The following is a 55160-nucleotide window of genomic DNA, read 5'->3' on the forward strand; positions in this document are numbered from 1 at the left end:
CTTGCACATCTGTCACTTAACCGAAGTTAAGTAATCATCCGTTCATCGTTCTCGCTTGCGCGAGCCGACAAACAGTGAAGCTGACACTCTCATCATCGCCCAAAGGCTAGAGAGCCGATATGCGAGATCCAAGATCGTGTAACGACCATCGAACCGCCCGCATATCCCTTCAGATATCCATCAATGTCAAACAGCAGAGGAACCAAAATCGCAGATGGTGCGCCAATCCAACTCAGCGCCCCGCCCGGTCATCAATCCCAGAATTTTCCCGACTTCCCAACCCCTCAGGGCCGGTCCGTCGCACCGTCCGGCGTGTCCCGCCCTTCGGTGAAGCGGTGTTTAGACACACCAATCAGAACCCTCAAGCAGAAAATCACACCCCGCGAACGATTTTCTCGCAAGGGCATGTTTTCGCTTCGATAATCTCCGCAAGAAATCCTGCGGCCGGATCTGCACTCAAGCACCTTCGCACGGAGACGCGACATCCAGATGACGAAAACGGCCAGATTCCGACTCGCGATTCGATGTTTGCGCATCCCGAAGGCACCATTCGGCGTCGCTGCCCAGGAAGATCGCAGCCCGGAAATGGAAAAGGGCGCAGCTTTCGCCACGCCCTCTTCGGAAACATATGCAGGAAGCGTATCAGCGCTTCGAGAACTGGAAGCTGCGGCGGGCTTTCGCGCGGCCGTACTTCTTACGCTCGACGACGCGGCTGTCGCGCGTCAGGAAGCCGGCTGCCTTCAGCGCGGCGCGCAGGCTCGGCTCGTGCAGCTGAAGCGCCTGGCTGATGCCGTGCTTCACGGCGCCGGCCTGACCCGACAGACCACCGCCCTTGACGGTTGCCTGGACGTCGTACTGACCGGCAACGCCGGCGACGTCGAAGGGCTGCTTCAAGATCATCTGCAGAACGGGACGAGCGAAGTACTCGTTGATGTCCTTGCCGTTGACGGTGACCTTGCCCGAGCCCGGCTTGACCCAGACGCGTGCGACGGCGTCCTTGCGCTTGCCGGTGGCATAGGCGCGGCCCTGCGCGTCGCGCTGCGGCTCACGGTTGATCTGGGCGTCAGCTTCGGCAGCCGGGGTGCCCGACACGACCGACTTCAGATCGTCCAGGGTTTTGATGTCTTCGGCCATGATCACGCGCTCCGGGTGTTTTTCTTGTTCAGGACCTTGACGTCCAGAACTTCGGGCTGCTGCGCTTCGTGCGGATGCTCGGCACCGGCATAGACGCGCAGGTTGGTCATCTGCTGCTTGCCCAGCTTGTTGCGGCTGATCATGCGCTCGACAGCCTTGATGACGACACGCTCGGGATGTGCGCCTTCCAGGATCTGACGTGCGGTGCGGTGCTTGATGCCGCCCGGGTGACCGGTGTGCCAGTAGTATTTCTTGTCATCGCGCTTCGCGCCGGTCATCTGCACCTTGTCGGCGTTGATGATGATGACGTTGTCGCCCATGTCCATGTGCGGGGTGAAGCTCGGCTTGTGCTTGCCGCGCAGGCGGTTGGCGACGATCGTGGCGAGGCGGCCCAGAACGACGCCCTCGGCGTCGATCAGGATCCACTTCTTCTCGATCTCCGCCGGTTTCGCGGTATAGGTTTTCATCTGTCGTCCCTTCAGGGTCGGTTTGTATTCGAGATGGCGGCTTATCCAAGATTGCGGGCCTTGGGTCAAGACGCGCGCAGCCATTATTGTCAAACGATTTCAAACGCTTGCAATATAGGTAACTGAATACCCCGACATAAGCAGCCGGAATCGCTAGGTCGCGGGCGGGATCGAATAGGTCATCGAGCATCTTGCCACGGCGCCCTCCCGTCCCTGGGACCGGATCAGCACGTCGGCGACCGCCAGTGTGCGACCCAGCTTCAGCAGCCTGCATTCCGCGATCAGGTCGCGTCCTGCGGCGGGCTTGCGCATGAAGTCGATCGAGGCGTTCGTGGTCACCGTCAGCGCAACCGGACCGATCCGCGCCAGCACCATGCAATAGACCGCAAGATCGGCCAGCCCGAACATCGCGGGACCGCTGACCGTGCCGCCCGGCCTCAGGTGATCGGTCCCGACCGCGAGTCGCGCGGTCACACTGTCGGTCGTCGCGTCCTCGACCCGGTAGGTGCCGGCCACCTGCGGAAACTCGCGTTCCAGGAAGGCGTTCAGCGCCCCCGCATCCATTGCCAATGTCATGTCGTCCCCCTGCCCCTCCGCGGCAGGTTTCCGCAGAACGGCAGGGGGATCAATGGAAAGGTCCTATGACCTTGCGGCAATATCCCGGACCAGCTGGACGAAATGCTCGCCCCGCTTCTCGAAGTTCGGGTACTGGTCGAAGCTGGCCGCCGCAGGGGCCAGCAGGACCGTCTCGCCGGGCTGGGCCTCGGCCGCGGCATGGGCCAGCGCCTGGTCCAGCGTGTCGACGACCTCGTGCGGGGTCTGCCCGATCTCCAACGCGAAATCGCGCGCCGAATGGCCATAGAGATACGCCTTGCCGACGCGCCCCAGATGCGGGGCAAGCGCCGCGATGCCGCCCTCCTTGCCCAGGCCGCCCGCGATCCAGCGGATCTTGTCGAAGGCCTGCAGCGCCTTGGCCGCGGCGTCGATATTCGTCGCCTTCGAGTCGTTCACGAAGCGGACGCCACCGATCTCGGCCACGGTCTGGCTGCGATGCGGCAGACCGGCAAAGCTGTAGAACGCGGCCTCGATGTCGCGCGGCGCGATCCCCACGGCGCGGCAGGCGGCATAGGCCGCGCAGGCGTTCTGGTGGTTGTGCGCCCCCGGCAGGCCGGTCACGTCGCGCAGGTCGATCGAGGCGACCTGCCGCCCCTTGCGGTATTCCGACAGGAACCCCTTGCGCGCAAAGACCGACCAGGAGGCCCCGTCCAGCTTCTGCCCCGCCGACACGCGGATCACCCGGTCGTCGGACGGCGCGACGGTCAGCTGGTTGGCAAGATACCGCCCCTCGACCTCGTCCACGCCGATGATGGCGCGGTCCGGGCCGCCTTCCGCGAAGAGGCGACGCTTGGCCGCGAAATACCCGCCCGGTCCACCATGACGATCCAGATGATCGGGCGAGAGGTTGGTGAACACCGCGACATCGGGCGTCAGCGCCCGCGCAAGGTCGGTCTGATAGGATGACAGCTCGAGCACCACGACCTCGCGGTCGGTCGCGGGTTCCAGCGACAGCACGCCGGTCCCGATATTGCCGCCCATCTGCGTGGGGCGACCGGTCTCTTGCAGGATGTGGTGGATCAGCGCGGTGGTCGTGGACTTGCCGTTCGATCCGGTCACGGCGATCACCCGCGGCGGTCGGTCGAAGGCGTCCCAGTCCCGCGTGGCATAGCTGCGGAAGAACAGACCGATATCGTTGTCCACCGGCACGCCCAGCTCATAGGCCTTGGCGATGACGGGATGGGGCTTCGGAAACAGGTGCGGGATGCCCGGGCTGACGATCAGCGCGGACACGCCCGTCCAGGCCGCATCGCGGGTCAGGTCGACCAGCTCCAGCCCCTCGGCCTCGGCGGCCTCGCGGGTGTCCTGCCCGTCATCCCATGCGATGACGCGCGCACCGCCCGCAGCCAGCGCCGCTGCGGTCGCGCGACCCGACCGGCCAAGGCCGAGAACCGCGATTGTCTGATCGAAGACGTCCTGAACCGGGATCATCATGGCCTCCTGAAACACAAGCCGGGGGCGCGATGCCCCCGGACGAAGATAGATAGACGGGTGATCGGCCGCGTCAACGCAGCTTCAGCGTCGCCAGCCCGATCAGCGCAAGGATCAGCGCGATGATCCAGAAGCGGATGACGATCTGCGCCTCGCCCCAGCCCTTCTTCTCGAAGTGGTGGTGGATCGGCGCCATCAGGAAGACCCGCTTGCCGGTGCGCTTGAAATACAGAACCTGGATGATGACGCTCAGCGCCTCGACCACGAACAGGCCGCCGACGATGGCCAGCACGATCTCGTGCTTGGTGACGACCGCGATCGCGCCCAGGGCGCCGCCCAGTGCCAGCGAACCGGTATCGCCCATGAAGACCGCGGCGGGGGGCGCGTTGTACCACAGGAAGCCCAGGCCCCCGCCGATCAGTGCGGCGACGAAGACCAGGATCTCGCCCGTGCCGGGGACGTGGTGGACGCCCAGGTAGTCGGTAAAGTCGACCCGCCCGACCGTATAGGCGATCACGCCCAGGGTGCCCGCCGCGATCATGACCGGCATGATCGCCAGCCCGTCCAGCCCGTCCGTCAGGTTCACCGCATTGGCCGAACCCACGATCACGACCATCGCGAAGGGGATGAACAGCAGGCTGAGATTGACCAGCGTGTCCTTGAAGATCGGCAGCGCCAGCTGGCCCGACAGTTCCGCCGGATGCAGCAGCATAGCCGCGACCGAAGCAAGGAACGCGATCCCCAGTCCAAGCGCCATCCGCGTGCGCGAACTGACGCCCTTGGTGTTCTGCTTGGACACCTTGGCGTAATCGTCCGCGAACCCGATGGCCGAGAAGCCCGCCGTCACCAGCAGCACGATCCAGACATAGCCGTTGTCCCACCGCGCCCAGAGCAGGGTCGAGAACAGCAGCGCGGACAGGATCAGAAGCCCGCCCATCGTCGGCGTGCCGGCCTTGGCCAGGTGCGATTCCGGGCCGTCGTCGCGGATCGGCTGCCCCTTCTTCTGGACGCGGCGCAGGTATTCGATCAGCGGGCGACCGAACATGAAGCCGAAGAACAGCGCCGTGAAGAAGGACGCCCCCGCCCTGAAGGTGATGTACCGGAAGAGGTTGAAGAAATCCCCGCCCTCGGACAGGTGGCTGAGCCAATAGAGCATGGCGTTATCCTTTGTCGTCTTCGGCCAGCGCGCGCAGCGCGTCGACCACGGTCGAAATGCGGGACGATTTCGATCCCTTGACCAGGACGATATCCCCCGGCTCGACCAGTTCGCCGGCCCGCCGGGCCAGTTCCGATGCGTCCTCGGCCCAGATGCCGCGCTTGTCCTGCGGCAGCGCCTCGTGCATCGCCTGCATGCGCGGCCCGGCCGAATGGACCCGCGCGATGCCGGCCATCGCCGGATCGTCGGCGACATCGCGATGCATCCGCATCTCGTCCTCGCCCAGTTCCAGCATGTCGCCCAGGATCGCGACGCGCGGCCCGCCCTGAAGGCCCGCCAGCGTCGCAAGGCCCGCAGCAAGCGAGGCCGGGTTCGCGTTGAAAGCGTCGTCGATCAGGCGGATGCCGCCCAAGGTCTCGACCGCGCCGCGCCCCTTGGGGGGCAGCCAGTTCGACATCGCGGCGGCGGCGGCCTTGGGGTCGGCGCCCGCAGCCGACAGCGCGGCCAGCACGCCGACCGCGTTCATCGCGAAATGGCGGCCCGTCGTGCGCAGGGTGAAATCCAGCGTCTCGCCGGTGATGCGCGCGCGGACCGACAGGCCGTCATCCTGCACCTCGATCCGCATGGGGCGGGCCATGCCCTGATCGCCGAAGCCCACGACGATCGCGCCCGCCGCATCCGCGCAGTCGCGCAGGATCTGGGTGACGGGAAGGTCCTCGGGGATGATGGCGGTGCCAATCGGCTCCAGCCCCTCGAAGATGGCGCCCTTCTCGCGGGCGATGCCCTCGATCGCGCCGAAAGCCTCGAGGTGGGCGGCGGCGACGGTGGTGATCATGGCGACATGCGGGCGGGCCATGCGCGACAGGGGCGCGATCTCGCCCGGGTGGTTCATCCCGATCTCGATGATAGCGAAATCGGTATCGGCAGGCATCCGCGCCAGCGTCAGCGGAACGCCCCAATGGTTGTTGTAGCTGGCCTCGGCCGCGTGGATCACGCCCTGCCCCGCCAGCGCGTCGCGCGCCATTTCCTTGGTCGAGGTCTTGCCGACCGAGCCGGTGATCGCGACGACCTTGCCCGTCATCCGCGCGCGCCCGGCACGGCCAAGCGCCTCGAGCCCCTGCAGCACGTCGTCGACGATCAGCAGCGGCGCGTCCTCGGGGACACCCTCGGGGATGCGGCTGACCAGCGCGGCGCCCGCACCCTTGGACAGGGCCTGCGCCACGAAATCATGCGCATCGCGCGCGGCGGTCAGCGCCACGAACAGATCGCCCGGACGGATCGTGCGCGTGTCGATGGACACACCGTCCACGGCCCAGTCGCCGATGGCGCGACCGCCGGTGGCGGCTGCGGCTTCGCTTGCGGTCCAAAGGCTCATATCTTGCCATCCAATGCGGCCACCGCGACCGAGGCCTGTTCGGCATCGTCGAAGGGATAGACGTCCTGCCCGATGATCTGGCCGGTCTCGTGGCCCTTGCCGCAGATCAGCAGCGCGTCGCCCGGCTGCAGAGCATCGACGCCGCGAAGGATCGCCTCGGCGCGGTCGGGCACCTCGGTCGCCTCGGGGCCGGCGCCCTCCATGACGGCGGCGCGGATCAGGGCCGGATCCTCGGTCCGGGGGTTGTCGTCGGTGACGATCACCACATCCGCGAATTCGCGCGCGGCCTGCCCCATCAGCGGGCGCTTGCCCTTGTCGCGGTCGCCCCCCGCGCCGATGACGCAGATGATGCGGCCCATCACATGCGGACGCAGCGATTGCAGCGCGGCGATGACGGCACCCGGCTTGTGCGCGTAATCGACAAAGACCGCCGCGCCGTTGTCGCGCTGCGCGACCAGCTGCATGCGGCCGCGCACGGTGGTCAGATGCGGCAGCGCGGCCAGCACCTCGTCCATCGGATCGCCCGCCGCGACGCAAAGACCCACCGCCGCCAGCACGTTTTCCGCCTGGAAGCCGCCGATCAGCTGCAGGCGGACCATCTGCGTCACGCCCATCACCGAGAAGCGCAGATCCTGCCCCGTCGCGTCATAGCGCTGGCCCAGGATGCGCAGCATCGCGCCCTCATGCGTGCCGATGCTGGTGACGGACAGGCCGCGGTCGGTCGCGATATCCGCCATCTGCCGCCCGCGCTGGCTGTCGGTATTGATGACCGCCGAGGCGCCCTCTTCCAGCACGCGGTTGAACAGCAGCGCCTTGGCCGCGAAATAGGCGTCGAAATCGGCGTGGTAATCTAGGTGGTCCTGGCTGAGATTGGTGAAGGCACCGGCCTCGACCCGCACGCCGTCCAGGCGACGCTGGTCCAGCCCGTGGCTGGAGGCCTCCATCGCGACATGGGTGACGCCCGCATCGGTCGCATCGGCCAGAACGCCGTGCAAGGTCAGCGGATCGGGGGTGGTATGGGCCAGCTTGGCCTGGAAATCACCCTCGACGCCCATGGTGCCAAGGCTGATCGCGCTGTGGCCCAAGTGCTGCCAGATCTGGCGGGTGAAGGTCGCGACGCTCGTCTTGCCCGAGGTGCCGGTCACGGCGACGACATGCTTCGGCTGCGCCTCGAACCACAGGGCTGCGGCGCCCGCCAGCGCGGCGCGGGGATCCTCGGCCACGACCAGCGCGCCTTCCCAGCCCTTCAGCGCATCGGCGGCGATCTCGGCGCCCTTGCGGTCGGTCAGGATCGCGTTCGCCCCCATCCGCAGCGCATAGCTGATGAATTCACCGCCATGCAGCGTCGCCCCCGGCAGCGCGGCGAACAGGAAGCCCACGCCCACCTGCCTGCTGTCGATGGCCAGCCCCGAGATCAGCGGATCGCGCCCGCCCTGCCCATGCAGCCCCAGCCGCGACAGCGTCACATTATCCTTGCTCAAGGGTCCCATCCGTCATTGGTTCGCGACCAGCTTTAGCTCAGTGTCTTCCCCGGGTTCAACACGGGGTTCGAAGCGGGCGTTGATCATCGGCAGGTTTTCGTCGCCGATGGCATGCAGGCCCAGAAGCGGGCCGATCCGGCGCACGACCTCGGCCGCGACGGGAACCGCGGTATAGCCGGCGGTCCGGCTCTCGCCCGCGGCAGTCTCGATCGAGGGTTCGTCCAGCGCCACGATCAGCACGTATTTCGGATCGCTTGCGGGAAAGACCGACGCGAAGGTCGCGATGACCTTGTTCTTGTAATACCCGCCCGCCGCGCGCGGCTTGTCGGCGGTGCCGGTCTTGCCCGCGATCTCGTAGCCCTCGACCTCGGCCTTGCGGGCGGTGCCGCGCGTCACCACCTGGCGCAGCATGTCCACGGCCATGGCCGCTGCGCGGGGCGACAAGATCTGCTCGCCCTCGGGGCGCTGGCGGTTGTGGATCAGCGTCGGCGTCACGCGCTTGCCGCCATTGCCGATGGTCGCATAGGCGGCGGCAAGGTGCAGCGGGCTTGCCGCAAGGCCGTGGCCGAAGCTGACCGTGGCCGAGGTGACGGCGGGCCAGCGCGACGGGACCAGCGGCTGGCCGGTCGGGGCCTCGACCATCTCGATCTGGGTCGGCACGAACAGGCCCAGCTTTTCCAGGAAGTCCTTCTGCCGGTCCACGCCGATCATCTGCGCGATCCGCACGGTGGCCACGTTCGACGATTTCACGATCACGTCCGTCGTGCTCAGCGTGCGGCCGTAATTGTGGAAATCGTTGATCAGGAACTTGCCGATGCGCATCGGCGCCTGCGCGTTGATCTGGGTCGAGGGGTTGATCAGGCCCAGGTCGATGGCCTGCGCGACCGGAAAGATCTTGAAGGTCGAGCCCAGTTCGTACTGCCCCTGCACCGCGCGGTTGAACAGCGGGCTGTCCGAGGGCTCGCCCGTCAGAAGGGGCCGGGGCCGGTCGTTCGGGTCGAAATCGGGCAGGCTTGCCATGGCCATGATCTCGCCCGAGGCGATCTCCAGCAGGATGCCCGTCGCGCCCTTGGCGTTCATGACGTCCATGCCCGATGCCAGCACCTCTTCCATGGCCTGCTGCAGGGTCAGGTCGATGGACAGCTGCAGCGGCGCGCCGTCATTGGCCGGGTCGCGCAACCATGCGTCGAAGGCCTTCTCGACCCCCGCAATGCCGATGACCTCGGCGCTGTTCACGCCCTCGTTGCCGAAACCAGACCCGCCAAGGATATGCGAGGCGATCGGCCCGTTGGGATAGACGCGCATCTCTCGCGGGCCGAACAGCAGGCCGGGTTCGCCGATATCATGGACCGCCTGCATCTGCTCGGGGCTGATCTTGCGCTTGATCCACATGAACTTGCGGCTGCCGGTGAAGTCCGCGATCAGCTTCTCCTCGGACAGGTCGGGGAAGATGCGGGCAAGACCGCGCGCCGCGCCGATCGGGTCCACCATCTGGTGGGGATGGGCATAGATGGAATGCGTCAGCAGGTTCGTCGCAAGGACGCGCCCGCGACGGTCGGTGATGTCGGCGCGCTGCGACATGATCTGGGCCGACAGGACTGCGGCGCGCGGCTCGGACGGGCTGCTGTGGGCCAGGGTGCCCATCCGCACGGCGACAAGGCCATAGGCGAAGATGAAGCAGGCGGCCAGCAGGACCAGCCGCCCCTCGGCGCGGCGACGGGCGCGGTCCTGGATCTTCTCGTGGCGGGCGCGGCGGTTCTCGGCCTCGATATCGTCGGGATTCTCGCCGCGTTCACGGGCGCGAAGAATGCGGGCCAGCGGGCGCAGGGGGGTGCGGATCATGGCTGTTCCTCGGACTGGTCGGCGGCAAGGTCTGCGGCGGGCTCGGGCGGCTTGGGATAGTCCACGCGCCCCGGATCGACGAACTGCCCCGATTCAAGCGGCACCAGCTGCAGGCGGTCGAAGTTCAGGTCGACCAGCTCGCTCAGGCGGTCGGGACGGTTCAGATAGGCCCATTCGGCGCGCAGCACGCCCAGCTCCTCGCGCAGTCCGGCGATCTCGCGCTGGACCTGGCCCATCTCTCCGATGGCGGCCTGGGTGGCGTAATTCTCGCGATAGGCCCAGAAGGCCAGCCCCATCAGGACAAGGACCGCCGCAAGATAGGCCAGGGACCGCATCAGCGCCCCTCCTGTCCCGGCAGGCTGGGCATGGCCAGCGACCGCGCATCGACATCGCCCGCGGGGGCGTCGGTGCGGATGGCGACGCGCAGCAGCGCCGAGCGCGACCGCGGGTTCAGGTCCAGCTCCTCGGGGTCGGGGCCGATGGCGCGGCGGGTGGGCAGGGTGAAGGCGGGCTGGCGTTCCTGCTGCACGGGGGCATAGCGGTTGCCGCCGCCGCCGGTATCGGCACGGGCCTGCATGAAGCGCTTGACGATCCGGTCCTCCAGCGAATGGAAACTGACGACCGCCAGCTTGCCGCCGGGCTTCAACGCGCGCTCGGCGGCCGACAGGCCCGCGACCAGCTGCCCGAACTCGTCGTTGACCCAGATGCGGATCGCCTGGAAGCTGCGCGTGGCCGCGTGGCTCTGACCGGGTTTCGGGCGCGGCAGGCAGGATGCGACCACCTCGGCCAGCTGCGCGGTGCGGGTCAGGGGACGCGCCGCCACGATGGCCCGCGCGATCCGGCGCGAGGCGCGTTCCTCGCCATAGTGATAGAGCACGTCCGCGATCGTCGATTCCTCGGCCGTGTTCAGCAGATCCGCGGCCGACGGGCCGTCATCGCCCATCCGCATGTCCAGGGGCCCGTCGCGCAGGAACGAGAACCCGCGATCCGCCTGGTCCAGCTGCATCGAGCTGACGCCAAGATCCAGCACCACGCCGTCCAGCGCCTGCCCCGCAAGTTCGTCCATGTCCGAGAACGTCCCCTCGACCAGCCGCAGCCGGTCGCCGTATTCGCCGCGCCAGCCTTCGGCCATGCGGAAGACCGACGGATCGCGGTCCACGCCGATCACGACATCGGCGCCCGCCGCCAGCAGGCCGCGGCTGTAGCCGCCCGCGCCGAAGGTGCCATCCAGCCAGACGCCCGAAACCGGGTCGACCGCGCGCAGCAGGGGATTGAGAAGTACGGGGATATGCGGATCTGCCAATGGTCAGCCCTCTTTATTCCGGCTGAGGAAGACGCGCGGGTCGAATTCCGGTCCGTGACTTTCGGCGAACTGCTCCAGCGCCTCGACATCCTTGGGACGGGAATCGGGCAGGTAGACCTGGATATAGTCGCCACGTGATTCGAAGACCGTCTCGGCCCCGTCCGCGAAGCCCAGCTTGTCGCGCAGCTTCAGCGGAAGGACCATGCGGCCTTCCTTGTCGATCTCCAGATCGGTGGACTGCCCGTTCATCAGCAGCTCCAGCCAGCGACGCTCCTGGCTGCCTCGCGGCAGGGCGTCGATCTGTTCGTCGATCTCTTCGATCGCATCGATGGTATAGAGTTCGAGCCAGTTCCACCATTCGGGGCCATAGACGGCCACCAGCTGGGTCCGGCCCGCATTCGAGCCCGCGAAGGAGGGGTCGCCCGCATCGAAGACGCGCCGCAGCCTAGCCGGGATCGACATGCGACCCTTGCCATCGACCTTGACGGTTTCGGTGCCTCTGAACTTCCGCGCCACCTTGCGTCCGCCCTCACTGTCCTGCCCATGGGCCCTGCCCTGAAACGAGAAAGGGCGGATCGGACTGCTGCCACTGCCCGATCCGCCGCCCTCGTTCCCGTTCAACCGGGCCCCTTTGCGGGGTTGGCCGCCGCCCCTGTCGCGCGCCACCTGGGGGAGGTGCTGCTCGCACGCGCGGGCCGGTCGATGTTGGAAAACGGATGCCTGTATGAAGCCTGCTTCGATCTTCGTCGGGGTCTTGGTCGCCCCTTGGTCACTGCCCGTTTTCGTGAGTTCTTTGTGTCATGGGAATTTACGGGAAGCAACGGAATTTTTCCCTACCCGGCGGAGTTTCGCGGTCAACTTGACAGTGGAAAATCATTCTGCGCCAAGCTGAACCAGGCGGTTCGCAACAACTTGTGGTGGCAGCATGCCCAACAATCAACGAGATATGCGCAATTCCCGCATTGCATAAGGCCATTGCAACTGACGCAAAGCTGCAACAGCCCGAGTGGCGGGCAATCGTGAAAATTGTCAGAACCGCCGCACGGCCAGCCCGCCGTTCACGCGGAATCACGAAGGCGAGAGCACCGCTCCCGCCTTTTCCCGGCCTTCCCGTGATTTCCCTCAGGTCCCGCGTTTTCCCGCGCCGGGGCCGTTGGACCAGCCCTCAGACGACGCCCTGGTCGATCAGGCGCTGCGCCAGATCCGCATAGGCCGCGGCCGCAGGGCCGTCGCCGGTCGCGATGGGTTTGCCCGAATCCCCCGCCAGCCGCGTCTCCAGCTCCAACGGCAGCTGGCCCAGCATGGGCAGGTTCAGCATCTCGGCCTCCTGGGCCACGCCGCCATGACCGAACAGATGCGCCTCGTGGCCGCATTTCGGACAGACATAGCTGGTCATGTTCTCGATCATGCCCAGAACGGGCGTCTTGAGCTTGTTGAACATGTCGATCGCGCGGCGCGCATCCAGCAGCGCGACATCCTGCGGGGTCGAGACGATGACCGCGCCGGTGACGGGCGCCTTCTGGCACAGGCTCAGCTGCACATCCCCCGTGCCCGGCGGCAGGTCGATCAGCAGGACGTCCAGCTCGCCCCAGTTCACCTGCTGCAGCATCTGCTGCATCGCGCCCATCAGCATCGGTCCGCGCCAGACGACGGCCTCGCCCTCGCGCAGCATCAGCCCAAGGGACATGACGGTGACGCCATGCGCGCGCATCGGCTCAATCCGCTTGCCGTCGGGGCTGTGGGGCTTGCCGGACACGCCCATCATGCGCGGCTGCGAGGGGCCGTAGATGTCGGCGTCCAGCAGACCGACCTTGCGCCCTGCCTTGGCCAGCGCCACGGCAAGGTTCGAGGTGACGGTCGATTTCCCGACGCCGCCTTTGCCCGATCCGATGGCAACGATGTTGCGCACGCCGGGAATCGGCTGCGGCCCCTGCTGGGGCGTGGCATGGCCGCCGACCTTCAGCTGCGGCGGAGCCTTGGCGGGGGCGGTCGTCACGATGCTGACGGTGGCGACACCCTCCAGCGCCTCGATCCGGCGTTTGGCCTCGGCCTCGACGCCGGACATGGCCTTGGCGGCCTCGGCATCGGCGAGCTCGATGACGAATCGCACGGCACCGTTTTCCACGACAAGGGCCCTGACAAGGTCCGCGTCCTTCAGGAATCCCCCCTGCGGCAGAGGAATATCCGCGATCGTGGTCAGAATCTTTTCGCGCGTGACGGTCATGGCGGCAGCCTTTCTTGAGAACGCGCGCAGCATGGCGCATCGCGCAGCGCACCTCAATGGGCCGTGAAAGGGTCGCCGCACGGCCCCGCAACCGCTTTCAAAACATGGGTTTTTACCGTGATCCCGTTACCGTTAACGAATGTGTCGCTTCAATTTTGTGACAGTTTTTCATCACTCAAGCTCACGATAGGTCAGGCTTAGTCATGCATTTGCTGCATGGCAGCATTCGCAAACCGTCCGTTGTGAATCGCTGCGGTTAGCGCCATCTTCATCTCAACGCAGCGCCGGACCAATCCGGGGACGGTGCAAAGGACGAACGAAAGGAAACGAACATGGCTGCAATCGCTCACACCAACGCCATCGCCGAAACCGGCCTGCGCGGCCGTATGCTGAACGCGATCCAGCGCCTGCAGGAAAACCGCGCTCGTCGTGCGGTCTACAAGCAGACCGTTCGTGAACTGAACGCGCTGACCACCCGCGATCTGAACGATCTGGGCATCAGCCGCTCGATGATCACCCGCCTGGCGCACGAAGCCGCCTGGGGCGTGAAGTAAGAATTCGAACACCGGCCCACTCCTCCTCCCTCGGGCCGGGATCGGCGGCATCCCCATCTCCTCCTCCCTCGGGGATGCCGCCCAAAAGATGCGACGGAACCCTCCTCCTCCCTTAAGGGTTTCGCGCTTGCAGCGGCGGCTCCTCTCCTCCTCCCTCGGAGCCGCCGCGACCTCATAGCCGCCCCATCTGCGGCAAGCGAACGCACCGGGTCCTCTCCTCCTCCCTCCCGGATCTGGTGCTCCGCGGTGAAGCCCTCTCCTCCTCCCCGGGCCGAACCGCACCCCAAACGCGGCCCCTCCTCCTCCCTGGGCCAGCGTTCAGCGGCGACACCCTCTCCTCCTCCCTGGGTGTCGCCGCGTCCCTCATAGCCGCCCCATATGCGGCAACCGAATTGCGCCGGGTCCTCTCCTCCTCCCTCCCGGACCTTGCGCAAGCGGTGTGGCCTCTCCTCCTCCCTGGCCGTCACCGCAACACTACGCGGCCCCTCCTCCTCCCTGGGCCAGCGTTCGGCGGCGTCACCCCTCCTCCTCCCTGGGTGGCGCCGCCTTTTCATTTCCGGAACCCGACCGACCTGCAGGCATTGATCCAGACATCACGGATCAGGGGATGCGATATGCTGCGCAAGGGCACGAAGGTCGAATGGGAATGGGGCAACGGCAAGGGCACCGGCAAGATCGCCGAGGTCTTTCACGACAAGGTCGAACGGACCATCAAGGGCCAGAAGGTGACCCGTGACGCGTCTAGGGACGATCCGGCCTATCTGATCGAGCAGGATGACGGCGATCGCGTACTCAAAAGCCGGTCCGAGGTGCAGCGCGCCGACTGAACCCTTCCGCAGGGGCCGATATGGCGCTATGGGCTGGGGATGCTCAGTTACCAGCACGCCTATCACGCCGGAAACCTTGCCGATCTGCACAAGCACGCGCTGCTGGCGACGGCGATGGATTACCTGACCCGCAAGGACAAGCCGCTGTCCTATCTCGAAACCCATGCGGGGCGCGGGCTCTACCGGCTGGACGGCGCCGAGGCCCTGAAGACCGGCGAGGCCGCGGCCGGGATCGAGCGCGCGGCAAGCCAGGGCTGGCTGCCCGAGGATCACCCGCTGATGCGCGCGCTGACCGCGATCCGCAGCAGCCGAGGGGGCAACACCTATCCGGGATCGCCGCTGATCGCCGCGCATTTCCTGCGCCCCGACGACCGCGTGCACCTGGCCGAACTGCACCCCGCCGAACATGCCGCGCTGTCCACCGTGACCGGATTCGCGACGCTGCATCAGCGCGACGGGTTCGAGATGGCGCAGGCGGTCTGCCCGCCGACGCCCCGCCGGGGGATGCTGCTGATCGACCCCAGCTTCGAGGTGAAGGCCGATTACGCCGCCATTCCCCGCCACATCGCCAAGATCGCGCGCAAGTGGAACGTCGGCGTCATCGCCCTGTGGTATCCGATCCTGACCGACGACCGGCATCTGCCGATGGTCCGCGACCTGATGCGGGACCACCCCGACGCCCTGCTGTCCGAGGTCCGATTCCCCCCGGCCCGCCCCGGCCATTCGATGGTCGGATCCGGGATGTGGGTCGTGAACCCGCCCTGGGGACTGGCCGACGAGGCCGCGCGCCTGGAAACCATCTTTGCCGAACGCGCCTGACGGGGATTCCCCACCGGCCCGCGCCTGTGGCATGATGACCGCGACAAAAGGGAAGCCACCATGCCGCAACGCCTCTCGATCGGCGCGACCGTGTTCATCGCGCTCTTCTGCGCGCTCTCGCTCTATTTCGCCTATGCCGCCGTGCAGGGGCCGTCCGGCATCCTGCGCCGCATCCAGATCGAATCCGAGACGCAGGAGCTGATGGAACAGCGCGACGCCCTGCGCGACGAGGTCGCGCAGATGCAGAACCTGACCCATCGCCTGTCGGACGAGTATCTGGACCTCGACCTGCTGGACGAACGCGCCCGCGACGTGCTGGGCCTGATCCGCGCGGACGAGATCATGATCCGCTGATCTGCCGACGAATGCGCGGAAATCCGTCGGAAGGGGCACGCTGGTCGTGCCCCTTTTCGCATGGCAGATTGCAGCACCTGACGGTTTGGGCTAGGGATCGTTTAACGCTGAACTATTCCGACCGCACAGCCAGGAGGATACCGGCATGGCCAGGAAACCAAGCTCCGAGGGAGAGGCGCCCGCGAACGTCTCGAAGGACGAGCTGCTGCAATATTATCGCGACATGCTGCTGATCCGCCGCTTCGAAGAGAAGGCGGGCCAGCTTTACGGCATGGGCCTGATCGGGGGCTTCTGCCACCTCTATATCGGGCAGGAAGCCGTCGTCGTGGGCCTCGAGGCCTGCGCCAAGGAAGGCGACAAGCGCATCACCTCCTATCGCGACCACGGCCACATGCTGGCCTGCGGCATGGAGGCGAACGGCGTGATGGCCGAGCTGACCGGCCGCGAGGGCGGGTATTCGAAGGGCAAGGGCGGCAGCATGCACATGTTCAGCCGCGAGAAGCACTTCTATGGCGGTCACGGCATCGTCGCGGCGCAGGTGCCGCTTGGCGCGGGCCTTGCCTTCGCCGACAAGTACCTGGGCAACGACAACGTCACCTTCACCTATTTCGGTGACGGCGCGGCGAACCAGGGCCAGGTCTACGAGACCTACAACATGGCGGCCCAGTGGGACCTGCCGGTGGTCTTCGTGATCGAGAACAACCAGTACGCGATGGGCACCTCGGTCAAGCGCTCGACCCGCTCGACCAGCCTGTTCGGTCGCGGCGAGGCGTTCGGCATCTCGGGCGAGCAGGTCGACGGCATGGACGTGCTGGCGGTCAAGGCCGCGGGCGAAAAGGCCGTCGCGCATTGCCGCGCGGGCAAGGGCCCCTACATCCTCGAGGTGATGACCTATCGCTATCGCGGGCACTCGATGTCGGACCCGGCCAAGTACCGGACCCGCGAAGAGGTCCAGAAGATGCGCGACGAGCGCGACCCGATCGAGAACATCCGCGAGATCCTGCTGCAGGGCAAGCACGCGTCCGAGGACGAGCTGAAGGCCCTCGACAAGGAGATCAAGGACATCGTCAACGAATCGGCCGAGTTCGCGAAGGAAAGCCCCGAGCCCGCGCTCGAGGAGCTGTGGACGGACATCTATGCCGAGGACCTGCCGCAGGGCAGCGCCACCGAGAACGCCTGAGGGGGATCATTCATGGCAACCGAAATCCTGATGCCCGCCCTGTCGCCGACCATGGAGGAAGGCACGCTGGCGAAATGGCTGAAGAAAGAAGGCGATGAGGTCAAATCCGGCGACATCATCGCCGAGATCGAGACCGACAAGGCCACGATGGAATTCGAGGCGGTCGACGAGGGCATCCTCGGCAAGATCCTGGTGGCCGAGGGCACCCAGGGCGTCGCGGTCAACACCGCCATCGCCGTCCTGATCGAGGAAGGCGAATCCGCCGACGACATCGAGACCGCATCGGCACCCGCCGAGAAGGCCCCCGCCGAGAAGGCCGAGGCCAAGCCCGCCGCATCCGCCGTCGAGGAGGTGAAGGCCCCCGAGCCCGACCGCAGCCCCGACTGGCCCGAAGGCACGCAGATGAAGACCATGACCGTGCGGGAAGCCCTGCGCGAGGCCATGGCCGAAGAGATGCGCCGCGACGAGAACGTCCTGCTGATGGGCGAGGAAGTCGGCGAATACCAGGGCGCCTACAAGATCAGCCAGGGCCTGCTGGACGAGTTCAGCGAGCGTCGCGTGGTCGACACGCCTATCTCGGAGATCGGCTTCACCGGCATCGCGACCGGCGCGGCCTTCGCGGGCCTGCGTCCCATCGTCGAGTTCATGACGTTCAACTTCGCCATGCAGGCGATCGACCACATCATCAACTCGGCCGCCAAGACGCTGTACATGTCCGGCGGCCAGATGGGCTGCCCGATCGTGTTCCGCGGTCCGAACGGCGCCGCCGCCCGCGTGGGCGCGCAGCACAGCCAGGACTATGCGGCGTGGTATTCGGCCATCCCGGGCCTCAAGGTCGTCATGCCCTACAGCGCGGCCGACGCGAAGGGCCTGCTGAAGCAGGCGATCCGCGATCCGAACCCGGTCATCTTCCTGGAGAACGAGATCCTCTACGGTCGCAGCTTCGAGGTGCCGGATCTCGAGGACTTCACCATCCCCTTCGGCAAGGCGCGCATCGCCCGCAAGGGTGCCGACGTGACCATCGTCAGCTTCGGCATCGGCATGTCGCATTCGCTGGAAGCCGCCGAGAAGCTGGCCGAACAGGGCATCGACGCCGAGGTGATCGACCTGCGGACCCTGCGCCCGCTGGATTACGGCACCATCATCGAATCGGTGAAGAAGACCAACCGTCTCGTCACCGTCGAGGAAGGCTTCCCCGTCGGCTCGATCGGGAACCACATCTCGGCCTATGTGATGGAGAACGCCTTCGACTGGCTGGACGCCCCGGTGATCAACTGCACCGGCAAGGACGTTCCCATGCCCTATGCCGCGAACCTGGAACGCCACGCGCTGATCACCGTCGACGAGGTGGTCGAGGCCGTGCGGAAAGTCACCTACAAGTAAGGGAGGCAATGCGATGCCAACGGAAATCCTGATGCCCGCGCTGTCCCCCACCATGGAGGAAGGCACGCTGGCCAAGTGGCTGGTGAAAGAGGGCGACGAGGTCAAATCGGGCGACATCATCGCCGAGATCGAGACCGACAAGGCCACGATGGAGTTCGAGGCCGTCGACGAGGGCAAGATCGGCAAGATCCTGATCGCGGAAGGCACCTCGGGCGTGGCGGTGAACACCGCCATCGCCGTGCTGCTGGAAGACGGCGAAAGCGCGGACGACATCGACAGCGCGCCGAAATCGGACGCCAAGGCCGATGCCGCCCCCGCCGAGGCCCCGCGCGAAGTGCAGGGCCAGGCGGATGCCGACATCTCGCCCGCGAAATCGGCAGGCGGCTCGCCCGCGCCGAAATCCGGCGACGGCCAGCGTATCTTCGCCTCGCCCCTGGCGCGCCGCATCGCGGCCGACAAGGGCCTGGACCTGACCCAGATCGAGGGCTCGGGCCCGCGCGGCCGGATCGTCAAGGCCGATGTGGAAAACGCGCAGCCCAAGGCCGCGGCGCCCGCCGCCAAGCCCGAAGCCGCGGCACCCGCCGCCGCACCCGCGCCCAAGGCCCCTTCGGCCGATGCCATCGCCAAGATCTATGCCGATCGCGAAACCGAAGAGGTCCAGCTGGACGGCATGCGCCGCACCATCGCGCAGCGCCTGGGCGAGGCCAAGCAGACCATCCCGCATTTCTACCTGCGCCGCTCGGCCAAGCTGGATGCGCTGATGGAATTCCGCGCCACGCTGAACAAGCAGCTGGAAGGCCGGGGCGTGAAGCTGTCGGTCAACGACTTCGTCATCAAGGCCTGCGCGCTGGCCCTGCAAGAGGTTCCCGACGCGAACGCCGTCTGGGCGGGCGACCGGATCATCAAGCTGAAGCCCTCGGACGTGGCGGTTGCCGTCGCGGTCGAAGGCGGTCTCTTCACGCCGGTGCTGAAGGATGCCGACATGAAGACGCTGTCCAAGCTGTCGGCCGAGATGAAGGACCTGGCGGGCCGCGCCAAGTCGAAGAAGCTGGCACCCCACGAATACCAGGGCGGCAGCTTCGCGATCAGCAACCTGGGAATGTTCGGGATCGAGAATTTCGATGCCGTCATCAACCCGCCGCACGGTGCGATCCTTGCGGTCGGCGCGGGCATCAAGACCCCCGTGGTCGAGGGCGATCAGGTCGTCATCCGCAACGTGATGTCGATGACCCTGTCGGTCGATCACCGCGTGATCGACGGCGCATTGGGCGCCCAGCTGATGGAACGTATCGTCTCGCATCTGGAAAACCCGGTCGGCATGCTCGCCTGATCCCGGATCTTCCGGCACGTTTCAGAAAGGGGGCCTTCGCGGGCCCCCTTTCGCGTTTCAAACGACCTTTCAGGCCACGGCCTTCTCGATCGCCGCCACGAAATCGTCCAGGTCGTCCGGATTGCGGCTGGTGATGATGTTGCCGTCCACCACGACGCTTTCATCCACCACCTCGGCGCCCGCATTGGCAAGGTCGGTGCGGATGGAATCGAAGCTGGTCATGCGCCGCCCCTTGGCCAGCCCCGTCTCGATCAGCAGCCAGGGCGCGTGGCAGATCGCGGCGACGGGCTTGCCCGCCTCGCCGAATTCGCGGATCAGCGACAGCGCCTTGTCGTTCAGGCGCAGCACGTCGGGATTGATCTGGCCGCCCGGCAGCACCAGCGCATCATAGGCGCCCGCCCCCGCATCCGCGATGGTCAGGTCCGCCGCGACCGACTTGCCCCAGTCGGTCTGGTCCCAGCCGCGGATATCGCCCTTCTCGGGGGCGGCCAGGTGCACCTCGTGACCCGAGGCGCGCAGCTTCTCCAGCGGGACGAAAAGTTCGGACTGCTCGAATCCGTCGGATGCGACGATCAGGATCTTGGCCATGAAAGCCTCCATTGGTTGGGTCCTCGTGTCCCATCCAATGACGCTGCGGCCCGACCGGTTCCTGCGTCAGAAGGTGACGGTCACGCCCGGCAGCCGCAATTCGTTGATCAGCTCGCGCAGTTCCTGGCGCGCGGCGATATGCGACATGCTGAGGTTCTCGATGCCGACATCCTTCATGTCCAGCAACGTCAGCCCGCGCGGGAACAGCTCGCGGAAGATCACCCGCTCCGAGAAGCCCGGAGAGACGCGGAACCCGATGCGCCGCGACAGCTGGTCCAGCGCACCGCCCACGCGGCGCTTGTTGTGCATCTGCTGCGTGCCCAGCCTGTTGCGCAGCACCAGCCAGTCGATCGGCCCCGCCCCCGCCTGCGCCCGCATCTGCCGCGCGTTCCACACCATCTCGGAATAAATCGAAGGCCCGAGGATCTCCTGTTCGGGGGACAGGCGGGCCAGCAGGTCGAAATCGACGAAGCTGTCGTTCAGGGGCGTCAGCAGCGTGTCGGCCAGCGTATGGGCCATCTGGCTCAGCTTGGTGTGCGATCCGGGGCAGTCGATCAGGATGAAGTCGCATTGCCGCTCCAGCAGCTCCAGCGCGGGGGACAGCGGGTCCGGCCCCTCGGCCAGCTGGGCCACGACCGGCATCGGCAGGTCCAGCCCCTCGCGGGCGCGGAAGGCGGCGCGGTTCTCGATATAACGGGCGAAGCTGCGCTGGCGGACGTCCAGGTCCAGGCCGCCGACCGTATGGCCCAGGCGCGCCAGCGCCGTCGCCACATGCATCGAGGTCGTCGACTTGCCCGAGCCGCCCTTCTCGTTTCCGACGACGATGATATGCGCCACGTCCCGCCCCGCTTCCTTGTCCCTTCCGCGAACGTAACGAGGGCGTGATCCAAAGAAAAGCCGTCGCGACGCGTTCACCCACAAGATGTGGCGGCGGGCCACGATCCCCTGCGGTCAGTCGCCGTCCCGCAGCGCATGCAGCGCGGCCTGCACCTTGGGCGTGCGGTGCAAATCCACGTGGGTGACCAGCCACAGCGGCGCATCCCATTCCGGCAGATGCAGCGCCAGTTCCAGCCCCGCGCTGCGCGAGGGCGGCAGGATCCCGACGGCCAGCCCCGCGCGGACGACCTGCTCGCGGGCGTCGTCCTCGGGGGCGGTCATCAGGATGTTCTCGGGGCGGATGCGTTCCAGCAGCCAGCGCGTGCAGGGGGCCAGCGCGCCCCCGGTCGCGGGCAGCGCGAAGCAATGGCGGTCCAGGTCGTCGATGGGGCCGTGCCGCTGCATGTAGTCGCGGGTGGCGAACAGCGCGTGCCCGCCCGACCCCATGGCGCGGACGACATAGTCCGGCTCGGTCGGTCTGGCGCCTGCGCGGATCGCGACATGCGCCTCTCCGGCGTCAAGGCGCAGCAGGCGCAGATCGGGGGCATAGTTCACGCGCAGGCCCGGATGACGCCGCATCAGCCCGATCAGCCGCGGCATGACCACATCCGCAAGACCGGGAAGCGAGGTGACGGTCAGCTGCCCCTCGACCCGGTCGCCCGCACCCTCGATCTGGGCGGCCATCTGGGCAAAGCGCTCCTCGGCCGCGGCCCCCGCCGCCAGCATCGCGCGCCCCGTCTCGGTCAGGGCATAGCCGCGCGCATGGCGCTGGAACAGCCGCGTGTGCAGTGCATCCTCCAGCGCGTCGATGCGGCGGATGACGGTCGCATGATGCACCCCAAGCGCCGTCGCGGCCCCGCTGACGGTGCCGTGACGCGCCACCGCAAGAGCCACGCGGATATCGTCCCAAGTCTCGACCGGCATGTGCATCTCCGCACAGATACTGCGCGATTATCGGCGTTTCGTTCGCGGATGCATAGGACTAAGTAAGCTGCAATCCAACATGAAGCGGAGATCTTCCGATGAACATCCTGCATATCGACAGCGCCATCACCGGCGACCAATCCGTCACCCGCAAGCTGACCGCCGACGTCGTGGCCCGCCTGACCGCCGCGAACCCCGCGGCCAAGGTGACCTATCGCGACCTGAACCAGGGCGTGACGCCCATCGACGGCGAATGGTTCACCGCCGTCCGCGTCGGCACCGACAACCCCACCCCCACGCAGGAGCGCCACGTCCAGATCTCGGACGAGCTGCTGGCCGAGGTGCAGGATGCCGACACGCTGGTGATCGGGCTGCCGGTCTACAACTTCACCCTGCCCGCGCAGCTGAAGAACTGGCTGGACCAGATCGCCCGCGCAGGCATCAGCTTCCGCTATACCGCCGAGGGCCCCGAGGGCCTGCTGACCGGCAAGCGCGCCATCGTCGCCTATGCCGCCGCGGGCACGCCCTTCGGGTCGGACCTGGACCACGCCTCGGGCTATGTCCGTCACATGCTGGGCTTCCTGGGCATCACGGACGTGACCTTCGTGCCCGCGGACGGCCTTGCGATGGACCGTGATGCCGGAATGGCACGCGCCGAGGCCGCGCTGCAGGAAATCGCGGCCTGATCCGCGAAGCCGCTTGGTGAATGCGACCGGACCGTTGCAACTGGTCCGGTCGTATTTTTCCAAGGATCATTTCACCATGCGTGCATTCGCGCTTCTTCTGGCCGCAGCCCTGATCGCAGGGCCTGCGGTCGTTTCGTTTCCGCGGCAGGCGTCCGCCCAGACCTCGTTCGGGGCCGCGCCCGTTTCCGTGCAGAACCGCGAGGAATGGAGCCGCGCCACCGCCGGCGCGCTCGAAGCCGCGATGCGGCGCATGGGGTCCAGCCTTGTCGGCCAGGGCCACATGATGGGCATCTCGCTCGAGGTCGGGCTGGTCATCGCGCGCGACGGCAGCGTCCGGCAGGCAAACATCCTGCGCAGCTCCGGCAGGCCGTCGATCGACGCCGCCGTCCAGCGCGGATTCTCGCGCGATCTGGGCATCCCGCCCTTCAGCAGCGACATGACGGACGACTCGGTCAGCCTCGTGCTGCCCATGGGGACCGTCAGACACTGACCGGGACGATTGACTCGGACACGGGAATCCCCTAAGCAACCCGGGATTCCCGGAAGGCCGTCCTTCCGGTCCCCGCATGGCGCGGGGATCGCCCCCCGTCAGCGCGTCGCGCCCACGGGGGCAAAACCGTATTGGAGCCATCAGGAGGCCCGGCCATGTTCGAGAACCTTTCCGACCGTCTTGGCGGCGTCTTCGACCGGCTGACCAAGCAAGGTGCCCTGTCCGAGGACGATGTCACCGCCGCCATGCGCGAGGTCCGCGTCGCCCTGCTCGAGGCCGACGTCTCGTTGCCGGTGGCGCGCGGCTTCGTCAAGGCCGTCACCCAGAAGGCCACCGGCGCCGCCGTCACGAAATCGGTCACCCCCGGCCAGCAGGTCGTCAAGATCGTCCATGACGAACTGATCCGCGTCCTGCAGGGCGAGGACGCCCCCGAGGCACTGCGCATCGACAACCCGCCCGCCGCCATCCTGATGGTCGGCCTTCAGGGCTCGGGCAAGACCACGACCACCGCCAAGCTGGCCCTGCGCCTGAAGGACCGCGAGAAGAAGCGCGTCCTGATGGCCTCGCTCGACACGAACCGCCCGGCCGCGATGGAGCAGCTGGCCATCCTGGGCCAGCAGATCGGCGTCGACTGCCTGCCCATCGTGCCGGGCCAGACCGCGCCCCAGATCGCCAAGCGCGCCAAGCAGCAGGCATCGCTCGGGGGTTACGACGTGGTGCTGCTGGACACCGCCGGCCGCCTGCATATCGACGAGACCCTGATGTCCGAGGTCCAGCAGGTCCGCGACATCGCCGACCCGCGCGAGACGATCCTGGTCGTCGACGGCCTGACCGGCCAGGACGCCGTGAACGTCGCGACCGAGTTCGACGGCAAGGTCGGCATCTCGGGCGTGGTGCTGACGCGGATGGATGGCGACGGGCGCGGCGGTGCCGCCCTGTCGATGCGCCAGGTCACCGGCAAGCCCATCCGCTTCGTCGGCCTGGGTGAGAAGATGGACGCGCTGGAAGCCTTCGACGCGCAGCGCGTCGCGGGCCGCATCCTGGGCATGGGCGATATCGTCGCCCTGGTCGAGAAGGCGCAGGAGGTGCTGGAGGTCGAGCAGGCCGAGCGCATGATGAAGCGCTTCCAGAAGGGTCTGTTCAACATGAACGACCTCAAGGGCCAGCTGGAACAGATGCAGAAGATGGGCGGCATGCAGTCGATCATGGGCATGATGCCCGGCATGCAGAAGATGGCCAAGCAGGCCGAGGCGGCCGGTTACGACGACACCGTCGTGCGCCGCCAGATCGCGCTCATCAACTCGATGACCAAGAAGGAACGCGCCAATCCCGACCTGCTGCAGGCCAGCCGCAAGAAGCGGATCGCCGCGGGTGCCGGCCTCGAGGTGTCGGAACTGAACCGCCTGCTGAAGATGCAGAAGCAGATGGCCGACACGATGAAAAAGCTGGGCAAGATGGGCAAGGGCGGCATGCTGAAGCAGGCCATGCGCGCCATGACCGGCAAGGGCGGCGGGCTGCCCGACATGGCCAACATGGACCCCGAGAAGATGGCCGAGGCCCAGAAGATGCTGCAGGACCCCAAGGGCCTGGGCGGTCAGCTGGGCAAGGCCGGTCTGCCCGGCGGCCTGGGCGGGATGTTCGGCAAGAAATGATCCAGCTGTCCCCCACCCCCCGGATCGAGACCGACCGGCTGGTGCTGCGTGCACCGGCGGCGGGCGACTGGCCGCATTGGCGGGACTTCATGTCCACCGATCGCGCCCGGTTCGTCCGCGACGGCGATTTCGACGAGGGCAAGGTCTGGCGCGCCTTCGGGCATGTCATAGGCCATTGGGTGATGCGCGGCTGGGGGATGTTCGCCATCACGGCGAAGGGCGACGACACGCCCATCGGCATGGCGGGCCCGTGGTTCCCCGCAGGCTGGCCCGAACGCGAGATCGGCTGGACGATCTGGTCCGGGGCCGCCGAGGGTCGCGGCCTTGCCCGCGAGGCGGCCGTTGCCGCGCGCGATCACGCCTTCGGCACGCTCGGCTGGGATACGGCCGTCAGCTATGTCGATGCGCGGAACACGCGGTCCATCGCGCTGGCCGAACGGCTGGGGGCCACGCTCGACGATACCGCGAAGGCGCCGGCCTCGGATCGGCCCTGTCTTGTCTTCCGCCACCCGGCGGGTTCCTCGAAAGGTGCCGCATGACCGATCCCGCACTCCGCGCAGCCGAGCTGCTGAAGGAACACCGCGCCAGCATCGACCGGCTGGACGCGATCATCGTCTATACGCTTGCCGAAAGGTTCAAGCACACGCAATCGGTCGGCCATCTCAAGGCCGAACACGATCTTCCACCCTCTGATCCCGCCCGCGAGGCGACCCAGATCGAGCGGCTGGAACGCCTCGCGCGCGAGGCCGATCTCGACCCGGAATTCGCGCGCAAATTCCTGAACTTCGTGATCGCCGAAGTGATCCGGCATCACGAAAGCTATCAGTCGTAAGGCGCCGCCGCGCCGCGACATCTGCCATTCAAAGGAGAAACTCAAATGGCCGTTAAAATCCGTCTCGCCCGTGGTGGTTCGAAGAAGCGTCCCCACTATGCAATCGTCGCAGCCGACACGCGCATGCCGCGCGACGGCCGCTTCCTGGAGAAGCTGGGCACCTACAACCCGCTGCTGCCGAAAGACAGCGAAGAGCGCGTGAAGATGGACGTCGAGCGCGTCCAGCACTGGATCGCCCAGGGCGCCCAGCCGACCGACCGCATCGCGCGCTTCCTGGAAGCCGCAGGCGTGCGCGAGAAGGCGACCCGCCAGAACCTGAAGAAGGCCGTTCCGGGCGCGAAGGCCACCAAGCGCGCCGAAGAGCGTGCCGAGAAGGCAGCCGCAGCTTCGGCCGACGCCGAGTGATGCAGGATGGCCCGGCGCACCCCGCCGGGCCATTTTCTTCCCGACAACCGCAAGGGTCATCAGCAATGACGGACAAGATCTGCGTCGGTGCCATTGCCGGAGCCTTCGGGGTTCAGGGCGAGGTTCGCCTGAAAAGCTTCTGCGCCGAGCCTTCGGACATCGCGGCCTATGGCCCGCTGACGACCGAGGACGGGCAGCGCAGCTTCCGGATCGACCTGACCCGCCCGGTGACCGGCGGCCTTGGCGCGCGCCTGACGGGCATCGCCACCCGCGAAGAGGCCGAGGCGCTGAAGGGCACCACCCTCTGGGCCCCGCGAGAGGCGCTGCCCTCGCTGCCCGACGACGAATTCTACCATGCCGACCTGATCGGGCTTCAGGTCTTCGATGCGGGCGGCGTGGCGCTTGGCCGCGTGCGCGCGATCTATGATCACGGCGCGGGCGACATCCTCGAGGTGACGGGCCCCGCGGGACAGGTGCTGCTGCCCTTCACCCGCGAGATCGTCCCCACGGTGGACCTGACCGCAGGCCGCATCATCGCCGACCCGCCGGGCGAGGACGCCGCGGAAGACGCGGAATGAGCCAGGAGCCCAAATCGCATGGCCGCCTGACCATGCGCCCCAGCCTGCGCCCCCGCGAACTGATGGCGGAACCGCAGGTGATGGGCGCATGGACCGCCCGCATCGTCACCCTGTTCCCCGAGGCGTTTCCCGGCATCCTGGGCCTGTCGCTGACGGGCAAGGCCCTGTCGCAGGGCCTGTGGAACCTGGAAACCGTGCCGCTGCGCGAATTCGGCGTGGGCAAGCACCGCAACGTGGACGACACGCCGGCGGGCGGCGGGGCCGGCATGGTCATCCGCTCCGACGTGATGGACCAGGCGCTGCGCCACGCGGCGGGCAACAGCCCCCTGCCCGTGATCTACATGTCGCCGCGCGGCAAGCCGCTGACCCAGGCCCGCGCGCGCGAACTGGCGCAGGGCCCCGGCGTCACCCTGATCTGCGGCCGCTTCGAGGGCGTCGATCAGCGCGTCCTGGACGCCCACGGGGTCGAGGAGATCAGCATCGGCGACTATGTCCTCACCGGAGGAGAGATTGCCGCTCAGGTCTTGATCGACACGACGGTCCGCCTTATACCGCGCGTGCTGGGGAATCAGGATTCGCTGGCCGAGGAATCCTTTTCCGTCGGCAATCGGGGTCTTCTGGAGGCCCCCCAGTACACGAAACCCGCCCAATGGGACGGTCGCGAGATCCCCGACATCCTTCTGTCGGGAAATCACGCGGCCATTCATGCTTGGCGGGCCAGTGAGGCCGAAAGGCTGACCAAGGAACGCCGCCCCGACCTGTGGCGGGCATACCAGCACGGTATGGACCCGGCAAAGGACCGACAGCTCTCGGGCGCATCAGACCAATCGCGGAATCACCGCGAGCATGACGAGGAAACATAGCGATGAACCTGATCGCCCAACTGGAAGCCGAGCAGATCTCTGAACTCGGCAAGACCATTCCCGATTTCAAGGCCGGCGACACCGTTCGCGTCGGCTACAAGGTGACCGAAGGCACCCGTACGCGTGTTCAGGCCTATGAAGGCGTCTGCATCTCGCGCAAGGGCGGCAACGGCATCAGCGCCAGCTTCACCGTGCGCAAGATCAGCTTCGGCGAAGGCGTGGAACGCGTGTTCCCGCTGTACTCGACCAACATCGATTCGATCGAAGTGGTCCGCCGCGGCAAGGTCCGCCGCGCGAAGCTGTACTACCTGCGCGCACGCCGCGGCAAATCGGCACGTATCGCCGAAAAGACCAACTACAAGCCCAAAGCCAACGCCTGAGAGGTCGCCCGATGAAAAAGGACATCCACCCCGATTACCACATGATCGAAGTCAAGATGACGGACGGCACCGTCTATCAGACCCGGTCGACCTGGGGCGCCGAGGGCGAATCCATGTCGCTGGACATCGATCCGACCACGCACCCGGCATGGAACGGCGGCAGCTCGCGCCTCATGGATACCGGTGGCCGCGTGTCGAAGTTCAAGAACAAGTACGCAGGCCTGGGCTTCTGAGCCACGCGCCACGCGAACACGGAAACGCCGCCCATCGGGGCGGCGTTTTTCGTTTCGGGCCTCGGGCCGGGCTTCAGGTCAGCAGCGACAGGACCGGTCGCCTGCGCGGTGCGCCCAGCCACCAGGCCAGCGCCGCGCTGACCGCCATGACGAAGATCGCCTTGGCGTTGCCCTCCAGCCCGAAGCGGCTGGCGGTGATCATGATCAGGATGTGGATGAAGTAGACGAAGGCCGCCATCGAGGCGATGCGCTTGCCGTCCCAGTCCCCGCCGACCTGCCGCGCGGCCAAGAAGACCAGCGGCGCCGCGACGAACAGGCTGGCCATGCTGTCCACCCCGAAGCCGCCGCCCGCGATGCGGTACCACATCAGGCTTTCGGCCATGACGCCGGCCAGCGCCAATGCGACCCAATGCCCGCGGATGCGCGGCAGCCTGTCCGCCCCCGCCAGCAGCCAGCCCGTCGCGAAGAAGGGAAAGATCACGAGCAGCCCGTTGCGATAGAAGTCCAGCTGGATCGTCGCCCGCCCCGACAGGACGGCCCACTGCAGCACCAGCCCCACGACTGCGCAGGCCAGCGCGGCGATGGCGACTGCCACCCGGCCCCGCAGCGCCATCACCAACAGCGCGCCCACCGCCAGCCCCGGCAGGAACCACAGCTGGAAATACCCGAAGAAGAACAGCTGCGCCGCATGTCCGACCGATGACAGATCCGGCCCATAGATCGGCAGATAGACGACCATCCACATCACATAGAGCGACAGGATCCGCCAGACGAAGCCCGCCCCCCTGCCCGACCGCATCGCGCCGAGGAAGAAGAACCCCGAGATCAGCGCAAAGACCGGCACCGCCAGGCGATAGAGCCCGTTGATCAGCACCTGCTGCGCCTGTCCCGACAGCCCGTCGGGAAAGCCGGTATGCAGCGCGATCACGCTCAGCGCCAACCCCATGCGCATCGGGTCGATGGCGCTGTTTCTGTCATTCGTTCCGGGCATCAAACCTCCGCCTGCCGTTTCGCCCTTTCAACAGCGACGGCGGGCGTGGGTTCAAATCACCAAACCGCGCTCGGTGACAATCCGCGCATCAGGCGGCGGCGGTCTCGGGTTCGGCCAGCACGACGATGTCGCGCATGATGGCGTTCAGCTGGAAGTCCTTGGGCGTATAGACCCGCGCGACCCCCATCCCCAGAAGCCTCGTCGCATCCTCGTCGGGGATGATGCCGCCGACGATCACGGGCACATGGATCAGCCCCGCCGCGCGCATCCGCGCCATCACGTCCTCGATCAGCGGCAGGTGGCTGCCCGACAGGATCGACAGGCCGACGACATGGGCGTCCTCCTCGGCGGCGCGGGACACGATCTGCTCGGGCGTCAGGCGGATCCCCTCGTAGGTGATGTCCATGCCGCAATCGCGGGCGCGAAAGGCGATCTGCTCGGCCCCGTTGGAATGCCCGTCCAGACCCGGCTTGCCCATGAGGAACTTCAGCCGCCGCCCCAGTCGCGCGCTGACGGCGTCGACCGCCTCGCGGATGTCGTCCAGCCCCTCGGTCCGGTTCGACGGGCTGGCAGAGACACCGGTCGGCCCGCGATATTCGCCATGAACGGCGCGCATCACGCCCGCCCATTCGCCGGTGGTGACACCCGCACGGGCCGCCTCGATGGATGCCGGCATGATGTTCGCGCCCTTCTGCGCGGCCACGCGCAGCGCGGCGAGGGCGGCCTCGATGGCCCCCTCGTCGCGTGCCTCGCGCCACGCCTGCAGCCGGTCCACCTGGTCCTGTTCCACCGCCGGATCGACGACCATGATGCCGCCGTCCTCCGCCGTCAGGGGCGAAGGCTCGCCCTGCTCCCACCGGTTGACGCCGACGACGACCGTCTCGTTCGTCTCGATCCGCCCCAGCCGCGCCGCGTTCGATTCGACCAACCGCGCCTTCATGTAGTCGATGGCCGCGATCGCGCCGCCCATCCCGTCCAGCGCCGCCAGCTCGTCGCGGGCACCCTGCTTCAGCTCCTCGACCTTGGCCGCGATCACCGGGTTGCCGTCGAACAGGTCGCCATATTCCAGCAGGTCGGTCTCGTAGGCCAGGATCTGCTGCATCCGCAGCGACCATTGCTGGTCCCAAGGCCGCGGCAGGCCCAGGGCCTCGTTCCAGGCGGGCAGCTGCACCGCACGCGCGCGCGCGTTCTTCGACAGGGTGACGGCCAGCATCTCCAGCAGGATGCGATAGACGTTGTTCTCGGGCTGCTGCTCGGTCAGGCCAAGGCTGTTGACCTGCACGCCGTAACGGAAGCGGCGGAACTTCTCCTCCTCGATGCCGTAACGCTCGCGGCAGATCTCGTCCCACAGCTCGGTGAAGGCGCGCATCTTGCACAGCTCGGTCACGAAGCGGATGCCCGCGTTCACGAAGAAGCTGATGCGCCCGACCATGGCCGGGAACCCCTCGGGGGGGACCTTGCCCTTCAGATCGTCCAGCACCGCGATGGCCGTCGCCAGGGCATAGGCCAGCTCCTGCTCGGGCGTCGCGCCGGCCTCTTGCAGGTGATAGGAACAAACGTTCATCGGGTTCCATTTCGGCAGATGCGTGCGCGTATAGGCCGCGACATCGGTGATCATCGCCAGGCTGGGCGCGGGCGGGCAGATATAGGTGCCGCGCGACAGGTATTCCTTGATCAGGTCGTTCTGCACCGTGCCCTGCAGCGCCGCGATGTCGGCGCCCTGCTCTTCGGCCACGGCGATGTACAGCGCCAGCAGCCAGGGCGCCGTCGCGTTGATCGTCATCGAGGTGTTCATCTGCTCCAGCGGGATCTGGTCGAACAGCGCGCGCATGTCGCCCAGGTGGCAGACAGGCACGCCGACCTTGCCCACCTCTCCTCGCGCGAGGACGTGGTCGCTGTCATAACCGGTCTGGGTCGGCAGGTCGAAGGCCACCGACAGGCCCGTCTGCCCCTTCGCCAGGTTCGCACGATACAGCGCGTTCGACGCCGCCGCCGTCGAATGCCCCGCATAGGTCCGGAAAAGCCAGGGTTTGTCCTTCTGGGTCATTGCATCACACCCGCAATAAAATTGCATCACGGGGATCGTTACAGAAACAAAACTGCCCCGTCAATTCGCCGCGGCGCGGAATACGCTGCGTCGCGGCAGACATAAAATTACCGAATATGGTTCACAACAGTTGCAATGTTGCGCAGTATTGCCGTAGCAAGATGACCATCAGCGGCGATTCTGCGCCGCGGCAAAGGGAAGGAGACGACACGATGGCCCTGGACGCCCCGAACCCGATCGCGCCCTATCAGGCGCCCGTGAAGGATCTCTATGACATCGGCGAGATGCCGCCCCTGGGCCATGTGCCCGCCAGGATGCATGCCTGGGCGATCCGTCGCGACCGCCAGGGCGAGCCCGACAAGGCGATGCAGCTCGAGGTCGTGGACACGCCTGCCATCGACAGCAACGAGGTGCTGGTCATGGTCATGGCCGCGGGCGTCAACTACAACGGCATCTGGGCGGGACTGGGCGTTCCGATCAGCATGTTCGACGTGCACAAGCAGCCCTTCCACATCGCGGGGTCGGACGCCTCGGGGATCGTCTGGGCGGTCGGCGACAAGGTCAAGCGCTGGAAGGTCGGCGACCAGGTCGTCATCCACTGCAACCAGGACGATGGCGACGACGAGGATTGCAACGGCGGCGACCCGATGTATTCGCCCACGCAGCGCATCTGGGGATACGAGACGCCGGATGGCAGCTTCGCCCAGTTCACCCGCGTGCAGGCGCAGCAGCTGATGCCCCGCCCCCAGCACCTGACATGGGAGGAATCGGCCTGCTACACGCTGACGCTGGCCACCGCCTATCGCATGCTGTTCGGCCATGAACCGCACGAGCTGAAGCCCGGCATGAACGTGCTGGTCTGGGGCGCGTCGGGCGGCCTCGGGTCCTATGCGATCCAGCTGATCAACGCGGCGGGCGGCAACGCCATCGGCGTCATTTCCGAAGAGGACAAGCGCGACTTCGTCATGTCCCTCGGCGCCAAGGGCGTCATCAACCGCAAGGAGTTCAACTGCTGGGGCCAGCTGCCCACCGTGAACACCCCCGAATACAAGGAGTGGTTCAACGAGGTCCGCAAGTTCGGCAAGGCCATCTGGGACATCACCGGCAAAGGGAACAACGTCGACATCGTCTTCGAACATCCCGGCGAGGCGACGTTCCCCGTGTCCACCTTCGTCTGCAAGAAGGGCGGCATGGTCGTGATCTGCGCGGGCACCACCGGCTTCAACTGCACCTTCGACGTGCGCTACATGTGGATGCACCAGAAGCGCCTGCAGGGCAGCCATTTCGCGCATCTCAAGCAGGCCAGCGCCGCGAACCGGCTGATGCTGGAACGCCGGCTGGATCCCTGCATGTCCGAGGTCTTCCCCTGGGCCGAGATCCCGGCCGCGCATATGCAGATGTATCGCAACCAGCACAAGCCGGGGAACATGGCCGTCCTGGTCCAGTCCCCCGTCACCGGGCTGCGCACCTTCGAGGACGCGTTGGCCGCACGCGACTGAAACCTGCGCGAGGCCCCGCGATTGCGGGGCTTCGCTTTCCGTGCCCGCCGCGTTATCTCAGGGCGCATGACCCAGACCTCCGCCGCCCTGACCCTTTCGCCCGACCAGGCCACCGCCTGGGACCGGCTGGCCGAAACCTTCGAGGCCGCGGGCATCGACCTGACCGCCGAAGAGGTCGCCCCCGCGACCGAGGGCAAGGGCCGCGTCATGGCCGTGATCGGCAAGGCGGGTTCGGGCAAGACGCTGATCCTGTCGCAGATCACCAAGGCCCTGCTGTCCGCGGGCGTCGACCTGATCAGCCCCGACTGGGAGGGACGCCGCCGCAAGGACCGCCGGTCCGTCGCGATCCTGGCCCCCACGAACAAGGCGGCCTTCGTGCTGCGGATGCGCGGCGTTCCGGCGACGACGATCCACCGCATCCTCTATACCCCCGTCTATGATCCGGAATACGAGAAGATCGCCGAATGGCTAACGGGCCAGGGCGACCGCCCGAACATCGAGGGGCTGGAGGATGTGGCGCTGGATCGCGCGCTGGCCTTCTATCAGCAGCACGCATCCATTCCGGGCGCACTGGCGGCGGCGGGCCTGCGCGGGTCCGACTTCATCCGCGGTTGGAGCAGGCGCGAGGAAGGGCTGGACGTGGGCCTCATCGACGAGGCGTCCATGCTGGACGAAAAGCAGTTCGACGACCTGCGAGAGATCTTCCCGACGCTGGTCCTGTTCGGCGATCCGGCGCAGCTGGCCCCCGTCGGGCAGTCCGGGGAAATGGTCTTCGACCGCCTTGCCCCGCAGCAGCGCCTGTACCTGGACCGCATCCACCGCCAATCGGATGACAGCCCGATCCTGGACCTGGCCCATGCGCTGGCCGATGACAGCCTGACCTTCGACGCGTTCGAGCGCATGATCCGCGACGCCGCCCGCCGCGACGACCGCGTGGTCTGGTCCGAGCGTGTCGAGAGCGACCTGATGTCCCGCAGCCCGGTCCTCGTGTGGCGCAACGCGACCCGCATCCGGCTGATCCACGCCTTCCGCACCGCATTCGGCGCACCCGGCGATGCCCTGCTGCCGGGCGAGCCGCTGGTCTGCGACGGGATCGAGCTGCCGCTGAAGCATCGCAAGAAGCGTATCGACCTCGAGGCGCGCGGCCTCATCAAGGGGGCACAGGTGGTCTATATGGGGCCGGGCCGCAAGCCGGGCTTCTCGCGCCTGCATGTCATCGGGGCCGAGGATCCGCGCCTCTCCGCGGCATCCATAGTCAAGATCGAGCTGCTGGACGAAGAGGAACCCTTCATCCCCTTCGCCGCCCGCATGGGGGCCACTTTCCTGCACGGGGCGGCCATTACGATCCACAAGTCGCAGGGCTCGCAATGGCGCGACGTGCAGGTCTTCGCGCCCGACATTTCCGCCGCCGCATGGTCGAACCGGACCGAGGCGGGCATCCCCCTGTGGAAGCGCCTTGCCTATGTCGCGATCACGCGGGCGCAGGAACGGCTGATCTGGGTGACGAAACCGCGGCTGGCGCGTCCCTCGGGGCCGTTGACGACCGAGGATCTGCCCGTGCCGAATACCGCGCTGTCGCTGGAACAGCAGGGCTGAGGCTTATCGGGACAGCGCGCGGATGCGCGTCTGCAGCGCCTCGGCCAGGGCCTCTTGCGGCAGGCCGGTTTCCTGCGACAGCCGCATCAGGCCGAAATGGACGCGCGCCATCTCCTGATAATACCGCGCGAAGGTATAGTTGATCGAGGCGCCGACCACCGCCCCGAAGACCGGTGCCGCCTGTGCGGCCATCTTCTGCCCCAGGGACACCGACAGGCGCGGCGCGACCTTGCTGATGAGGCCCTGCACGGTCTGACCGGTGACCGACATCCGCGCGGCAAGGAAACCCATATCGGTGCTGTCGTCATCCTCCATCGGGCCGGCGGCGGCGAAGATGCGCAGGCATTCCTTGCGCACGGCCTCGTCATCGGGGTCCAGCCCGTGCTCGGCGGCGATGTCCAGCATCGCCCGCAGCAGCAATGTCACGGTAAAGGGCAATTCTACCAGCGCGCCCGCAAATCCGCCGATCCCCCCGGCGGCACCGCTGAGCGTCGACGCCATGCGGTTGAACACGTCGCCCCGATCCCGCGTCACGCGGCGGCTGCCCGATGCCGCGCGGAACGCCCGCGACAGGGCCGCGCGGGTCGCCCCGTCCAGCCTGCTGCGCACGAAGCCCGGCAGGCGGTCCAGCAACCCCTCGGCGCTGCTGCCAAGACGGGTCAGCAGGTCGATGCCGATGCCCCCGGCGGCCAGATGCCTGCGTGCAAGCCGGTTGATCTGTTCATGGACGGAAGGGTCGGTGATCGGCGGCAGGACCATCGGGCGCTTGTCGGTCATGGTGCATCCTTCAATCGCGGGGGGCGGCCTCGTCGCGTGTCACCTGCCCCGTCACACCAACCCACGCGCCGGGCCGCAGTTCCAGACCCAGAACGCGGTCGGGATTCGTCGGCGGCGGCATCACCACCTCGTCCAGCTTCGCGAATCCGAAGCGCGAATAATAGGGGGCATCGCCCACCAGCAGGACGCGCCCGAAGCCCATCTGCCGCGCCCGTTCCAGGCTGTCGCGCATCAGGATCGCGCCCAGCCCCTCGCCCTGGGCGGTGGGATGGACCGCGATCGGCCCCAGCAGCAGCACCTTGCGACCGGCCACGCGCACCGGCCAGAACCGGATCGCCGCCAGCAGCGCGTCCGCGTCCCCGCGCAGCGCAAGGCACAGCTGCGCGACCGGCGCGACCCCGTCCCGCAGGCGATAGGAGGACAGCGCCGTCCGACCCGGCGCGAAGCACAGATCATAGAGCGCCTCGACCTCGGGGGTGTCGGCGGGCGTCTCGGGGTGGATCCGGTACATTGCACCTCCTGCACGTCTTCGCGCGGCGCATAGCACGCCACCCGGCCCTGCGGAACATTGCACCTGAAGAAATCCGGTGGCAGTTTGGGCGCGCATCATTCCAGGAGGCCGCCCATGTTCTATCGCCCAGAAGCCGGACACGGCCTGCCGCACAACCCCTTCAACGCCATCGTGGCCCCGCGCCCCATCGGCTGGATCTCGACCCGCGGCAAGCAGGGCGACAACCTTGCGCCCTACAGCTTCTTCAACGCCGTCGCCTATGTGCCGCCGCAGGTCATGTTCGCCTCGACGGGGGCGAAGCCCGATCGCGGGGGCACCAAGGACAGCGTGGCCCAGATCATCGAGAGCGGCGTCTTCTGCGTCAATATCGGCACCGGCGACCTGCGCGAGGCGCTGAACGCGACCTCGGCGCCGCTGCCCGCAGGACAGTCCGAGGCCGAACATGCCAGCATCGACATGGCCCCCTGCGACACGATCGACTGCCTGCGCGTGCGCGACGCCGCCGCGTCGCTGGAATGCCGCATGACGCAGATCGTGCCGCTGGCCGGTCAGTCGAACTTTGCCGTCTTCGGCGTGGTGACGGGCGTGCACATGCGCGACGACTGCATCGTGGACGGGCGCTTCGACCCCCGCGCGGCGGGCGGCTGGATTGCACGTCTGGGCTACAAGGACTATGCCGCCGTGACCGATTTGTTCGAGATGGAGCGTCCGGCATGAGCCGCAGCGTCAAGGATTACATCCGCAGCATTCACGACTTCCCGAAGGAAGGCATCATCTTCCGCGACGTGACGACCCTGTTCGCCGATGCGCGCGGGTTCCGCATGGCCGTGGACCAGATCCTGCACGGCTATGCCGGGGACCGGATCGACAAGGTCGTGGGCCTCGAGGCGCGCGGCTTCATCCTGGGCGGCGCGGTGGCGCACCAGCTGTCCACGGGCTTCGTGCCGATCCGCAAGAAGGGCAAGCTGCCCGGCACCGTCATCTCCGAGGCGTATCAGCTGGAATACGGCGAAGCCGTGATGGAGATCCATGACGATGCGCTGAAGCCGGGCGAACGCGTGCTGATCGTGGACGACCTGCTGGCGACCGGCGGCACCGCCGAGGCCAGCATCAAGCTGTGCCGCCGCCTGGGCGCCGAGGTCGTGGGCTGCGCCTTCGTTATCGACCTGCCCGACCTGGGCGGACGCAAGCTGCTGGAGGGCATGGACATGCCCGTCCACGCGCTGTGCGAATTCGACGGTCACTGAGCCAGGACGGCACCCGGATTCATGATCCCAAGGGGGTCCAGCGCCCCCTTGATGGCCCGCATGGCCGACAGGCGCACCGGATCGCCCCAACGGGCCAGGTCCTGCGCCTTCAGCCGCCCCACCCCGTGTTCGGCCGAAAACGAGCCGCCGCGTTCGACGACCATCTCGTGGATCATCCGTGACAGGTCGCGGCGGCGGTCGTCGTATTCCCCGCGGTCGCGCCCCTCGGCGGGGAACAGGTTGTAATGCAGGTTGCCGTCGCCCAGATGGCCGAAGCAGTTGATGCGCATGTCGCCCTGCGCCGCCATCATCGCCCCCGCATCCGCGATGAAGCGCGACACCTCGGACAGGGGCAGGCTGATGTCGTGGCTGGCGATCGCGCCGACATGGCGGTTGGCCAACGGGATATGTTCGCGCAGGGCCCACAGGTCGGCGGCCTGCTGGCCCGATTGCGCGACGGTGCCGTCGCTGACCAGCCCGGCATCCAGGCCGGCGGTGAACAGCCCCTCCAGTGCGGCATCGGCGGACAGGCCCGCAGGCAGGCCGACCTCGATCAGCGCCATCCATTCCGGCGCGGGGTCGAAGGGCTGGCGCATGTCCGGAAACGCCTCGGACAGGAAGCGCATCCCCTGCCCCGAGATCAGCTCGAACGCGGTGACACCGCCCGCCATGCGCGCCTGCGCAAGCGACAGCAGCGACAGGGCGGCCGCGGGGCTGTCCACGACCATCATCGCGACGCCCGTCTCGGCGGGCAGCGGCGCCAAGACCAGCGAGGCCGCGGTGATCACGCCAAGCGTGCCCTCGGCCCCGATCAGCAGGTCGCGCATGTCGTATCCGGTATTGTCCTTCCGCAGCCGCTTGAGGTCGCGCATGATCTCGCCCGAGGGCAGGACGGCCTCGATGCCCAAGCACAGGGCGCGGGCATTGCCGTGGCGCAGCACGTTCACCCCGCCCGCATTGGTCGACAGCACGCCGCCGATCTGCGCGCTGCCCTGCGATGCCAGAGACAGCGGGAACTGGCGCCCCACCGCTGCGGCAGCGTCGCGGGCCGATTGCAGGGTCGCCCCGGCCTCGGCGATCATCACGCCTTCCTCGGGCCAAGTGGCACGGATGGCGGTCATCCGCTCCATCGACAGGACCAGCGGCGCGGGGCCGTCGGGCATGACGTTGCCGCCGACAAGGCCCGTGCCGCCGCCGCGCGGGACGACGGCCACGCGGGCTTCGGCGCAGGCACGGATGACGGCGGCGCATTCCTCGGCGTCGCGGGGGGCGGCGACAAGGCCCGCCTGACCGCGGAACCGCCCGCGCGGTTCCTCGACATGGGCGGGGGTGACCTCTCGCAGGACGCCCTCGGGCAGGCGGGCGGCAAGGCGGGCGTCGGCGGGGTTCAGCATGGGCAACCTGTCAGCGGATATCGGTGCGGCCGCGCCTGTCCAGCCGCAGGTTGGAATAGAGAACGTGGTTCCGCCAGCGCCCCGCGATCTGCAGATAGCTCTGGGCGACGCCCTCGTACTTGAAGCCGGACTTCTCCAGGACCCCGCGCGAGGCGGCGTTCTCGGGCAGGCAGGCGGCCTCGATCCGGGACAGGTCCAGCGTGGTGAAGGCGTGATGGACCAGCACGCCGATCGCCTCGGCCATGTAGCCCATCCGCGCATGCGGCTGGCCGATCCAGTACCCGATCGTGCCCGATTGCGCGGGGCCGCGGCGGATGTTGTCCAGCGTGATCGCCCCCACCAGAACCCCGTCGCGGCGCATGATGAACAGCGGCCAGGCGCTGCCCTGCCTGCTGGCGCGGGCGGCCCAGTAGACGCGGTTGGTAAAGCTTTTGCGGGTCAGATGGTCGGGCGCCCAGACGGGCTCCCACGGCGTCAGGAACTCACGGCTTTCGGCACGCAGGGTGCTCCAGGCCGTGAAATCCGTATGTTGGGGCAGGCGCAGCACGATCCGTTCGGCGTCCAGCCGGAAGGAACGTCGCCGCGCCATGATCATGCGGCCAACCTTTCGATCAACGCATCGCGCGACGGCGCCCGCGACACGGGACCATAGAGCGCGAGCGCAGGCCGGGCATTGGCGATCAGCCCTTCGGCATGGGCGCGGACATCGGCCGCGGTGACCGCGGCGATACGCTCGGCCACCTCGGCGGGATCGGGCACGCGGCCCCAGATCGCCAGCGTCCGCGCCGCGCGTTCGGCCTGCGCCGAGGGGCTTTCGAGGCCCATCAGCAGCCCCGCGCGCAGCTGCGCCTTGGCGCGCGCGATCTCGGCCTCGGTCATGTCCTCGGCGGCGCGCTTGATCTCGTCGATGGTCAGGTTCGCCAGATCGCCCAGATCCTCGGCGCCGGTGCCCGCATAGACGGTCATCATGCCGGTATCGTCATGGAAGCCCGACTGCGCGAAGATCGTGTAGCACAGGCCGCGCTCCTCGCGGATCTTCTGGAACAGCCGCGAGGACATCCCGCCCCCAAGCGCCGCCGAGAAGATCTGCGAGGCGTAGAAGTCCGGCGCGTGATAGCCCGGCCCCTCGAGCGCCAGCGCGAAATGCGCCTGTTCCAGCTGCTTGTCGCGGCGGAATTCGAGGCCCTGCCAGCGTGCGCCTTCGCGCTTGGCCTGCGGACGCGGCGCGACATGGCCAAGCGTCGCCTCGGCCAGGCGCACGATGCGGTCGTGATCGACCGCCCCCGCCGCCGCGACGATCATCTGGCCGGGGCCGTAATGCTCGGTCACGAAACCCGCCAGATCCTCGCGGCCGAAACCGCTGACACGCTCGGCCGGGCCCAGGATCGTGCGACCGATTGGCTGGTCGGGATAGGCGGCCTCTTGCAGCCAGTCGAAGATGATGTCGTCGGGCGTGTCCAGCGACTGCCCGATCTCCTGCAGGATGACGCCGCGCTCGACCTCGATCTCTCGTTGGTCGAAGACGGGGTTCAGGACGATGTCGCTGATCACGTCGAAGGCCAGGTCCACGTCCTGTTCCAGCACGCGCACGTAATAGGCCGTCGCATCGCGCGAGGTATAGGCGTTGATATAGCCGCCCACATCCTCGATCGCCTCGGCGATCTGCAGGGCGCTGCGGGTCTTGGTGCCCTTGAACGCCATGTGTTCGAGGAAATGCGCGATGCCGTTCTGTTCGGCGCGTTCGTTGCGCCCGCCCGCGCTGACCCAGACGCCCAGGGCCGCGGAATGCAGCCCCGGCATCTGGCGCGTCACGATGCGCAGGCCGTTGGGAAGGGTCGTCAGTCGGCTGTTGGGGTCCTGGTTCAATTCGTCCTCCGGTCGAGGATCAGCGATTTAAGCGCCTCGACGTCGTTTTCAACCCGGGTGACGCGTTCGGGCAGATCGAACAGCCCCGCCATGTGCGGCGGCAGGCCGGGGCGTTCGCCGATGGCGTTCTCCACCGCGTCGGGGAATTTCGCGGGATGGGCGGTGGCCAGCGTGACCATCGGGACGCCCGGTTCGATATTGCGTTCGGCCACCGCGACGCCGATGGCGCTGTGGGGACACAGGATTTCGCCCGTGGCATCGCGCGTGGCGCGGATCTGGGCGGTGGTTTCCTCCTCGCCGACGCGGCCCGACAGGAACTCGTCGCGCAGGGTTTCCAGCGCGCCCTGGCTGATCGAGAAGCCGCCGGCCTTCAGCTCGTCCATCAGCTGGCGAATCGCGCCCGCATCCTGGTCATAGGCCAGGTACAGCGCGCGCTCGAAGTTCGAGCTGACCTGGATGTCCATCGACGGGCTGATCGAGGGCGCGACCTCGCCCACGCGGTATTCGCCGGTGGTCAGCGCGCGGTGCAGGATGTCGTTCTGGTTCGTGGCGACGATCAGGCGACGGATCGGCAGGCCCATGCGGCGCGCGATGCTGCCCGCGAAGATGTCGCCGAAATTGCCGGTCGGCACGCAGAAATCGGTCGGGCGCATCCCGAGGCTCGCCGCCGCAGTGAAATAGTACACGATCTGGGCCACGACCCGCGCCCAGTTGATGCTGTTCACGCCCGCAAGCCCGACGGTGTCGCGGAAATCGTGGTCGTTGAACAGGTCCTTGAGCCGCGCCTGGCAGTCGTCGAAATGGCCGGTCAGCGCCAGCGCGTGGACGTTCTGCGCGTCGGGCGTGGTCATCTGGCGGCGCTGCACCTCGGAGACACGGCCATGCGGGTACATGATGAACACGTCCACATTATCGATGCCCTTGAACGCCTCGATCGCGGCGGACCCGGTATCGCCCGAGGTCGCGCCCACGATGGTGATCCGCTGGCCGGACCGCTTCAGCGCGATCTGGAACAGCTGGGCGATCAGCTGCATCGCGAAGTCCTTGAAGGCCAGCGTCGGGCCGTGGAACAGCTCCAGCAGGTGATGGCCGGGGGCCAGCTGCACCAGCGGCGCGCGGGCCGCATGGCTGATCCGGTCATATGCGCGGTCGATGGCGCCGCGCAGCTCCTCGTCGGTGAAGCAGTCGCCGGTGAAGGGGCGGATCACGCGGAAGGCGATCTCCTCGTAGGACAGGCCGTCCATCCGGTCCAGGCCGTCGATGGTCGGGATCGTCTCGGGCAGGTACAGCCCCCCGTCACGCGCCAGACCGGACAGCATGGCTTGTTCGAAATCCAGGCTCGGGGCCTCTCCGCGGGTCGAGACGTAACGCATCGGCAATCCTTCAATAGCTGCGCTGCCTGATACGCCAGATCAGCGCCAGTGTCATCACCGCCCATGTGGCGGCGATCATGAACCACTGCATGGCATAGGACAGGTGGTTGTTCGGTATCCCCTCGATCGCGACGGGGATGGGCTCGGCGCCCTGGTTGTCGCCCTGCACGAAGCTGGCGACGACCAGGACCGGCTCGGTGTTCAGCTGGGCGGCCATCGCGTCCACGTCGCGGGCGAACCAGATGTTCTCGTCCAGGTTCGGCGCGGGGGTCGATCCGCTGGCATCCTGCGGCCAGTGCAGGTTGCCCGTCACCTGCAGCCGCGTCGGTCCGCGGTCCAGGTGCCGGTCGTCCTGCGGCACGAAGCCCCGGTCCAGCAGGATCGCGCGTCCGTCATCCGTGATGAAGCGCGACACGATCTGATAGCCCGCGCCCTGTTCCTTGGTGTGGGACAACACGTCGATCTCGGCCCCCGAGGTGGTGCCGGCGACGGTCACGGGCAGGTATTTCATCGAAGGGTCGATATCGGCGGGAAGCGGGACGGGTTCGGCGTCGATCCCCTGCCGGATCTCGTCCAGCATCGCTTCCTTCCAGTCGCGACGGTCCAGCTGCCACAGGCCCAGCTGGACCAGGATGGCGCATCCGACGATGCCGATCAGGACGGGAAACAGATAGCGGCGCATGGGCTTTCCGGCGGGCCATGACGAAAAACGCGCGGGGAGACATCCCCCGCGCGCCCTGTCGTCGCGATTGGGGGATCAGCTGCCCCAGACGTAGATGACGGCGAACAGCACCAGCCAGATCACGTCGACGAAGTGCCAGTACCAGGCGGCGGCCTCGAAGCCGATATGCTGGTCGCGGGTCATCTGGCCGCGCATGAAGCGGATCAGGCAGACCAGCAGGAAGATCGTGCCGATGATGACGTGCAGCCCGTGGAAGCCGGTCGCGATGTAGAATGCCGAGGCATAGGCCGTGTCGGCCAGGCCGAAGGCCGCGTGGCTGTATTCGTATGCCTGCAGACCGGTGAAGAAGACGCCCAGGACGACGGCGATGGCCAGGCCGTTGATGGTCGTCTTGCGGTCGCCCTCGTGTGCCCAGGCGTGGTGGGCCCAGGTCACGGCCACGCCCGACAGCAGCAGGATCAGCGTGTTGATGAAGGGCAGGTGCCAGGGGTCGAAGGTCTGGATGCCCTCGGGCGGCCAGACGCCGTCGGTGATCGGGCTCTGTTCGCCCATCGGATAGAGGGCGTTCTTCATGAAGTTCCAGAACAGCGACACGAACAGCATCGCCTCGGACAGTACGAACAGGATGAAGCCGACCTGCAGGCCGATGCGCACGACCGGGGTGTGATCGCCCGATTCAGCCTCGCGGACGACATCGGCCCACCAGCCGAAGGCGACATAGCAGGTCGCGATCAGGCCGATCGCGAAGACCCAGGGACCGGTGAGCGGCGCGCCCATCACGGTGACGTCCCCGGTCATCCATGCGACGGCGCCGAACAGCATGACGAACACCCCCACCGAGGCGAGGAACGGCCAGATCGAGGCCGGCAGAATGTGGTAATCGTGGTTCTTTGCGTGCGCCATCGTTGGATCCCCAGAGGCCCCCTCTTTGTCTTCAGGTCAGTTGATGGTCCCGGACGTGCCCGTGTCAAGCGCAGCGCTCTTGGGTTCGGTCCGATGGAAGGTATAGGACAGGGTGATGTCGCGCACCCAGGACGCGTCGCGATCCTCGACCAGTTCGGGATCGACGAAGAAGCTGACCGGCATCTCGATCCGCTCTCCGGGCTGAAGCGTCTGCTCGGTGAAGCAGAAGCATTCGACCTTGATGAAATAATAGCCCGAGACCTCGGGGGCGACGTTGTAGCTGGCGGTCCCCGTCAGCGGCTCGTCGGTGTTGTTGATCGCCTCGTAGAAGGCCAGCCCGTTTTCCCCGATGCGCAGGTCCATGCGCGTCTGCATGGGCCGGAACGTCCAGCCCAGATTGTCGTCCACATTCGCGTCGAAGCGCACGCGCACGATCTCGTCCAGAACCTCGTCCGAGGCGCTCTCGGCGACCTGCGTGGTGCCACCGAAGCCGGTCACGCGGCAGAACCAGTTGTAGAAGGGCACGGCGGCCCAGGCCAGCGCGCCCATGGTCAGGACGACGGCCACAAGCGCGGTGACGGTGCGGGCCTCGGGGCTCAGGCGCTTCATTCGGCCTCCTCGGTCTCGGCCGGGGTCAGCGAGACGCGCGGGCTATGGTCGAACGCCTCCATCAGGTCGCCCTGGCGGACCTTGACCACGGTCAGCGCGAAGACCAGCGCGACGAAGGCCAGAAGAACCAGCCCAAGCCCGACATTGCGCGACCGGCGGCGCGAGTGCAGCTCGTGTTCGGTACGCATTACCAGCCCCCCAGCCAGCTTTGAATCAGCAGGGCGAGGAAATGCACGAACAGGTAATAGAGCGACAGCCGGAAGACGCGCTTCTCGACGGCATAGTCGTCGGCGATCGCCTGATCCTCGGACCGGCGGAAGATCTGCCAGCAGCCGCGCAGGAAGGCCACGTTCAGCACCACCGCCACCGCCATGTACAGCGGCCCGCCCACCGAGGTCAGGCCCAGCCCGATCGCGAAGGGCGCAAGCGCCACGGCATAGGCCAGGATGTGACGGCGGGTCGAGCGGCGGCCATGCGTCACCGTCAGCATAGGCACGCCCGCGCGGTGGTAATCTTCCTTCATGAACAGCGCCAGCGCCCAGAAATGCGGCGGCGTCCAGACGAAGATCAGCATGAACATCAGGATGGATTCGATGCCGATGCCGCCCGTCGCGCAGGCCCAGCCGATCATCGGCGGAAACGCCCCCGCCGCACCGCCGATGACGATGTTCTGCGGGGTCGAGCGCTTGAGCCAGACGGTATAGACGACGGCATAGAAGAAGATCGTGAAGGCGAGGAAGGCGGCGGCGAACCAGTTCGCCACCAGCCCCAGCATCATCACCGAGATGACGCTCAGTACGATCCCGAGGCCGAGCGCCTCGTTTTCCTGCACGAGGCCCGCGGGGATGGGGCGCGACCGGGTGCGGTTCATCACCGCGTCGATGTCGCGGTCGTACCACATGTTCAGCGCGCCCGAGGCCCCGCCGCCAAGCGCGATGAACAGCACGGCGCAGAAGCCGATGAAGGGATGCACGTCGACCGGCGCGACCCACAGGCCCACGAAGGCGGTGAAGACCACCAGCGACATCACGCGCGGTTTCAGCAGCGCGACGTAATCGCGGAACTCGCCCTCGGGGCTTGCGTCATATGCGTTGATGTCGGTCATCGGGCCTTCACGGTTTGGCTTGTCCGGGGCGCGGCTGCGGGCCAGCCCCGAACGGCTTGTCGGTTCAGTCGGCGCTTGCGACCTCGACCGGGGTGGTCAGGGCGGCGGTCTGCTCGACCTCGTCGCCCATGCTGCCCCCCTGCGAGGCGACCCATTCGGCATAGACCTCGGGAGAGACGGCCTTCACGACGATGGGCATGTAGGCATGGTTCACGCCGCACAGCTCGCTGCACTGGCCGAAATAGGTGCCTTCCTGTTCGACGTTGAACCAGGCCTGGGCGATGCGGCCCGGAACGGCGTCCTGCTTCACGGCGAAGGCGGGGATGGTCCAGCTGTGGATCACGTCGCTGGCGGTCACCTGCAGCAGCACGTTCTGGCCGGTCGGCACGACGACGGCGGTGTCGGTCGCCAGCTTGTATTCCTCGGGGGCATAGCCGTACTCGGCCAGATCCTCCTCGGGCAGCATCAGGCTGTCGAAGCTGACGCCGTTGTCGGGATATTCATAGGACCAGTACCACTGGTGGCCGGTGGCCTTGATCACGACATCCGGGTTCTCGGGCATTTCCTGGCTGCGGAACAGGATCGGCAACGAGAAGACGCCGATCGCGATCAGCACCAGGACGGGGACCAGAGTCCAGCCGATCTCCAGCGCGGTGTTGTGGGTGAACTTGGCCGGAACCGGGTTCGCGCGCGAGTTGAAGCGCAGGATCACCGCCAGCAGCAGGCCGCAGACGAAGACCGTGATCACCGCGATGATCACCAGCACGAAATGGTCCAGCCACTGCTGATCGCGCGCCAGTTCCGTCGCAGCCGGCTGGAACCCCATGCCGCCGTCGACGGGCTTGCCGATCACCGGCAGGTCCCCGATTACGTCCTGCGCCGCAGCCGCACCAGTCAGCGCAGCCGCCGAAGCCAAGCCCGCCACTGCCGCGCATCCACGGCGAATCATCGCTATTGCCATCTTCCCATCCCATCGTGTTGGTCTGGCCGAACCGGCCGCAGGCGCAGGTCGAGCCTGCCCCTTTCCCTTTCACAGTACAGGTTCTATGACCATATAATGCCTGTCCGGGCAAGACATACCTACAGCATTCCCGCCCCTGCGGGCATTGCGACCGGCTGCCGCGCCCCTTCGGGCGGCCCCGAAACCACGATCCCCTGCAGGAGCATTGCATGAGCCGAACGCCCTTCGATCCCTTCGCCCGGATAGACCGCGACACCGCGCAGGCCATTCTTGGCGAAGCGGTCCACGGCGCCGACGACGGAGAGCTGTTCCTGGAACGCAGCCAGGCCGAATCCCTGGTCTTCGACGACGGGCGGCTGCGCAATTCCTCCTTCATGGCGGGACAGGGCTTCGGGCTGCGCGCGGTGCGCGGTGCCGTCTCGGGATACGCCCATTCGACCGAACTGACCGAGGCCGCGCTGCGCCGCGCCGCCGCGACGGCGCGGCTGGCCGTGGGCGATGGCGGCGGCACGCTGGCCCTGCCCCCGGCGATGGCGCCGGTGAACCTCTATCCCGCGATCGACCCCGCCGAGGGGCTGCCCACCGCCCACCGGATCGAGGTGCTGCGAGAGATCGACGCCTATGCCCGCACCGCCGATCCGCGCGTGGTGCAGGTCAGCGTGTCCATGGCCAGCGCCCTGCAGGAGGTCGCGATCCTGCGCCCCGAGGGCGGCCTTGCGACCGACACGCGCCCGATGGCGCGCCTGAACGTCACCGTCATCGTGGAAAACAACGACCGCCGCGAAAGCGGCACCGCCGGCGGCGGCGGACGCCACGGCCTGACCGCGCTGATCGAACCCGGACACTGGAAGCCGCTGGTGGACGAGGCTTTGCGCATCGCGCTGGTGAACCTGCGCTCGGTCGCGGCGCCTGCGGGCGTGATGGACGTGGTGCTGGGGCCGGGCTGGCCGGGCATCCTGCTGCACGAGGCCGTCGGCCACGGGCTGGAGGGGGATTTCAACCGCAAGAAGGCCTCGGCCTTCGCGGGCCTTCTGGGCCAGCGCGTCGCGGCCCCCGGCGTCACGGTGGTCGATGACGGCACCATCCCCGACCGCCGCGGCAGTATCAACATCGACGACGAGGGCACGCCCCCCGCGCGTAACGTGCTGATCGAGGACGGCATCCTTGTCGGCTACATGCAGGACCGCCAGAACGCGCGGCTGATGGGCGTGGACCCCACCGGCAACGGTCGCCGCGAAAGTTTCGCGCACATGCCGATGCCGCGCATGACCAACACCTACATGCCCGGCGGCGATGCCGATCCGGCGGCGATCCTGGCCGATCTGAAGGACGGCATCTATGCCGTGGGCTTCGGCGGCGGGCAGGTTGACATCACCAACGGCAAGTTCGTCTTTTCTTGCACCGAGGCGTACCGCGTGAAGAACGGCGTGGTCGGCGATCCGATCCGGGGCGCCACCCTGATCGGCGACGGGGCCACCGCCCTGCAGCAGGTGCGCGGCATCGGCAACGACATGGCGCTGGACCCCGGCATCGGCAATTGCGGCAAGCAGGGGCAATGGGTGCCCGTGGGCGTGGGCCAGCCGACGCTGATGATCGGGGGGCTGACGGTCGGCGGCTCGGCCTGACGTCAACGCTTCCTTAACCAGTTGCGCGCTATGCAGGTCTCCGGAATTCGTGCCGGAGGCTTGCGATGGATACCGGAACCGCCCTGCCCCTGTCGCCGGGGATCGACAGCGACATCGACTGGCTGCGGCTGATCCGGTCGCGGCGCGTGGGTCCGGCGACCTTCCACCGGTTGCTGGCCGAACATGGCAGCGCCCGCGCCGCGCTTCAGGCCCTGCCCGAAATCGCCGCGCTGTCGGGCATGCCCGATTACCGCACCTGCCCCGAGGGCGTCGCCGCCGCCGAACTGGCCGCGGGCCGACGCGCGGGCGCGGTGCCGATCCGCAGCGACGACCCCCGCTATCCGCATCGGCTGAGAGAGATCGACGGCGCGCCCCCCATCCTGTGGGTCAGGGGCGATCCGGCGTGGCTGTCGCATGACGCGATGGCGGTGATCGGCGCGCGCAATGCCAGCTCATTGGGGCTGCGGATGGCGCGGGGGATGGCCGCGGGGCTTGGCGAAGGGGGCTTGGGCGTCATCGCGGGGCTGGCACGCGGGATCGACACCGCCGCCCATGACGCGGCCCTGCCGACGGGCACCATCGCAGTGATGGCGGGCGGCGTCGACGTGATCTATCCCCCCGAGAACGCGGCCCTTGCCGCACGGATCGCGGAATGCGGCGCGCTGGTCTCCGAACAGCCGCCGGGAACCGAGCCTCAGGCACGCCATTTCCCGACGCGCAACCGCATCGTGTCGGGGCTGTCGCGCGGCGTCGTCGTGATCGAGGCCGCCTGCCGCTCGGGCAGCCTGATCACCGCACGCAACGCGCTGGACCAGCATCGCGACGTGATGGCCGTGCCGGGTCATCCGATGGACGCACGCGCATCGGGCTGCAACGAGCTGATCCGCGACGGGGCCACGCTGGTGCGCAGCGCGGCGGACGTGATCGATGCCATCGGGCACCTGCCCCTGCGCCGCGCCCTCGCCCCGCAGCGCCCCGCCCCCCAGCCCCGGGCGCGTCCCGCGCGGCGCGATGCGGGCGGGCCGGTCCACCTGGAAGCACGGATCCTCTCGCGGCTCGGCCCCTCGCCCACCGAGGAGAACGACCTGATCCGCGATCTTGGCGTGCCCGCATCGATGGCCAGCGCCGCGATCCTCGCGCTGGAACTGGAAGGTCGGGTGCAGCGTCTTGCGGGGGGGCGGCTGGCGATCGTCTGACGGGCATTTGCACGGGGCATGCGCAGCTGACCCGTTGACAGCAGGTCGTGCCGGACCCATGTTGCCGCCCCATTGAAGCAGCCCGAGGTTCATATGCCCGTTGTCGTCGTCGAATCCCCGGCCAAGGCCAAGACCATCGAGAAATATCTCGGCGGCGACTTCACCGTGCTGGCCAGCTTCGGCCATGTCCGCGACCTGCCGCCCAAGGATGGCAGCGTCGATCCCGACCACGATTTCGACATGAAATGGGAGGTCGCTTCCGACAGCAAGAAGCACCTCAAGGCGATCAAGGACGCGCTGAAGGACGATCCGAACCTGATCCTTGCCACCGACCCCGACCGAGAGGGCGAGGCGATCAGCTGGCACCTGCTGGAAGCGCTGCAATCCTCGCTGAAGAAGACCAGCGAGGTCAGCCGCGTCACCTTCAACGCCATCACCAAGCCCGCCGTCACCGAGGCGATGAAGCAGCCCCGCCAGATCGACCAGTCGCTGGTCGATGCCTACCTGGCGCGGCGCGCGCTGGATTACCTGGTGGGTTTCAAGCTGTCGCCGGTCCTGTGGCGCAAGCTGCCGGGCGCGAAGTCGGCGGGTCGCGTCCAGTCCGTCTGCCTGCGCCTGATCGTCGACCGGGAAATGGAGATCGAGGCCTTCAAGCCCCGCGAATACTGGTCGGTCCATGCCCGACTGGCCACGCCCGGCGGCGACGAATACGACGCCACGCTGACCTCGCTGGCCGGGGCCAAGCTGGACCGCTATGACCTTGCCGATGCCGAAAAGGCCGCGATGGCCGTCAGCGCGGTGTCCAGCCGCGATCTGAAGGTGACGGGCGTCACCGCCAAGCCCGCCAGCCGCAATCCGTGGCCGCCCTTCATGACCTCGACCCTTCAGCAGGAGGCCAGCCGCAAGATGGGCATGGGCGCCAAGGCCTGCATGTCGGCGGCGCAGCGCCTCTACGAGGCCGGGCTGATCACCTATATGCGGACCGACGGCATCGACATGGCCCCCGAGGCCGTCCATGCCGCCCGCGACGCGATCAAGGCGAAGTTCGGGGAAAACTATGTCCCGAAAAGCCCGCGCATGTACAAGAACAAGGCCAAGAACGCGCAGGAAGCCCACGAGTGCATCCGCCCGACCGACATGATGCTGTCGCCCGACAAGCTGAAGGTCACGGCCGAGGATCAGCGCCGCCTGTACGACCTGATCTGGAAGCGCACCATCGCCAGCCAGATGGAAGCCGCCCGGATGGAGCGCACGACCGTCGAGATCGCCAGCCCCGACAACCAGGTCGGCCTGCGCGCGACCGGCCAGGTGATGCTGTTCGACGGCTTCCTGCGCGTCTACGACCAGGGCCGCGACGATGACGATGCCGAGGACAGCGCCCGCCTGCCCGCGATCACCGAGGGCGAGGCCGCGAAGCTGGTCGCCAAGGCGTTCGAGCCGGAACTGGCCAAGGCCCGCGACAAGGGCGGCGACCTGCCCGATGCGCCCGCGACCCAGCTGGCCGCGCCCGGCATGCTGGCCGATCAGGCCGCATCCACCGCAGGCCGTCAGCACTTCACCCAGCCGCCCCCGCGCTACACGGAAGCCACGCTGGTCAAGCGGATGGAGGAACTGGGCATCGGCCGTCCCTCGACCTATGCCAGCATCGTCACGACGATCCAGGACCGCGACTATGTCCGCAAGGACAAGAACCGCCTGATCCCCGAGGACAAGGGCCGTCTGGTGACGACCTTCCTGGTGAAATACTTCCCGCGCTATGTCAGCTACGATTTCACCGCCGATCTGGAAAACGAGCTGGACGAGATCAGCGCCGGCGACCTGATGTGGCGCGAGGTTCTGGGCCGGTTCTGGCGCGACTTCTCGAAGGCGCTGGAGGGCACGTCCGAACTGCGCATCACCGAGGTGCTGGACGCGATCGACGATGCGCTGGCGCCGCATCTCTATCCGCCGCGCGCCGATGGGGGCGATCCGCGCGAATGCCCGCTGTGCCATCAGGGCCGGTTGAACCTGAAGACCGCGCGGTCGGGCGGGGCCTTCATCGGCTGCACCAACTATCCCGAATGCCGCTATACCCGCCCGCTGTCCGCGCCGGACGGCGAAGAGGCCGTGGGCGACCGCGTGCTGGGCCATGACGCGGGCGACGAGATCAGCCTGCGCTCGGGGCGCTTCGGCCCCTATGTCCAGCGCGGCGAGGCGACCGAGGAACAGCCCAAGCCCCCGCGCGCATCCGTGCCCAAGGGCTGGAACCCCGCCGAGATGGACCTGGACCGCGCCGTCCAGCTTCTGTCCCTGCCCCGCCCCGTCGGCCCGCATCCCGATGACGGCGTCCTGATCGAGGCCGGGATCGGCCGCTACGGCCCCTATGTGAAGCACGGCTCGAAATACGCGAACCTGCCCGATGTGGACGAGGTCTTCATCGTCGGCATGAACCGCGCGGTCGAGGTTCTGGCCCAGAAGCAGACGCGCGGGCGCACTGCCGCAGCACCGCTCAAGGAGCTGGGCGAGCATCCCGATGGCGGGCCGATCCAGGTAATGAACGGGCGCTATGGTCCCTATGTCAAATGGGCCAAGATCAACGCGACCCTGCCGCGCGATGTGGAACCCGCCGACCTGACGCAGGAACAGGCGCTGGAGCTGATCGCCGCCAAGGCCGCCAAATCGCCCAAGAAGGCCGCCGCGAAGAAGCCTGCCGCCAAGAAGCCCGCCGCGAAGAAGACGGCGGCGAAGAAACCGGCAGCCAAGAAGACGGCCACCAAGAAGACCGAACCGAAATCCGAGGAATGAGAGACGGGGCCGCGCGGCCCCCTTCGCCTTTCCCGTCGCGATTGACACTGCGTCATGCGCAAGCGACATATTGTGCAGTTGCAGAAATCTTTGGACGGGAGGGCCAATGAAAAAGGTCTATGCAAGCGCGGAGGATGCGCTGGAGGGGGTCCTGCATGACGGGATGCTCATCGCTGCGGGGGGCTTCGGGCTCTGCGGAATTCCGGAAATGCTGATCGACGCGCTGGTGAAGAGCGGCGTGAAGGACCTGACGGTCGCCAGCAACAACTGCGGCGTCGATGGGTTCGGGCTGGGCAAGCTGCTGGAAACGCGCCAGATCCGCAAGATGATGAGCAGCTATGTCGGCGAGAACGCCGAGTTCATGCGCCAATACCTGTCCGGAGAGCTGGAGCTGGAGTTCAACCCGCAGGGCACGCTGGCCGAGCGCATGCGCGCGGCGGGCGCGGGCATTCCGGGTTTCTACACCAAGACCGGCGTCGGCACCGTCATCGCCGAGGGCAAGGAGCACAAGGATTTCGACGGCGAGACCTATATCCTCGAACGCGGGATCTTTGCCGACCTGTCCATCGTGAAGGCGTGGAAGGCCGACGACACCGGCAATCTGGTGTTCCGCAAGACGGCGCGCAACTTCAACCCGCCCGCGGCCATGTGCGGCAAGATCTGCGTGGCCGAGGTCGAGGAGATCGTCCCGCGCGGCAGCCTCGACCCCGACATGATCCACGTGCCCGGCATCTATGTCCACCGCATCATCCAGGGCCAGCACGAGAAGCGCATCGAACAGCGCACCACCCGCAAGAAGGAGACCGCGTGATGCCCTGGGATCGCAATCAGATGGCCGCGCGCGCGGCGGACGAGCTGGAAGACGGCATGTATGTGAACCTCGGCATCGGGATCCCGACGCTGGTGGCGAACTATACCGGCGACAAGGACATCACGCTGCAGTCCGAAAACGGCATGCTGGGCATGGGCCCCTTCCCCTTCGAGGGCGAGGAGGATCCCGACCTGATCAACGCCGGCAAGCAGACCATCACCGAGCTTGACCGCACCAGCTATTTCGACAGCGCGACCAGCTTCGGGATGATCCGCGGCGGCAAGATCGCGGCGGCGATCCTGGGCGCGATGGAGGTGGCCGAGAACGGCGACCTGGCGAACTGGATGATCCCCGGCAAGCTGATCAAGGGCATGGGCGGCGCGATGGACCTGGTCGCGGGCGTCAAGCGCGTGATCGTCGTCATGGACCACACCAACAAGGCAGGCGAATCCAAGCTGTTGCGCGAATGCACCCTGCCGCTGACCGGCAAGGGCGTGGTGAACCGCATCATCACCAACCTGGGCGTTCTGGACGTGGTCGAGGGCGGCCTGAAGATCGTCGAGCTGGCCGATGGCGTCACCGAGGAAGAACTGCGCGCCGCGACCGAGGCCACCATCGTCGACTGACGACCGACACCCACCACTGTCGAGGCGGGGCACGACGCCCTGCCCCGGCATTTCCATTTCCGGGAACGAACATGACAGCGGATCAGATCGCGGCCCTTTTCACCCGCGCCGACGGAACCTATCGCTGCGCCAGATGGGGACGCCCCGTGGCCCCCGTTGCCTTCGGCCTGGCCGACGAGACGCTGGACATCCTGCGCGGCGCGCTGAAGGCGGGCTTTGCCCATGCGGGGCATCCGGTGGTCGATACCGATCCCGAAAGCGGCTCGAACCTGATGCTGTTCTTCGCGCGCGGATGGGACGACCTTGCGGGCGTGCCCGATCTGGACCGGCTGACGGGGCAACCCGACCTGCCTGCGCGCCTCGCGTCCGAAGGCGCTGCCAGCTACCGCATTTTCCGTTTCGACGAGGCCGGGGCGATCCGCGCCTGTTTCGCCTTCTTCGACATGAGCGGACCCCTGGCCGATGCGCATCCCGGAGCGCTGGCCGAGAAGATCGCGATGGAATCCATGCTGACCTTCGCGCAGGAAATCCAGCCCGATGCGCAAAAGGCCGCGCTGATCCGCGCGGCCTATGATCCGGTGATGCCTGCGGTCGCGGACGATCCCTCGCACGCGCTGCGGCTGATGGCGCGGATGGCCTAGGGGGTCAGACCCTCTGGGTCGGGCAGGCCGTTCGCGCGGGCGGTGGCGGTCAGCGTGTTGGCCAGCAGGCAGGCGATCGTCATCGGCCCCACCCCGCCCGGCACCGGCGTGATCGCACCCGCCACCTGGGACGCGGCGGCGAAATCGACATCGCCCACCAGACCGTCATCGGTGCGGTTGATACCCACGTCGATCACCGTCGCGCCCGGCTTGATCCAGTCGCCCTGCACGAAGTTCGGACGCCCCACCGCCGCCACGACGATATCGGCGGCGCGAACCACCGCGGGCAGATCCGCGGTGCGCGAATGGGCGATGGTCACGGTCGCGCTGTCGCGCAGCAGCAGCTGCGCCATCGGCTTGCCCACGATGTTGCTGCGTCCGATCACCACGGCATTCTTGCCCGACAGGCTGCCCAGCTGCTCGCGCAGCATCATCAGGCAGCCAAGCGGCGTGCAGGGCACCATCGCCTTCTGGCCGGTCGCAAGGCGCCCCACGTTCAGGATGTGGAACCCGTCCACGTCCTTCTCGGCGGCGATAGCGTTGATCACCAGCGCCTCATCCAGATGGGCGGGCAGCGGCAGCTGGACCAGGATCCCGTTGACCGCGGGATCGGCATTCAGCTGCGCGATCAGGTCCAGCAGCGTCTTCTGGTCCGTCTCGGCGGGCAGGCGATGCTCGAACGAGTTCATGCCCACCTCGACCGTCTGACGGTGCTTCGAGCGGACATACACCTGGCTGGCCGGATCCTCGCCCACCAGCACGACCGCAAGGCCGGGGGTGATGCCGCGATCGGCCATCGCGGCGACCTCGGTGGTGATGCGGGCGCGAAGGCCGGCCGCAAAGGCCTTGCCGTCGATGATCTGGGCAGTCATGGGCGATCCTTGTTCAGCTGACGATCCTCCTGGGCGATCGCAGCCTCGATCAGCTGCCGCCACAGGGCCTCGTAGAAATCCGGGTCCAATCCCGCGGCGTCCGCGTTGCGCCGGGCGTTCATCGCCACCTCCTCGACGCGGTCGTCGATACGGGCGGGCAAGCCGTTGCCGCGCTTGATCTGCGCGGCGCGGTCGATCAGCGCGTGACGGTGGGCGAAAAGCGCCATGAGCTGCCGGTCGACATCGTCGATCCGGGCGCGCAGCGCGGGCATGTCGGGGATATCGTGGATCTCGGTCATGGCATGGGTGTCTTGCACCCATGCGCGCCGGATCGCAAGCCTCAGGCGGTGATGCCCGCCTGAAGATGCGTCGTCAGCTTGTGCAGCAGTTCCTGCATGGCCAGCTTCTCGTCGTTCGAGATGCGCGCGGCATTGACCAGGCAGCCCTCGATGCGGCTTTCCTCGGTCTCGAGCTTGCGGCCCTCCTCGGTCAGGCTGATGATCACGCGGCGCTCGTCCTTGGTGTCGCGGCGGCGCCGGACCAGGCCCGCATTCTCCAGGCGCTTCAGAAGCGGCGTCAGCGTGCTGCTGTCGAGCCCCAGATGCGCGCCGATCTCGCCCACCGCCAGGTCGCCTTCGCGCCACAGCGTCATCAGGACCAGGTACTGGGGATAGGTCACCCCAAGCGGGTCCAGAAGCGGCTTGTAGATGCGCCCGAACGCCAGGTTCAGCGCATAGACATCGAAGCAGAGCATTTCAGCCATGGGAGAATGATCGATCTTGGACATGACGGAACACCAACTTTGAGGGATCGGGCTTTCGTATGACCTAAAGGATATGTCTCGCGAAAATTAACCTCAAGGTGAAAACGAACCGCTCGGTTTGATTGACTGCTTGATCAAGGAATAAGCGTCGTTTTCAACGCTTAGGACGCGCAATGGTAAACACATGCGAATATTGCAATAAATTGTATGAAGACATTTTTCGCGCGATGATTGTGGGCACACTTCATAGACAAAACTAATCTTTGCTAACCGCATGAAGTTGCATATGTGCAACGCAA

The 55160-nt window shown here is 67.2% G+C and carries 59 protein-coding genes; 27 read left to right on the forward strand and 32 right to left on the reverse strand.

The window, feature by feature from the left end; all coding sequences use genetic code 11:
• Positions 1-642: 642 nt before the first annotated feature.
• From rpsI to F804_RS0110395, 12 genes are all read right to left on the reverse strand, one after another.
• Positions 643-1134, reverse strand: coding sequence for a 30S ribosomal protein S9 (gene rpsI, locus F804_RS0110340; protein ID WP_028725861.1), 492 nt, complete (start codon positions 1132-1134; stop codon positions 643-645).
• Between the two features lie 2 nt (positions 1135-1136).
• Complete coding sequence (gene rplM / locus F804_RS0110345; protein ID WP_022707675.1) at positions 1137-1601, reverse strand: 50S ribosomal protein L13; 465 nt, start codon at positions 1599-1601, stop codon at positions 1137-1139.
• Between the two features lie 153 nt (positions 1602-1754).
• Positions 1755-2177, reverse strand: a complete 423-nt coding sequence (locus F804_RS0110350; RefSeq protein ID WP_028725862.1) for a PaaI family thioesterase — start codon at positions 2175-2177, stop codon at positions 1755-1757.
• 63 nt (positions 2178-2240) lie between these two features.
• Positions 2241-3647: a UDP-N-acetylmuramoyl-L-alanine--D-glutamate ligase gene (gene murD / locus F804_RS0110355; RefSeq protein WP_028725863.1), complete on the reverse strand. Its 1407-nt coding sequence runs from the start codon at positions 3645-3647 to the stop codon at positions 2241-2243.
• A gap of 73 nt (positions 3648-3720) precedes the next feature.
• Complete coding sequence (mraY, locus tag F804_RS0110360; protein ID WP_022707678.1) at positions 3721-4803, reverse strand: phospho-N-acetylmuramoyl-pentapeptide-transferase; 1083 nt, start codon at positions 4801-4803, stop codon at positions 3721-3723.
• A gap of 4 nt (positions 4804-4807) precedes the next feature.
• The gene (locus F804_RS0110365) at positions 4808-6178 is read right to left on the reverse strand and encodes a UDP-N-acetylmuramoyl-tripeptide--D-alanyl-D-alanine ligase (RefSeq protein ID WP_022707679.1); all 1371 of its coding nucleotides are present in this window, start codon (positions 6176-6178) and stop codon (positions 4808-4810) included.
• A complete protein-coding gene (locus tag F804_RS0110370; protein WP_028725864.1) occupies positions 6175-7668 on the reverse strand; it encodes a UDP-N-acetylmuramoyl-L-alanyl-D-glutamate--2,6-diaminopimelate ligase in 1494 nt (497 codons plus the stop codon). The genes F804_RS0110365 and F804_RS0110370 overlap by 4 nt, the downstream gene beginning before the upstream one ends.
• A gap of 3 nt (positions 7669-7671) precedes the next feature.
• On the reverse strand, positions 7672-9501 hold the full coding sequence (locus tag F804_RS16250; RefSeq protein ID WP_084686588.1) for a peptidoglycan D,D-transpeptidase FtsI family protein: 1830 nt from the start codon (positions 9499-9501) through the stop codon (positions 7672-7674).
• On the reverse strand, positions 9498-9836 hold the full coding sequence (ftsL, locus tag F804_RS0110380) for a cell division protein FtsL (RefSeq protein ID WP_028725865.1): 339 nt from the start codon (positions 9834-9836) through the stop codon (positions 9498-9500). Before ftsL ends, F804_RS16250 begins: the two co-directional genes overlap by 4 nt.
• Positions 9836-10804: a 16S rRNA (cytosine(1402)-N(4))-methyltransferase RsmH gene (gene rsmH, locus F804_RS0110385; RefSeq protein WP_022707682.1), complete on the reverse strand. Its 969-nt coding sequence runs from the start codon at positions 10802-10804 to the stop codon at positions 9836-9838. The genes ftsL and rsmH overlap by 1 nt, the downstream gene beginning before the upstream one ends.
• A 3-nt stretch (positions 10805-10807) precedes the next feature.
• Entirely contained in the window at positions 10808-11320 is a 513-nt protein-coding gene (locus F804_RS0110390; protein WP_028725866.1) for a division/cell wall cluster transcriptional repressor MraZ, read from the reverse strand.
• 649 nt (positions 11321-11969) lie between these two features.
• Complete coding sequence (locus F804_RS0110395) at positions 11970-13028, reverse strand: Mrp/NBP35 family ATP-binding protein (RefSeq protein ID WP_022707684.1); 1059 nt, start codon at positions 13026-13028, stop codon at positions 11970-11972.
• A gap of 332 nt (positions 13029-13360) precedes the next feature.
• Here F804_RS0110395 and F804_RS0110400 point away from each other — a divergent pair, with 332 nt between their 5' ends.
• From F804_RS0110400 to F804_RS0110430, 7 genes are all read left to right on the forward strand, one after another.
• On the forward strand, positions 13361-13582 hold the full coding sequence (locus F804_RS0110400) for a DUF1127 domain-containing protein (protein WP_022707685.1): 222 nt from the start codon (positions 13361-13363) through the stop codon (positions 13580-13582).
• 614 nt (positions 13583-14196) lie between these two features.
• Complete coding sequence (locus F804_RS0110405; protein WP_022707686.1) at positions 14197-14409, forward strand: hypervirulence associated TUDOR domain-containing protein; 213 nt, start codon at positions 14197-14199, stop codon at positions 14407-14409.
• A gap of 39 nt (positions 14410-14448) precedes the next feature.
• A complete protein-coding gene (locus tag F804_RS0110410; RefSeq protein ID WP_022707687.1) occupies positions 14449-15228 on the forward strand; it encodes a 23S rRNA (adenine(2030)-N(6))-methyltransferase RlmJ in 780 nt (259 codons plus the stop codon).
• A 60-nt stretch (positions 15229-15288) separates the two neighbouring features.
• The gene (locus tag F804_RS0110415) at positions 15289-15582 is read left to right on the forward strand and encodes an FtsB family cell division protein (RefSeq protein WP_022707688.1); all 294 of its coding nucleotides are present in this window, start codon (positions 15289-15291) and stop codon (positions 15580-15582) included.
• Between the two features lie 145 nt (positions 15583-15727).
• Positions 15728-16762, forward strand: a complete 1035-nt coding sequence (pdhA, locus tag F804_RS0110420) for a pyruvate dehydrogenase (acetyl-transferring) E1 component subunit alpha (RefSeq protein ID WP_022707689.1) — start codon at positions 15728-15730, stop codon at positions 16760-16762.
• 12 nt (positions 16763-16774) lie between these two features.
• On the forward strand, positions 16775-18145 hold the full coding sequence (locus tag F804_RS0110425; protein ID WP_022707690.1) for a pyruvate dehydrogenase complex E1 component subunit beta: 1371 nt from the start codon (positions 16775-16777) through the stop codon (positions 18143-18145).
• A 13-nt stretch (positions 18146-18158) separates the two neighbouring features.
• Positions 18159-19475, forward strand: a complete 1317-nt coding sequence (locus F804_RS0110430) for a pyruvate dehydrogenase complex dihydrolipoamide acetyltransferase (protein WP_028725868.1) — start codon at positions 18159-18161, stop codon at positions 19473-19475.
• Between the two features lie 69 nt (positions 19476-19544).
• Here the strand turns inward: F804_RS0110430 and F804_RS0110435 are convergent, their stop codons facing one another.
• The 3 genes from F804_RS0110435 to F804_RS0110445 form a co-directional block, all read right to left on the reverse strand.
• Positions 19545-20063 carry a DJ-1/PfpI/YhbO family deglycase/protease gene (locus F804_RS0110435; protein WP_084686596.1) on the reverse strand — a complete coding sequence of 173 codons (519 nt, stop codon included), beginning with the start codon at positions 20061-20063 and terminating at the stop codon, positions 19545-19547.
• Between the two features lie 66 nt (positions 20064-20129).
• Positions 20130-20900, reverse strand: a complete 771-nt coding sequence (locus F804_RS0110440) for a division plane positioning ATPase MipZ (protein ID WP_022707693.1) — start codon at positions 20898-20900, stop codon at positions 20130-20132.
• Between the two features lie 114 nt (positions 20901-21014).
• Complete coding sequence (locus tag F804_RS0110445) at positions 21015-21863, reverse strand: LysR family transcriptional regulator (protein WP_028725869.1); 849 nt, start codon at positions 21861-21863, stop codon at positions 21015-21017.
• Between the two features lie 98 nt (positions 21864-21961).
• On the opposite strand from F804_RS0110445, the gene F804_RS0110450 reads away from it, so the two are divergent.
• From F804_RS0110450 to rpmE, 10 genes are all read left to right on the forward strand, one after another.
• Positions 21962-22549, forward strand: a complete 588-nt coding sequence (locus F804_RS0110450) for an FMN-dependent NADH-azoreductase (protein WP_022707695.1) — start codon at positions 21962-21964, stop codon at positions 22547-22549.
• A 76-nt stretch (positions 22550-22625) separates the two neighbouring features.
• A complete protein-coding gene (locus F804_RS0110455) occupies positions 22626-23039 on the forward strand; it encodes an energy transducer TonB (RefSeq protein ID WP_022707696.1) in 414 nt (137 codons plus the stop codon).
• 155 nt (positions 23040-23194) lie between these two features.
• Entirely contained in the window at positions 23195-24691 is a 1497-nt protein-coding gene (gene ffh / locus F804_RS0110460) for a signal recognition particle protein (RefSeq protein ID WP_022707697.1), read from the forward strand.
• Positions 24688-25230, forward strand: coding sequence for a GNAT family N-acetyltransferase (locus tag F804_RS0110465; RefSeq protein ID WP_022707698.1), 543 nt, complete (start codon positions 24688-24690; stop codon positions 25228-25230). The genes ffh and F804_RS0110465 overlap by 4 nt, the downstream gene beginning before the upstream one ends.
• Entirely contained in the window at positions 25227-25523 is a 297-nt protein-coding gene (locus F804_RS0110470; protein ID WP_022707699.1) for a chorismate mutase, read from the forward strand. Before F804_RS0110465 ends, F804_RS0110470 begins: the two co-directional genes overlap by 4 nt.
• A 45-nt stretch (positions 25524-25568) precedes the next feature.
• On the forward strand, positions 25569-25928 hold the full coding sequence (gene rpsP / locus F804_RS0110475; RefSeq protein ID WP_022707700.1) for a 30S ribosomal protein S16: 360 nt from the start codon (positions 25569-25571) through the stop codon (positions 25926-25928).
• 65 nt (positions 25929-25993) lie between these two features.
• A complete protein-coding gene (gene rimM / locus F804_RS0110480; RefSeq protein WP_022707701.1) occupies positions 25994-26506 on the forward strand; it encodes a ribosome maturation factor RimM in 513 nt (170 codons plus the stop codon).
• Complete coding sequence (gene trmD, locus F804_RS0110485; protein WP_022707702.1) at positions 26503-27369, forward strand: tRNA (guanosine(37)-N1)-methyltransferase TrmD; 867 nt, start codon at positions 26503-26505, stop codon at positions 27367-27369. Before rimM ends, trmD begins: the two co-directional genes overlap by 4 nt.
• 2 nt (positions 27370-27371) lie before the next feature.
• Positions 27372-27749 carry a 50S ribosomal protein L19 gene (rplS, locus tag F804_RS0110490; RefSeq protein WP_022707703.1) on the forward strand — a complete coding sequence of 126 codons (378 nt, stop codon included), beginning with the start codon at positions 27372-27374 and terminating at the stop codon, positions 27747-27749.
• An 11-nt stretch (positions 27750-27760) separates the two neighbouring features.
• A complete protein-coding gene (gene rpmE, locus F804_RS0110495) occupies positions 27761-27982 on the forward strand; it encodes a 50S ribosomal protein L31 (protein ID WP_022707704.1) in 222 nt (73 codons plus the stop codon).
• Between the two features lie 73 nt (positions 27983-28055).
• On the opposite strand, the gene F804_RS0110500 is transcribed toward rpmE, so the two are convergent.
• The gene (locus F804_RS0110500; RefSeq protein WP_028725871.1) at positions 28056-28973 is read right to left on the reverse strand and encodes an acyltransferase family protein; all 918 of its coding nucleotides are present in this window, start codon (positions 28971-28973) and stop codon (positions 28056-28058) included.
• Between the two features lie 88 nt (positions 28974-29061).
• The gene (locus F804_RS0110505) at positions 29062-31020 is read right to left on the reverse strand and encodes a methylmalonyl-CoA mutase family protein (protein ID WP_022707706.1); all 1959 of its coding nucleotides are present in this window, start codon (positions 31018-31020) and stop codon (positions 29062-29064) included.
• A gap of 212 nt (positions 31021-31232) precedes the next feature.
• Here F804_RS0110505 and ccrA point away from each other — a divergent pair, with 212 nt between their 5' ends.
• Together ccrA and F804_RS0110515 are read left to right on the forward strand one after the other, a co-directional pair.
• Positions 31233-32519 (forward strand): crotonyl-CoA carboxylase/reductase, encoded by a 1287-nt coding sequence (gene ccrA / locus F804_RS0110510; protein WP_022707707.1) that lies wholly within the window; start codon positions 31233-31235, stop codon positions 32517-32519.
• A gap of 66 nt (positions 32520-32585) precedes the next feature.
• Positions 32586-34115: an ATP-dependent DNA helicase gene (locus F804_RS0110515; protein WP_022707708.1), complete on the forward strand. Its 1530-nt coding sequence runs from the start codon at positions 32586-32588 to the stop codon at positions 34113-34115.
• Positions 34116-34118: 3 nt separating this feature from the next.
• Here F804_RS0110515 and F804_RS0110520 read toward each other — a convergent pair whose 3' ends face one another.
• Entirely contained in the window at positions 34119-34892 is a 774-nt protein-coding gene (locus F804_RS0110520; protein WP_022707709.1) for an EcsC family protein, read from the reverse strand.
• 10 nt (positions 34893-34902) lie between these two features.
• The gene (locus F804_RS0110525; RefSeq protein ID WP_022707710.1) at positions 34903-35403 is read right to left on the reverse strand and encodes a GNAT family N-acetyltransferase; all 501 of its coding nucleotides are present in this window, start codon (positions 35401-35403) and stop codon (positions 34903-34905) included.
• 114 nt (positions 35404-35517) lie between these two features.
• Here F804_RS0110525 and F804_RS0110530 point away from each other — a divergent pair, with 114 nt between their 5' ends.
• Complete coding sequence (locus F804_RS0110530; protein WP_022707711.1) at positions 35518-36120, forward strand: flavin reductase family protein; 603 nt, start codon at positions 35518-35520, stop codon at positions 36118-36120.
• Positions 36117-36650, forward strand: coding sequence for an adenine phosphoribosyltransferase (locus F804_RS0110535; RefSeq protein WP_022707712.1), 534 nt, complete (start codon positions 36117-36119; stop codon positions 36648-36650). The genes F804_RS0110530 and F804_RS0110535 overlap by 4 nt, the downstream gene beginning before the upstream one ends.
• On the opposite strand, the gene F804_RS0110540 is transcribed toward F804_RS0110535, so the two are convergent.
• The 10 genes from F804_RS0110540 to coxB form a co-directional block, all read right to left on the reverse strand.
• Positions 36644-38044, reverse strand: coding sequence for an FAD-binding oxidoreductase (locus tag F804_RS0110540; protein WP_022707713.1), 1401 nt, complete (start codon positions 38042-38044; stop codon positions 36644-36646). The two genes, F804_RS0110535 and F804_RS0110540, sit on opposite strands and share 7 nt — an antisense overlap.
• 10 nt (positions 38045-38054) lie before the next feature.
• The gene (locus F804_RS0110545) at positions 38055-38639 is read right to left on the reverse strand and encodes a GNAT family N-acetyltransferase (protein WP_022707714.1); all 585 of its coding nucleotides are present in this window, start codon (positions 38637-38639) and stop codon (positions 38055-38057) included.
• The gene (locus tag F804_RS0110550) at positions 38636-39910 is read right to left on the reverse strand and encodes a M16 family metallopeptidase (RefSeq protein ID WP_022707715.1); all 1275 of its coding nucleotides are present in this window, start codon (positions 39908-39910) and stop codon (positions 38636-38638) included. The genes F804_RS0110545 and F804_RS0110550 overlap by 4 nt, the downstream gene beginning before the upstream one ends.
• Positions 39907-41283 (reverse strand): threonine synthase, encoded by a 1377-nt coding sequence (gene thrC, locus F804_RS0110555; RefSeq protein WP_022707716.1) that lies wholly within the window; start codon positions 41281-41283, stop codon positions 39907-39909. The genes F804_RS0110550 and thrC overlap by 4 nt, the downstream gene beginning before the upstream one ends.
• 10 nt (positions 41284-41293) lie before the next feature.
• Entirely contained in the window at positions 41294-41965 is a 672-nt protein-coding gene (locus tag F804_RS0110560; RefSeq protein ID WP_022707717.1) for an SURF1 family protein, read from the reverse strand.
• Between the two features lie 75 nt (positions 41966-42040).
• Positions 42041-42868 carry a cytochrome c oxidase subunit 3 gene (locus F804_RS0110565; RefSeq protein ID WP_022707718.1) on the reverse strand — a complete coding sequence of 276 codons (828 nt, stop codon included), beginning with the start codon at positions 42866-42868 and terminating at the stop codon, positions 42041-42043.
• A gap of 36 nt (positions 42869-42904) precedes the next feature.
• Positions 42905-43477: a cytochrome c oxidase assembly protein gene (locus F804_RS0110570; protein WP_022707719.1), complete on the reverse strand. Its 573-nt coding sequence runs from the start codon at positions 43475-43477 to the stop codon at positions 42905-42907.
• Positions 43474-43665, reverse strand: coding sequence for a hypothetical protein (locus F804_RS0110575; protein WP_156845233.1), 192 nt, complete (start codon positions 43663-43665; stop codon positions 43474-43476). Before F804_RS0110575 ends, F804_RS0110570 begins: the two co-directional genes overlap by 4 nt.
• Positions 43665-44582, reverse strand: coding sequence for a heme o synthase (gene cyoE, locus F804_RS0110580; RefSeq protein ID WP_022707720.1), 918 nt, complete (start codon positions 44580-44582; stop codon positions 43665-43667). Before cyoE ends, F804_RS0110575 begins: the two co-directional genes overlap by 1 nt.
• 64 nt (positions 44583-44646) lie before the next feature.
• Positions 44647-45531 carry a cytochrome c oxidase subunit II gene (coxB, locus tag F804_RS0110585; protein ID WP_040595973.1) on the reverse strand — a complete coding sequence of 295 codons (885 nt, stop codon included), beginning with the start codon at positions 45529-45531 and terminating at the stop codon, positions 44647-44649.
• A 221-nt stretch (positions 45532-45752) separates the two neighbouring features.
• On the opposite strand from coxB, the gene tldD reads away from it, so the two are divergent.
• The 6 genes from tldD (at position 45753) to F804_RS0110615 (ending at position 53226) form a co-directional block, all read left to right on the forward strand.
• Positions 45753-47168, forward strand: a complete 1416-nt coding sequence (gene tldD / locus F804_RS0110590; protein ID WP_022707722.1) for a metalloprotease TldD — start codon at positions 45753-45755, stop codon at positions 47166-47168.
• Positions 47169-47233: 65 nt separating this feature from the next.
• The gene (gene dprA / locus F804_RS0110595; RefSeq protein ID WP_022707723.1) at positions 47234-48364 is read left to right on the forward strand and encodes a DNA-processing protein DprA; all 1131 of its coding nucleotides are present in this window, start codon (positions 47234-47236) and stop codon (positions 48362-48364) included.
• A gap of 93 nt (positions 48365-48457) precedes the next feature.
• Positions 48458-51148, forward strand: a complete 2691-nt coding sequence (topA, locus tag F804_RS0110600) for a type I DNA topoisomerase (protein ID WP_022707724.1) — start codon at positions 48458-48460, stop codon at positions 51146-51148.
• A gap of 106 nt (positions 51149-51254) precedes the next feature.
• The gene (locus F804_RS0110605) at positions 51255-51959 is read left to right on the forward strand and encodes a CoA transferase subunit A (protein WP_022707725.1); all 705 of its coding nucleotides are present in this window, start codon (positions 51255-51257) and stop codon (positions 51957-51959) included.
• A complete protein-coding gene (locus F804_RS0110610; protein WP_022707726.1) occupies positions 51959-52585 on the forward strand; it encodes a CoA transferase subunit B in 627 nt (208 codons plus the stop codon). Before F804_RS0110605 ends, F804_RS0110610 begins: the two co-directional genes overlap by 1 nt.
• A gap of 71 nt (positions 52586-52656) precedes the next feature.
• Entirely contained in the window at positions 52657-53226 is a 570-nt protein-coding gene (locus tag F804_RS0110615; protein WP_022707727.1) for a hypothetical protein, read from the forward strand.
• Here the strand turns inward: F804_RS0110615 and folD are convergent.
• Genes folD through F804_RS0110630 form a run of 3 tightly spaced genes read right to left on the reverse strand, consistent with a single transcriptional unit; the run spans position 53223 to position 54852 of the window.
• Complete coding sequence (folD, locus tag F804_RS0110620; RefSeq protein WP_022707728.1) at positions 53223-54098, reverse strand: bifunctional methylenetetrahydrofolate dehydrogenase/methenyltetrahydrofolate cyclohydrolase FolD; 876 nt, start codon at positions 54096-54098, stop codon at positions 53223-53225. The genes F804_RS0110615 and folD overlap by 4 nt on opposite strands.
• Positions 54095-54415: a chorismate mutase gene (locus tag F804_RS0110625; RefSeq protein WP_342662164.1), complete on the reverse strand. Its 321-nt coding sequence runs from the start codon at positions 54413-54415 to the stop codon at positions 54095-54097. The genes folD and F804_RS0110625 overlap by 4 nt, the downstream gene beginning before the upstream one ends.
• Before the next feature lie 23 nt (positions 54416-54438).
• Positions 54439-54852 (reverse strand): MarR family winged helix-turn-helix transcriptional regulator, encoded by a 414-nt coding sequence (locus F804_RS0110630; RefSeq protein WP_245540346.1) that lies wholly within the window; start codon positions 54850-54852, stop codon positions 54439-54441.
• Positions 54853-55160: the final 308 nt, after the last annotated feature.

Source organism: Paracoccus zeaxanthinifaciens ATCC 21588 (genome assembly GCF_000420145.1).
Lineage (GTDB): Bacteria > Pseudomonadota > Alphaproteobacteria > Rhodobacterales > Rhodobacteraceae > Paracoccus > Paracoccus zeaxanthinifaciens.

What these genes read in the sequence shown, in the direction of transcription:
- rpsI (WP_028725861.1), bottom strand. Translation starts at nt 1,134, where the DNA reads ATGGCCGAAGACATCAAAACCCTGGACGATCTGAAGTCGGTCGTGTCG.
- rplM (WP_022707675.1), bottom strand. Translation starts at nt 1,601, where the DNA reads ATGAAAACCTATACCGCGAAACCGGCGGAGATCGAGAAGAAGTGGATC.
- F804_RS0110350 (WP_028725862.1), bottom strand. Translation starts at nt 2,177, where the DNA reads ATGACATTGGCAATGGATGCGGGGGCGCTGAACGCCTTCCTGGAACGC.
- murD (WP_028725863.1), bottom strand. Translation starts at nt 3,647, where the DNA reads ATGATCCCGGTTCAGGACGTCTTCGATCAGACAATCGCGGTTCTCGGC.
- mraY (WP_022707678.1), bottom strand. Translation starts at nt 4,803, where the DNA reads ATGCTCTATTGGCTCAGCCACCTGTCCGAGGGCGGGGATTTCTTCAAC.
- F804_RS0110365 (WP_022707679.1), bottom strand. Translation starts at nt 6,178, where the DNA reads ATGAGCCTTTGGACCGCAAGCGAAGCCGCAGCCGCCACCGGCGGTCGC.
- F804_RS0110370 (WP_028725864.1), bottom strand. Translation starts at nt 7,668, where the DNA reads ATGGGACCCTTGAGCAAGGATAATGTGACGCTGTCGCGGCTGGGGCTG.
- F804_RS16250 (WP_084686588.1), bottom strand. Translation starts at nt 9,501, where the DNA reads ATGATCCGCACCCCCCTGCGCCCGCTGGCCCGCATTCTTCGCGCCCGT.
- ftsL (WP_028725865.1), bottom strand. Translation starts at nt 9,836, where the DNA reads ATGCGGTCCCTGGCCTATCTTGCGGCGGTCCTTGTCCTGATGGGGCTG.
- F804_RS0110395 (WP_022707684.1), bottom strand. Translation starts at nt 13,028, where the DNA reads ATGACCGTCACGCGCGAAAAGATTCTGACCACGATCGCGGATATTCCT.
- F804_RS0110400 (WP_022707685.1), top strand. Translation starts at nt 13,361, where the DNA reads ATGGCTGCAATCGCTCACACCAACGCCATCGCCGAAACCGGCCTGCGC.
- F804_RS0110405 (WP_022707686.1), top strand. Translation starts at nt 14,197, where the DNA reads ATGCTGCGCAAGGGCACGAAGGTCGAATGGGAATGGGGCAACGGCAAG.
- F804_RS0110410 (WP_022707687.1), top strand. Translation starts at nt 14,449, where the DNA reads ATGCTCAGTTACCAGCACGCCTATCACGCCGGAAACCTTGCCGATCTG.
- F804_RS0110415 (WP_022707688.1), top strand. Translation starts at nt 15,289, where the DNA reads ATGCCGCAACGCCTCTCGATCGGCGCGACCGTGTTCATCGCGCTCTTC.
- pdhA (WP_022707689.1), top strand. Translation starts at nt 15,728, where the DNA reads ATGGCCAGGAAACCAAGCTCCGAGGGAGAGGCGCCCGCGAACGTCTCG.
- F804_RS0110425 (WP_022707690.1), top strand. Translation starts at nt 16,775, where the DNA reads ATGGCAACCGAAATCCTGATGCCCGCCCTGTCGCCGACCATGGAGGAA.
- F804_RS0110430 (WP_028725868.1), top strand. Translation starts at nt 18,159, where the DNA reads ATGCCAACGGAAATCCTGATGCCCGCGCTGTCCCCCACCATGGAGGAA.
- F804_RS0110435 (WP_084686596.1), bottom strand. Translation starts at nt 20,063, where the DNA reads ATGGCCAAGATCCTGATCGTCGCATCCGACGGATTCGAGCAGTCCGAA.
- F804_RS0110445 (WP_028725869.1), bottom strand. Translation starts at nt 21,863, where the DNA reads ATGCCGGTCGAGACTTGGGACGATATCCGCGTGGCTCTTGCGGTGGCG.
- F804_RS0110450 (WP_022707695.1), top strand. Translation starts at nt 21,962, where the DNA reads ATGAACATCCTGCATATCGACAGCGCCATCACCGGCGACCAATCCGTC.
- F804_RS0110455 (WP_022707696.1), top strand. Translation starts at nt 22,626, where the DNA reads ATGCGTGCATTCGCGCTTCTTCTGGCCGCAGCCCTGATCGCAGGGCCT.
- ffh (WP_022707697.1), top strand. Translation starts at nt 23,195, where the DNA reads ATGTTCGAGAACCTTTCCGACCGTCTTGGCGGCGTCTTCGACCGGCTG.
- F804_RS0110465 (WP_022707698.1), top strand. Translation starts at nt 24,688, where the DNA reads ATGATCCAGCTGTCCCCCACCCCCCGGATCGAGACCGACCGGCTGGTG.
- F804_RS0110470 (WP_022707699.1), top strand. Translation starts at nt 25,227, where the DNA reads ATGACCGATCCCGCACTCCGCGCAGCCGAGCTGCTGAAGGAACACCGC.
- rpsP (WP_022707700.1), top strand. Translation starts at nt 25,569, where the DNA reads ATGGCCGTTAAAATCCGTCTCGCCCGTGGTGGTTCGAAGAAGCGTCCC.
- rimM (WP_022707701.1), top strand. Translation starts at nt 25,994, where the DNA reads ATGACGGACAAGATCTGCGTCGGTGCCATTGCCGGAGCCTTCGGGGTT.
- trmD (WP_022707702.1), top strand. Translation starts at nt 26,503, where the DNA reads ATGAGCCAGGAGCCCAAATCGCATGGCCGCCTGACCATGCGCCCCAGC.
- rplS (WP_022707703.1), top strand. Translation starts at nt 27,372, where the DNA reads ATGAACCTGATCGCCCAACTGGAAGCCGAGCAGATCTCTGAACTCGGC.
- rpmE (WP_022707704.1), top strand. Translation starts at nt 27,761, where the DNA reads ATGAAAAAGGACATCCACCCCGATTACCACATGATCGAAGTCAAGATG.
- F804_RS0110500 (WP_028725871.1), bottom strand. Translation starts at nt 28,973, where the DNA reads ATGCCCGGAACGAATGACAGAAACAGCGCCATCGACCCGATGCGCATG.
- F804_RS0110505 (WP_022707706.1), bottom strand. Translation starts at nt 31,020, where the DNA reads ATGACCCAGAAGGACAAACCCTGGCTTTTCCGGACCTATGCGGGGCAT.
- ccrA (WP_022707707.1), top strand. Translation starts at nt 31,233, where the DNA reads ATGGCCCTGGACGCCCCGAACCCGATCGCGCCCTATCAGGCGCCCGTG.
- F804_RS0110515 (WP_022707708.1), top strand. Translation starts at nt 32,586, where the DNA reads ATGACCCAGACCTCCGCCGCCCTGACCCTTTCGCCCGACCAGGCCACC.
- F804_RS0110520 (WP_022707709.1), bottom strand. Translation starts at nt 34,892, where the DNA reads ATGACCGACAAGCGCCCGATGGTCCTGCCGCCGATCACCGACCCTTCC.
- F804_RS0110525 (WP_022707710.1), bottom strand. Translation starts at nt 35,403, where the DNA reads ATGTACCGGATCCACCCCGAGACGCCCGCCGACACCCCCGAGGTCGAG.
- F804_RS0110530 (WP_022707711.1), top strand. Translation starts at nt 35,518, where the DNA reads ATGTTCTATCGCCCAGAAGCCGGACACGGCCTGCCGCACAACCCCTTC.
- F804_RS0110535 (WP_022707712.1), top strand. Translation starts at nt 36,117, where the DNA reads ATGAGCCGCAGCGTCAAGGATTACATCCGCAGCATTCACGACTTCCCG.
- F804_RS0110540 (WP_022707713.1), bottom strand. Translation starts at nt 38,044, where the DNA reads ATGCTGAACCCCGCCGACGCCCGCCTTGCCGCCCGCCTGCCCGAGGGC.
- F804_RS0110545 (WP_022707714.1), bottom strand. Translation starts at nt 38,639, where the DNA reads ATGATCATGGCGCGGCGACGTTCCTTCCGGCTGGACGCCGAACGGATC.
- thrC (WP_022707716.1), bottom strand. Translation starts at nt 41,283, where the DNA reads ATGCGTTACGTCTCGACCCGCGGAGAGGCCCCGAGCCTGGATTTCGAA.
- F804_RS0110560 (WP_022707717.1), bottom strand. Translation starts at nt 41,965, where the DNA reads ATGCGCCGCTATCTGTTTCCCGTCCTGATCGGCATCGTCGGATGCGCC.
- F804_RS0110565 (WP_022707718.1), bottom strand. Translation starts at nt 42,868, where the DNA reads ATGGCGCACGCAAAGAACCACGATTACCACATTCTGCCGGCCTCGATC.
- F804_RS0110570 (WP_022707719.1), bottom strand. Translation starts at nt 43,477, where the DNA reads ATGAAGCGCCTGAGCCCCGAGGCCCGCACCGTCACCGCGCTTGTGGCC.
- F804_RS0110575 (WP_156845233.1), bottom strand. Translation starts at nt 43,665, where the DNA reads ATGCGTACCGAACACGAGCTGCACTCGCGCCGCCGGTCGCGCAATGTC.
- cyoE (WP_022707720.1), bottom strand. Translation starts at nt 44,582, where the DNA reads ATGACCGACATCAACGCATATGACGCAAGCCCCGAGGGCGAGTTCCGC.
- coxB (WP_040595973.1), bottom strand. Translation starts at nt 45,531, where the DNA reads ATGATTCGCCGTGGATGCGCGGCAGTGGCGGGCTTGGCTTCGGCGGCT.
- tldD (WP_022707722.1), top strand. Translation starts at nt 45,753, where the DNA reads ATGAGCCGAACGCCCTTCGATCCCTTCGCCCGGATAGACCGCGACACC.
- dprA (WP_022707723.1), top strand. Translation starts at nt 47,234, where the DNA reads ATGGATACCGGAACCGCCCTGCCCCTGTCGCCGGGGATCGACAGCGAC.
- topA (WP_022707724.1), top strand. Translation starts at nt 48,458, where the DNA reads ATGCCCGTTGTCGTCGTCGAATCCCCGGCCAAGGCCAAGACCATCGAG.
- F804_RS0110605 (WP_022707725.1), top strand. Translation starts at nt 51,255, where the DNA reads ATGAAAAAGGTCTATGCAAGCGCGGAGGATGCGCTGGAGGGGGTCCTG.
- F804_RS0110610 (WP_022707726.1), top strand. Translation starts at nt 51,959, where the DNA reads ATGCCCTGGGATCGCAATCAGATGGCCGCGCGCGCGGCGGACGAGCTG.
- F804_RS0110615 (WP_022707727.1), top strand. Translation starts at nt 52,657, where the DNA reads ATGACAGCGGATCAGATCGCGGCCCTTTTCACCCGCGCCGACGGAACC.
- folD (WP_022707728.1), bottom strand. Translation starts at nt 54,098, where the DNA reads ATGACTGCCCAGATCATCGACGGCAAGGCCTTTGCGGCCGGCCTTCGC.
- F804_RS0110630 (WP_245540346.1), bottom strand. Translation starts at nt 54,852, where the DNA reads ATGCTCTGCTTCGATGTCTATGCGCTGAACCTGGCGTTCGGGCGCATC.